Origin of the sequence: Phenylobacterium sp., assembly GCF_046463815.1 — a bacterium.
GTDB lineage: Bacteria > Pseudomonadota > Alphaproteobacteria > Caulobacterales > Caulobacteraceae > Phenylobacterium.
In genome coordinates this window covers 1-52333 of the sequence record NZ_JBKBRO010000018.1, presented here as the reverse complement: position 1 = coordinate 52333, position 52333 = coordinate 1, and the positions used below count along the sequence as shown (strand labels likewise).

Sequence of the window (52333 nt, the reverse complement as noted above, 5' to 3'; positions counted from 1 at the left end):
CGATCACTTCAAGGCCCACGGGATCAAGGTGATCCATAAGTGCACGGCCGTCCGCCACGCGCTTTCGGCCGAGCGGATGGGCGTGGACGCCATCTCCATCGACGGCTTCGAATGCGCCGGCCACCCGGGCGAGGACGACGTGCCCGGCCTGATCCTGATCCCGGCCGCGGCCGACAAGGTGAAGATCCCGATGATCGCCTCGGGCGGCTTCGGCGACGCGCGCGGCCTGGTGGCGGCGCTGGCCCTGGGCGCCGAGGGCGTCAACATGGGCACCCGCTTCATGTGCACGGTCGAGAGCCCGATCCACCAGAAGGTGAAGGAGCAGATCGTCGCCAACGACGAGCGCCAGACCAACCTCATCTTCCGCACGATGCACAACACCGCCCGGGTGGCGAAGAACGCGGTCAGCGACGAGGTGGTGGCCATCGAGCGCCGCGGCGGCGCCAAGTTCGAGGACGTGAAGGACTTGGTGGCCGGCGCCCGCGGGCGGGTGGTCTACGAGACCGGCGATCCCGACTACGGCATCTGGTCGGCGGGCATGGTCCAGGGCCTGATCCACGACATCCCGACCTGCGCCGAGCTCATCTCCCGCATGGTCCGCGAGGCCGAGGAGATCATCCAGGGCCGGCTCGCCGGCATGGTCGGCCACAAGAGCCTGCAGCCGGCGTAAGACTGCGGCGTCAGGCGAGGCCCTTCAGGGTCTCGCCGAGCTGCTCGACGGCCTCTTCGGTGGTGGCCCACGAGCACATGAAGCGCACCGAGCCGTCCAGGAAGCGGTAGGCGAACCAGCCGCTCTTATGCAGGGCGCGCAGGCGGTCCTCGTCCATCTCGACGAACACCCCGTTGGCCTCAACGGGATGGACGACGGGGAAGGGCATGAGGGCGGCCAGCTTCCGGGCCATGGCGTTGGCGTGGGCCGCGTGGCGTAGGAAGGCGCCGGACTCCAGCATGCCGATGAACGGCGCGGCGTAGAACCGGCCCTTGGACGGAAGCTGTCCGGCCTGCTTCAGCCGCGCGTCGAACCGGCGGGCCGCGGCCCTGTCGAAGATCGCCACCGCCTCGGTGGGAGTCATGCCGGCCTTGGTGCCGCCGACCACCAGGATGTCGACGCCCAGGTCCTTGATCGCCTTCAGGTCGAAGCCGGCCGCCGCGGCGTTGGCCAGCCGCGCCCCGTCGAGGTGGACGCCGTAGCCCCGGGCCTTCACCGGCCCGGTCAGCGCCTTCAGCTCGGCGGCCGTGTAGACGGTGCCGTACTCGGTGGCGTTGGTCAGCGAGAGCGCCGCCGGGGACTGGCGGTAGGAGACGTCCGGGGCCGCAAGCGGTCCGGCCAGGGCGGCGGGGTCGATCCTGCCCGAGGCGCCCTTCAGCCCGACCAGGCCGAGGCCGTGGCCGAAGAAGCCGGGAGCTCCCGTCTCGTCGGTGCAGATGTGGGCGTGCTCGTGGGCCAGCACCGCCTCGAACGGCCGGCAGAGCGCCGCCAGGGCCACCGCGTTGGCCGCCGTGCCCGAGGCCACGAAGCGCACCTCGGCGTCGGCGTCCAGCAGCTCGCGCACCAGGTCGGCGGCGCGCGCGCTGACGGGGTCGGTCCCGTAGCCCGAGGTGAATCCGGTGTTGGCGGCGATGAGCGCTTCCAGCGCTTCCGGCGCGGCGGGGGCGGTGTTGTCCGAGGCGAAGTCGTAGCGGGCGGTCATCCCGCCTGTTTAGCCCAGGCGCGGACCTCGTCCACGAACAGATCGGGCTCCTCCATCGCCGCGAAGTGGCCGCCCCTCGGCATCTCGCTCCAGCGCACGATGTTGTAGGCCCGCTCGGCCCAGCTCCGGGGCGGGGCGGTGTAGAGCGGCTCGCCGGGGAAGTTGGCGAAGGCGGTCGGCGTCTCGCAGCGCTCGCCGTCCTTCAGCGGCGCGACGCCGCCTTCCTCCAGCAGGCCGCGGTAGTACCAGGCGCCGGTCGTGAACCCGCCGGTCATGACGTAGAGCATGATGTTGGTCAGCAGCCGGTCCTTCGGGAAGGCCTCGTCCATGGACTTGGCGCGCAGGTCGCCCCAGTCGTGGAAGCGTTCGGCGATCCAGGCCGCCTGACCCACCGGATTGCCCGCCCCCAGCCAGGCCAGGGACTGGGGCTTGGACGCCTGCAGGCGGAAGTAGGCGCCCATCACCTCCATCATCGCCTGCTGGCGCTGGATCCAGCCCGTCTCGGCCTCGGAGGTCGGCCCGCCCGCCGGGCGGAAGCCGATCATGTTGAGGTGGATGGCCTTGACGTGTTCGCCGTGCTCGTGGCCGAGCCACGAGGTCACCAGCGCTCCCCAGTCGCCGCCCTGGGCGAGATAGCGGTCGTAGTCCAGCACCTGCGTCATCAGGGTGTTGAACAGCCGCGCCGTCGCCCGCTGGCCAATCGGCCGCGCAGGCTTGGACGAGAAGCCGAAGCCCGGCAGCGAGGGGATCACCAGGTCGAAGGCGTCGGCGGGGTCGCCCCCGAAGCGGCTGGGGAAGGCCAGCGTCTCGATCGCCTGCCAGAACTCGTAGTGCGAGCCCGGCCAGCCGTGGGTCAGCAGCAGGGGCCGCTTGCCGCCCGCCTCGCCGACCACGTGGACGAAGTGGATGTCGAAGTCCCCGACCTCATCCGAGACGCGGGCCGTGAACTGCGGGAAGCGGTTGAGCTCGGCCAGCGCCGCGCGCCAGTCGTAGGCGCCGGTCCAGTGGTCGCAGAGCCCCTTCAGATAGGCGCTGTCGCAGCCGTAGGCCCAGCCGTCGGGCGCCTGCGGCGCCGGCGGCCAGGGATAGGCCCGCACCTGGGCCAGCAGGGCCTCGACCTGGGCCTCGCTCCAGTTGGCCTCGAACGGCTGGGGTTTCGACATGGGGCGTCCTCCTGAGGCCTGGGAGCCTCGGCGGGTGACGCGGCGGCGGTCAAGCCGGGTGGCGTTGGGTCAGGCGGCGCCGGGACGCAGGCCCCGGCTCATGGCTTGGGCCATGGCGTGGTGCAGGCCCCGGGCCGAGCCCTTCGGCAGCTTGCCGGAAAGCTCCAGCACGACCGCGCCGTGGGCGGCGGCCCAGAACATGGTGCCGATCTGCTCGGGATCGCCGGCCAGCACGCCCGCCGCCACCAGGTCCCGCACATAGCCGCTCATGGTCGCCTGGGCCCGGGCGGCGGCCGCGGCCAGCTCGGGATAGCGGCCCTCGTAGGGCTGGTTGAGGTCGAACATCAGCTTGTAGGTCTGCGGATGCTCCAGGGCGAAGGTGACATAGGCCTCGCCCACCGCCGCCCCCTTGGCCCGCGCGCTGCCCGCCGTCTCGCGGGCCGTCTCCAGCGCTTCGGCGAAGCGGTTGAAGCCATTGGCGCGCACGGCGGCCAGGATGTCGTCCTTGTCCTTGAAGTAGCGGTAGGGGGTCATGGGCGAGACCCCCAGGGCGGCGGCGAGCTGGCGCATGGTCACCGCGTCCGGACCCTTCTCGGCGAACAGCCGCTCGGCCGCGCCGCAGAGGCGCTCGCGGAACTCCGCGACGTCGGTTTCGGTCAGCACGCGGGGCATCGAGACTCACCCGGAAAACAAGCGCTTGCCTTGGCCTAGCCCTTACCTCATAAATTTACAACGTAAGACGTATGAGCCGGGAGGAACGGCCATGGACGGCGACGCGCGCATCAATCCCTATCTGGCGGACAACTTCGGTCCGGTCCGGTCGGAGGACGACTTCGAGCTGAAGGTGAAGGGCGAGATCCCGGCGGGCCTGAGGGGCGCCCTGTTCCGCATCGGCCCCAATCCCCAGTTCGAGCCCCGCGACCCGAACCACCACTGGTTCTCGGGCGACGGCATGGTCCACGGCTTCTATCTCGAAGGCGGCAAGGCGACCTACCGCAACCGCTGGGTCCGCACGCCCAAGTGGAAGCTGGAGCACGAAGCCGGCCGCTCGCTGTTCGGCAGCTTCGGCAACCCCATGACCACCGACCCCTCGGTCCTCGGCCAGGATTCGGGCGTGGCCAACACCAACATCGTCTGGCACGCGGGCAAGCTGCTGGCGCTGGAGGAGGGCCACCTGCCGACCCGCATGGACCCGCGCACGCTGGAGACCGTGGGCTACGCCGAGGCCTACCGGGGCCGCACCACGGCGCATCCCAAGCTCGACCCGGTGTCGGGCGAGATGGTCTGGTTCGCCTATGGCGTCGGCGACATGCCGCTCTCGGCCGGCATGAGCTACGGCGTCACCGACGCCAACGGAAACGTGGTCCGCCGCGACGACTTCCAGGCGCCCTACGCCGCGATGGTCCACGACTTCATGGTCACCGAGAACCACGTGCTGTTCCCCATCCTGCCGCTGACCGCGAGCCTGGAGCGGGCGATGAGCGGCAGGCCCGCCTTCGCCTGGGAGCCGGAGAAGGGCAGCTTCGTCGGCGTCATGCGCCGCGACGGAGACGTCGGCTCGATCCGCTGGTTCAACACCGAGGCCTGCTACGTCTTCCATCCCCTGAACGCCTGGGAGGAGGGGGATCGGATCGTGGCCGACGTCATGCGCTACGACGCCGCCCCGCTGTTCCCCAACGCCGACGGCTCGCCGGGCCGTAAGACGGCCGCGCGCATGGTCCGCTGGACCTTCGACCTCGCGGGGAACAGCGACACCATCAGGGAGGAGCCGCTGGACGACCTCGACGGCGAATTCCCCAGGGTCGATCCGCGCGTCGAAACCCGGAAGCACCGCCACGGCTGGTACGCGGCCGATCCGACGAACGGCAAGACCATCAGGCAGACCGCCATCGCCCACCTCGACGTCACGACCGGCGCGCGGCAGGTGTACGCCCTGCCGGACGGCGACATCACATCCGAGCCCGTCTTCACGCCCCGCTCGGCCGACGCGCCCGAGGGCGACGGCTGGTTGACGGCGGTGGTCTGGCGGGCCGCCGAGAACCGCTCGGACCTGCTGATCTTCGAGGCCCAGGACATCGCCAAGGGGCCGATCGGCGTGGCCGAGGTCCCCCGCCGCGTGCCCTTCGGCTTCCACGGCAACTGGGTGGGTTTCTAGACTTAACCCCGATAACGTGGTCTTGCGGACGCCAACGAACATGAGGGAGGCGTCCGCATGCGGACCTGGCTGGGCGGCCTGGCGGCCGCGATCCTGTGCATGGCGGGGCCGGCGGCGGCCGGGCCCGACTTCGCCGATCGGCAGGACTTCGACTTCGCCGAGCGCGGCTTCGTGGCCACCCGGGCCGATCCGAAGATCACCGCCGCGGACGGCCGGGTGGTCTGGGACCTTTCGGCCGACGCCTACCTCAAGGGCGAGGCCCCGGCCACGGTGAACCCCAGCCTGTGGCGCCAGGCCCAGCTTCTGTCCAAGCACGGCCTCTTCAAGGTCACCGAGGGGGTCTGGCAGGTGCGCGGCTTCGACCTCGCCAACGCCACCTTCATCGCCGGCAAGACCGGCTGGATCGTCATCGACCCGCTGACCTCGGCCGAGACGGCGCGCGCGGCCCTGGACCTCGCGAACCAGAAGCTCGGCGCCCGGCCCGTCGTGGCGCTCATCTACACCCACAGCCACATCGACCACTTCGGCGGCGCACGCGGCATGGTCGACCCCGCCGACGTGGAGGTCGGCCGCGTCCAGGTGATCGCGCCCCAGGGCTTCCTGGAGCATGCGGTCAGCGAGAACATCATCGCCGGCCCCGCCATGGCGCGCCGGGCCGTCTACCAGTTCGGAACCTTGCTGCCGCGCGGGCCCGAGGGTCCCGTCAGTTCGGGCATCGGCCAGGGGGTCAGCGCGGGGACCCAGACGCTCGTCGCGCCCAACGTCGAGATCGTGCGCACCGGCCAGGAGCTGGTCGTCGACGGCGTCCGGCTCCAGTTCCAGCTCACGCCCGGGACCGAGGCTCCGGCCGAGATGAACATCTACCTGCCGGACCTGAAGGCCCTCAGCCTGGCCGAGAACGCCAACGCCACGATGCACAACCTGCTCACGCCCCGGGGCGCGCTGGTGCGCGACGCCAAGGTGTGGGCGGACTACCTGACGGAGTCGCTCAGGCTCTACGGCGACCGGACGGACGTGCTGTTCACCAGCCACGCCTGGCCGCGCTTCGGACGCGAGGCGATCGCGGACTACGTCGGCAAGCACCGCGACGCCTACAAGTACCTGCACGACCAGTCGGTGCGGCTGATGAACGATGGCCTTACCGGCCCAGAGATCGCCAACCGGATCAGGCTGCCCGAGGCCCTGGACCGTGAGTGGTACAACCGCGGCTACTACGGCACGCTCAGCTTCAACAGCCGCGCCGTCTACCAGCGCTACATGGGCTGGTACGACGCCAACCCGGCCAACCTCGCCCCCCTCGATCCCGCCGACGAGAGCGCGCGCTACGTGGCCGCCATGGGCGGGGCCGATCGGGTGCTGGCCCGCGCCCGCGAGGCCCTGGCCGCCGGCGACGACCGCTGGGCCGTCGCGCTCGCCAATCGTCTCGTCCTGGCCGACGCGGCGAACACGGCGGCGCGCGAGTTCCTGGCCGGGGTCTACGACAAGCTGGGCGCGGAGGCCGAGAGCGCCATCTGGCGGAACATGTACCTGACCGGCGCCCAGGAGCTGCGGGCCGGCGTCCGGCCGGGACGCCCGCCCACGGCCTCGGCCGACATGCTGCGCGCCACGCCCACGCCCATGCTGCTCGACCTCATGGCCGTGCGCCTGGACCCGGAGAAGTCCAAGGGCCAGTCGGCCAGCGTCGACCTCGTCTTCCCCGACCGCAAGGAGCACTTCCGCGTGGCCGTCCGGAACGACGTGCTGACCTGGGAGGCCGACCCGAAGGGGCCTGCCGAGGCTGTCGTCACCGCGCCCCGGGCCCAGTTCCTGGCCGTCGCCTTCGCCGGCGCGCGCCTCCAGCTTCCGGGCGACGCGGCCGCGCTTCAGCGGCTGCTGGGCTTCCTCACGCCGCCGCGGCCGGACTTCCCGATCGTGACGCGCTGACCGCGCGGGCCGGAACGGGCAGGGCGTTCCCCGCCGCCTTCGCCCGCTTGGCGCCCCGCTCGATCTCCTTCAGCAGGTCGCGGACATAGACGCCGAAGTCCACCTGGATCGTGTGCCGGGCGGACTTGTAGTAGGGGCCGAGGTGCAGCGCCTCGTCCTTCGCCGTGATCTCGGCCATCTCGGCGGGCGAGGGCGGCCGGTAGCGGCCCGTGAGGTAGGCGCCGGCCAGCTTGGCCTGCTGCTCGGCGAAGTTCACCAGGGTCGGCAGGGGCTGGGCCAGGCCCATGAAGAACAGGTTGGGAATCCCCGGCTTCATCATCCGCTTGAACAGCGGGAAGCGGTGCTCGGCGTCGGGCAGCAGCTCGGGGTCGGTGAAGAACGGGAAGCTGATCCGGTAGCCGGTGGCGTAGACGATGGCGTCCACGTCCTCGACGCTGCCGTCCTCGAAGCGGACCTTCTTCCCCATCAGTTCGGCGATGTTGGGCTTGAACTTCACGTCGCCGCAGCCGGCCCGCGTCAGGAATTCGCCCGAGACCGAGGGGTGGGCCTCCAGCGGCTCGTGGTCGGGCCTGGGCAGGCCGTAGTCCTCCATCCGGCCGATGGACTGTTTGATCTTCCTGCGCGCCAGGGCCAGCCCCAGCTTGCGCGGGAACCACGGCGGCAGCGCCGCCTTGTCGGCCGGCTTGCCGTCCATGTACTTCGGCAGCACCCAGACGCCCCGGCGGGCGGCGACCCACAGGTTTTTCGCGATCGGCCGCTGGGAAAGCTCCGAGGCGATGTCCATCGCCGAATTGCCCATCCCCACCACGACGATGTTCTTGCCCCGCATGTCCACCGGGTCGAACGGGTCGCGGTAGTGGTGGGAGTGGATGGCCGGGCCGTCGAACCTGCCGGGATACTCCGGGACGCGGGGGTCCCAGTGGTGGCCGTTGCAGACGAACAGCACGTCGTAGAGCCGCGTTTCGCCGCTCGACAGCGTGACCGACCACAGGCCGTCCGCCCTGCGTTCGGCGTGGGTCACGGCGGTGTTGAAGGTGATCAGCGGCCGAAGCCCGAAGTGGTCCACGTAGTCGTGGAAGTATCTCAGGAGCTGGCGGTGGTGGGGGAAGTCCGGCCAGTCCGCCGGCACGGGATAGTCCTCGAAGGCCAGGCGCCACTTCGAGGTGTCGATGTGCAGGCTCTCATAGCAGGCCGACTGGCCGTTGGGGTTCCTGAAGTACCAGGTGCCGCCGATGTCGTCCGACATCTCGAAGCAGTCGAACGGGACGCCCAGGTCCTTCAGCCGCTTGGCCGTGGTGAAGCCGGACGGGCCGGCGCCGATGATGCAGGCCTTCGGCAGCACTTGGGGCAGCACTTCGCCCATGGTCGTCCCTCCCAACGCTTTCGCGGGAGTTTCAGGACCTTCCGTGGGGGCGGGCAAGCCCCTCCGCCCCCATGAAGGGGAGGGAAGCGATCAGACCAGCGCGCCGTGGCAGTGCTTGAACTTCTTGCCCGAGCCGCAGGGGCAGGGCTGGTTGCGGCCGGTGTCCTCCCAGCCGTCCGGCAGGGACGTGACCGGCAGGGCCTCGCGCTGCTCGGGCGAGATGTTGTCGGGCAGGAAGCCGCCCGCCTCGTTCTCGCCGGTCAGCGGGTCGAGATGCACCTCGAACATCTGGCCGGGCGGCGGGGCCGGGGGCTCCTCGAACTGGAACTCCACCGTCATCAGCCAGCGGGTCACGTTCTGGCGCAGGTCCACCAGCAGCTTCTCGAACAGCGAGAAGGCCTCGGTCTTGAACTCGTTCAGAGGGTCGCGCTGGCCGTAGCCGCGCAGGCCGATCACGTTGCGCAGGTGGTCGAGGTGCATCAGGTGCTCGCGCCACTGCAGGTCGATGGTCTGCAGCAGGAAGCTCTTCTCGACGTTGCGCATGTGGTCGCCGACCATGGCGTTGCGCTGCTCGGCGCGGGCGTCGGCGGCCTTGACGATGCGCTCCTCGATCTCCTCGTTGGCGATGCCGTCCTCGGCGGCCCACTCGGCGATCGGCAGGTCGAGGCCCAGGAGGTGCTGCGTCTGGGCGGCCAGGCCCGCCACGTCCCACTGCTCGGCGTAGGCCTTGGGCGGCAGGTGGCGCTGGACGAGGTCGCTGATGGTGTCGCGGCGGAACTCGGCGATCACCTCCGAGAGGTCGGAGGCTTCCATGAACTCCTGGCGCTGCTCGAACACGGCCTTGCGCTGGTCGTTCACGACGTCGTCGTACTTCAGCAGGTTCTTGCGGATCTCGTAGTTCCGCTGCTCGACGCGCTTCTGGGCGGTGGCGATGGCGCTGTTCAGCCACTTGTGGGTGATAGCCTCGCCTTCCTGCACGCCGAAGGTCCGCATGATCGCGTCCAGCCGGTCGCCGGCGAAGATGCGCAAGAGGTCGTCCTCGCAGGACAGGAAGAACTTCGAGCGGCCGGGGTCCCCCTGGCGGCCCGTCCGGCCGCGCAGCTGGTTGTCGATCCGGCGGCTCTCGTGGCGCTCGGTGCCCAGGACGTAGAGGCCGCCGGCGGCCAGCGCCTTCTCCTTCAGGTCCTTGATCTCGGCCTCGATCACCGCGCGCTGGGCGAAGGCCTGCTCGGGCGTGACCTCGACACCCGCCGCGCGCTGCTCCTCGCGCCACTTGGCCAGCTTCATGTCGACGTTGCCGCCGAGCTGGATGTCGGTGCCGCGGCCGGCCATGTTGGTGGCGATGGTGACGGCGCCCGGCACGCCGGCGTCGGCCACGATCAGGGCTTCCTGCTCGTGGTAGCGGGCGTTCAGCACGTTGTGCGGGATGCCGGTCTTGGTCTTGCCGTCGATCTCGAACTTGTGGGCCTTGAGCAGCTCGGAGAGCTGTTCGGACTTCTCGATCGACACCGTGCCCACCAGGATCGGCTGGCCGCGGCGATGGCAGTCCTCGATCTGCTTGATGATCGCCTGGTTCTTCTCGGCGGCGGTGCGATAGACCTCGTCGTCGTCGTCGATCCGCTGGATGGGCCGGTTGGTCGGGATCTCGGCCACGTCCATCTTGTAGATGTCGAGGAATTCCTGGGCCTCGGTGGCCGCCGTGCCGGTCATGCCGGACAGCTTGGAATAGAGGCGGAAGTAGTTCTGGATGGTGACCGAGGCGAGCGTCTGGTTCTCGGGCTGGATGACCGCGCCTTCCTTGGCCTCGATGGCCTGGTGCAGGCCCTCCGAGAGGCGGCGGCCGTGCATCATGCGGCCGGTGAACTCGTCGATCAGGATCACCTCGCCGGCGCGGACGATGTAGTCCTTGTCGCGCACATAGAGGACGTTGGCGCGCAGCGCCTGGTTCACGTGGTGGACGACCGAGACGTTGGCCGGGTCGTAGAGGCCGGCGGAATCCTCGGCCAGGTGGCCGCCTTCCTCCAGGATCTGCTCGATCCGCTCCGAGCCTTCCTCGGTCAGGATGACCTGGCGCTGCTTCTCGTCGTGGTCGAAGGTCGCGGGGTCCTTGATCAGCTCTTTGATGAGCAGGTCGATGGTCTTGTAGAACTCGGACCGGTCCTCGGTCGGGCCCGAGATGATCAGCGGGGTGCGGGCCTCGTCGATCAGGATCGAGTCCACCTCGTCGACGATCGCGAAGTTGTGGCCCCGCTGGACCATCTCCCCCGCTTCATAGACCAGGTTGTCGCGCAGGTAGTCGAAGCCGAACTCGTTGTTCGTGCCGTAGGTGATGTCGCTGCGGTAGGCGGCCTGGCGCTGGCCCTGGCTGAGGCCGTGGACGATCACCCCGGTGGTCAGGCCCAGGAAGCCGTAGACCTGGCTCATCCACTCAGAGTCGCGCTGGGCCAGGTAGTCGTTGACGGTGATGACGTGCACGCCCTTTCCGGCGAGGGCGTTCAGATAGACCGGCGCGGTGGCCACCAGCGTCTTGCCTTCGCCGGTCCGCATCTCGGCGATGCCGCCCTGGTGCAGGACCATGCCGCCCACGAGCTGCACGTCGTAGTGCCGCTGGCCCAGCGTCCGGCGCGCGGCCTCGCGCACCACGGCGAAGGCCTCCTCCAGGATCTGGTCCAGGGTCTCGCCCTTGGCGAGCCGGGCCTTGAACTCGTCGGTCTTGCCCCGCAGCTCGGCGTCGGACAGCGCCTGGATCTTGGGCTCCAGCGCGTTGATCTTGAGGACCCGCGCCTGCATGGCCTTGACCTTGCGGTCGTTGGAAGAACCGAAGAACCGTTGGAAGATGCTCAAGGGAAGGTATCCGATCGACGGCGACTGGGGCCCTTCGCGCGCCGGAAAAGCCGCTCTTTTGGGGCGTGGGTGACTTAAGGACTACCCCCGCCCAAGTCAACGCGGAGCCCCCAGCGGGTGACGAGGGTTCACACCTTCGGCAGGGCGTAGATGTTCCGGCTGATCCCGTCGGGGAAGGCCTGGCGATCGATCACCACGCCGCCCAGCTTCTCGACGAGGGTGCGGGCCGGCGCGTTCTCATCGTCCATATGCGTCTCGACCCGTTCGAAGCCTAAGGCGTCATAGCCCCAGCGGACGGCCGCGCGGGAGGCCTCGAATGCGTACCCATGGCGCCGGGCCGCCGGAACGATCCACCACGTGAGCTCGTGCCGCGGCCACCCCTCCGGCCACACGAGACCGCAGCCGCCGACGACAGAGCCGTCCGCCCTGAGCGTGACGGTCCACATGCCAAATCCGCGCAGCGACCAGTGCCCGATGTCGTAGGCGAGCTTGCGCCACGCCAGCGCAGGGGTCAGGGGTCCGCCGTAGAAGGCCGAGGCCTCCGCGTCGCCATAGAAGTCGCGGTAGACTGGAAAATCGCAGGCTGCAGGCGCCCGCAGGACAAGCCGTTCGGTGTTCAGGCTGGGGATGGACATACAGCCACATTAACGGGGCGAACGAAGCCCAGTGAAGCTTGCGGGCGCGTCCGTCGCCTCGGCGCCTACACGCCGGCCTAAGAAAAAGGGCGGCGCCGAGACGCCGCCCTCATCTCAATCCCATGGGGTGGAGATCAGAAGACCTCGAACAGGCCCGCCCCGCCCATGCCGCCGCCGATGCACATGGAGACGACCACGTGCTTGGCGCCGCGGCGCTTGCCTTCCTGCAGGACGTGGCCCGCCAGGCGCGCGCCGGTCATGCCGAAGGGGTGGCCGATGGCGATGGAGCCGCCGTTGACGTTGTACTTGGCCGGGTCGATGCCCAGCTTGTCGCGGCAGTAGAGGCACTGGCTGGCGAAGGCCTCGTTCAGCTCCCAAAGGTCGATGTCGTCGATCTTCAGGCCGTGGCGCTCCAGGAGGCGCGGGATGGCGAAGACCGGGCCGATGCCCATTTCGTCGGGCTCGCAGCCGGCCACGGCCCAGCCCTTGAAGACGCCCATGGGCTCCAGGCCGCGGCGCTCGGCCTCCTTGCCTTCCATCACGACCACGGCGGCAGCGCCATCCGAGAGCTGCGAAGCGTTGCCGGCGGTGATGAACTTGCCCGGGCCGCGCACCGGCTGAAGGCCGGCGAGACCTTCAAGCGTGGTGTCGGGGCGGTTGCACTCGTCCTTGGCGACCACGTAGTCGACCACGGACTCTTCCTTCGTCTCCTTGTTGACCACCTTCATCTTGGTCTTCATCGGGACGATCTCGTCCTTGAACTTGTCGGCCTGCTGGGCCGCGGCCATGCGCCGCTGGCTTTCCAGCGAGTACTCGTCCTGGGCCTCGCGGCTGACGTTGTAGCGCTCGGCCACGATGTCGGCCGTGTCGATCATCGGCATGAAGATCGCCGGATACATCTCGGTCAGCTTCGGATCGAAGTTCTCGGCGCTGCCGATCCCGGGGTTCGGCATCGAGATGGATTCCACGCCGCCGGCCACCGCCACCGTCGCGCCGTCGTTGCGCACATAGCCCGCCGCCATGGCGATGGTCTGGAGGCCCGAGGAGCAGAAGCGGTTGACGGTCACGCCCGAGGTGGTGATCGGCAGGCCGGCCAGCAGGCCCGCCTGGCGGCCCAGGTTGCCGCCGCCGTGGGCCACGTTGCCCATGAACACGTCCTCGACCTCGGCCGGGGCCAGGCCCGAGCGCTCGACCGCGTGCTTCACCGCGTGCGCGGCCATCGAGACGGTGGGCGTCATGTTGAACCCGCCGCGCATGGACTTGGCGAGGCCCGTTCGGGCGTAGGAGACGATGACCGCTTCGCGCATTTTAAATGATCCTCCGGAACAATGATCGGGCGCTTTTAAACAAGCGTTGGAACCGGGGCGCAACCTTTGCATCCCGTGACGGAAATGGCTAGGGACGGGCCGCGCCTTCCAGCGCGCCTTCGCTCCTAAGAAAACCCGGGGGTGACACCGCATGGCGGCCGCAACACCGTTCCGCAACGCCTGTCTCGTGCTGGCGCTGGTCGCCGGGCTTTCCGCCTGCGGGCGCGGCGGCGACGGCGACCGCCCGCCCGAGCGCGGCGACGTGGCCGTGGCCCGGGTGAACGGCGGGACCGTCTGGGTCTCGGACGTCAAGCGCGAGGCGGTGGCCCAGGGGCTGATCGGCGAGGGCGAGCCGCTGGACCCGTCCTCGGACCTGTTCCGCCGGGTGCTGGACGAGGTGGTCGACCAGAAGCTGCTGGCGGCCGAGGCCCTGAAGCGCAAGCTCGACCAGGACCCGGTGGCCCAGCGCCGGCTGGCGGCCGCGCGCGACCGCATCCTGGGCGACATGCTGGTGGAGAAGGTGGTCGCCGACGCGGTGACCGAGGACAACATCCGCGGCCTCTACGAGGAGCAGCGCAAGCTCGCCAAGCGCTCGGAGGAGATCCGCGCCCGTCAGATCGTGGTCGCCACCGAGCCCGACGCCGAGGCGGTGAAGAAGCTGCTGGCCGCCGGCGCCTCGTTCGAGGCCCTGGCCATGGAGCGCTCCCGCGACGCGGCCACCCGCTTCAACGGCGGCGACCTGGGCTATTTCACCACCGACGTCATGCCGGACGTCTACGACACGGCGCTCAAGGCCGCGAAGCCCGGCCAGATCGTGGGCCCGTTCCCGGTCGAGGGCGGCTTCGCCCTGGTCAAGGTCGAGGACCGCCGCCTGGAGCAGCCGATCACCTTGGAGGCCGCCCGGCCCCAGATCGTGCGCTTCCTGACCTACGACCGCATCCGCGACCTGCTGGAGAAGCTGCGCGGCAAGGCCAGGATCGAAACTCTCGTCAAGCCGCAGGAGGGCGCGCCCCGCGCCGCTCCGCCGGCCGACGCGCCCAAGGCGCGCGGCGGGGCTCCCAAGCCACCGGTCCCGGACAAGACCGCCTCCAGCCCGACCCAGGGAAACCGCACATGACCCGCAAGCCCTCCAAGACCAAGGCGGCGCCCAAGCCGGTGGAGGTGGTCGGCCAGACCCTGGAACGGGCGCTCGACCCCCTGGCCAGCGCGCTCAAGCGCGCGGCGCTGAAACGCGCCGAGAAGCAGGCCCACGCCTTCGAGGCGCCGGTCGCGACGGCCGCCGCCAAGGCGGACAAGTCGGCCATGCCGGTCTCGCCGCTCGCCGTGCCGTTCCCCCGGATGCGGCCCATCGCCGGGGTCCAGATGGCGACCGGCCGCGCCGGCTTCTACAAGCACGAGCGCGACGACCTGCTGGTCATGGTGTTCCCCGAAGGCGCCAGCGCCGCGGGCGTCTTCACCCGGCACGGCGTGGGCTCCGCGCCGGTCGACTGGTGCAAGCGCCACCTGGAGGCCACCAAGGGCGAGGGCGCGCGGGCGCTGGTGGTCAACGCCGGCTGCGCCAACGCCTTCACCGGCAAGCCAGGCGCCGACGCCGTGCGCCGGGTGGCCGCGGGCGTGGCCAAGCGCTTCGACTGCCGCCAGCGCGACGTCATGGTGGCCTCGACGGGCGTCATCGGCGTCCTGCTGGACGACGCCAGGATCACCAACCGCCTGGCCGACATCGAGGGCCGGCTCACCGACGACGGCTGGGCGGCCGCGGCCCGGGCCATCATGACCACCGACACCTTCCCGAAGGGCGCCTACGCCGAGGCCACGATCGACGGGACGACGGTGCGGATCGGCGGCATCTGCAAGGGCTCGGGCATGATCGCGCCCGACATGGCCACCATGCTGGCCTTCGTGGTCACCGACGCGGCCATCTCGCCCGGCGCGCTCCAGGCGCTCGTCAGCCTCTACACGCGCAACACCTTCAACGCCGTGACGGTGGACGGCGACCGCTCGACCAACGACACCCTGCTGCTGTTCGCCACCGGCCAGTCCGGCGCGCCCCGGATCAGTCGCGCCGGCGACAAGCGCCTGGCCGACTTCCGCGACAAGCTGGAAGGGGTGCTGATGGACCTGGCCCACCAGCTCGTCCGGGACGGGGAAGGGGCCACCAAGTTCATCAAGATCACCGTCACCGGCGCCGAGACGGCCGCCTCGGCCCGCAGGATCGCCAAGTCGATCGCCGACAGCCCCCTGGTGAAGACCGCCTTCGCCGGCGAGGACGCCAACTGGGGCCGCATCGTCATGGCCGTGGGCAAGGCCGACGAGCCCATCGACCGCGACAGCCTGAGCGTGAAGTTCGGAGACCTGTGGGCGGCCCAGGACGGCCTGATCGCGCCGTCCTACGACGAGGCGAAGATGAGCGCCTACATGAAGAGGAAGGAGCTGGAGGTCACCGTCGACGTGGGCGTGGGCCGCGCCAGCTCCACCGTCTGGACCTGCGACCTCACCAAGCGCTACGTCGAGATCAACGGCGACTACCGGAGCTGACGCCGATGACCCACGCCATCGTGATCCAGACCGCCACGGCGCTGTTCGAGGAGGCCGAGCGGATCGCCGACGCGCTCCTGGAGGAAGGGCTGGCCGCCTGCGTCCAGATCCTGCCGGTCCACAGCCGCTACCGCTGGAAGGGGAAGATCGAGCGCCAGGACGAGCACCTGCTGCTCATCAAGACCCGCCGCGAGCTGTTCGAGAACGTCCACGGCCGCATCCTGGCCCTGCACGGCTACGAACAGCCCGAGGTCATCGCCATGCCGGTGGCCGAGGGCGATCCGGGTTATCTCGCCTGGATCGCGGAGGCGACGCCCCATCAGGCTTGAGGCGAGGCGCCGCACGCGGCGGCGCCTCGGCTCGTCAGTGGTTCGACCAGACGCCCGAACGGCCGCCGCCGCCGCGACGCGGGCCCTTGAAGGTCGGGCGCGCCGGCTTGTCGCCGGCCGCGCGCGCCGCGCCGCCTTCATGGCGGTGGCCGGGCCTGGCCTCGCCGTGGTTGCGGTTCGGCTTGGCCTTGTGCTGGCCGCGATGGGGCTGGGCCGAGCGTTCCGACCGCTCGGGCTTGCCGCCGGTCTCGGGCATGGCGGCGGTGGCCGCGCCGAGCTGGCGGTCGTTGCGGCGGTCGAACGAGGGGATGCGCTGACGCGTCACCTTCTCGATGTCCTTCAGCAGGTTGCGCTCGTCGTCGGCGCAGAACGCCACGGCCGAGCCGTCGGCGCCGGCCCGGGCCGTCCGGCCGATCCGGTGGACGTAGGCTTCCGGCACGTTGGGCAGTTCGAACTGGACGACGTGGCTGACCGCGTCGATGTCGATGCCGCGCGCGGCGATGTCGGTGGCCACCAGCGCGCGCACGTCGCCCGCCTTGAAGGCCGCCAGCGCCCGCTCGCGCTGGCCCTGGCTCTTGTCGCCGTGGATCGAGGCGGCCTCGACGCCCACCTGCTCCAGGGAGCGGGCCACGCGGTCGGCGCCGCGCTTGGTGCGGGTGAAGACGATCACGCGCTTGAAGCTCGCGTCGTCGAACAGCTCGGCCAAGAGGGCGCGCTTGCGCTGCTGCTCGACGAACAGGACGCGCTGGTTGATGCGCTCCACGGTCGTGGCCTGCGGCGTCACCGAGACCTTCAGCGGGTTGGGGTTGAGGATCTCGCCCGTCAACTTCTCGATCTCGCCCGGCATGGTGGCCGAGAAGAACAGGTTCTGCCGCTGGCGGGGCAGGAACTTCACGATGCGCCGGATCGGCACGATGAAGCCCATGTCCAGCATCTGGTCGGCTTCATCCAGGACGAAGGTCTCGACGCCTTCCAGGGTGATCGACTTCTCCTGAAGGTGGTCGATCAGGCGGCCGGGGGTGGCCACCAGCACGTCGACGCCGCCGGCCATGGCGCGCATCTGCGGGCCGTACTTCACGCCGCCGAAGATGATGGCGACCGAGAGGCCCAGGTGCCGGCCGTAGGCCTTGAAGCTCTCGGCGATCTGGGTGGCGAGCTCGCGGGTGGGCGAGAGCACCAGCACGCGGGCCGAGCGCCGCGGCGCGGGCCGGCGGTCCTCGGAGAGGCGGTGCAGGATGGGAAGGGCGAAGGCGGCGGTCTTGCCGGTGCCCGTCTGGGCGATGCCCAGCAGGTCGCGGCCGGCCATCACGCCGGGGATCGCCTGCGCCTGGATCGGCGTGGGCGAGGTGTAGCCTTCGTCGGCCAGCGCCTTGAGCAGCGGCTTGGCGAGGCCGAGGTCGGTGAATTGGGTCAAACTGTAGTCTTTCACGTATGCGCCGAACGCGGCCGCTCGGGCTTTCCGAGGGCCGCGGAAGTCGCGGGTCTTTGGGGAAGCGCCCCGCGTGACGGGCGGATCTATGAGAAATCGGTGGGCTCGACAGGCTGAGCCTCGTTTGAGGCCCCACGCGGCTGGAGCGCCGATCGCGCCGACTTGGGCGCAGGCCCGTACATCGGGGCCCGCCACGGTGAAGTCAACCCGCGCCGGCCATTCGGTGGCGGCCTGTGGCGGATATGGCGCGGTCGGGCTATTGGCCGGACATGACCAAGCCCATGGTGCTCGTGGCCGCCGCGGCCCTGATCGACAGCGATGGCCGGGTGCTGATCTGCCAGCGGCCCGAGGGCAAGCAGCTCGCCGGCCTGTGGGAGTTCCCGGGCGGCAAGGTCGAGCCCGGCGAGACGCCCGAGGCGGCCCTGATCCGCGAGCTGGAGGAGGAGCTGGGGATCAAGGTGGCCCGCGCCTGCCTCGCCCCCTTCGTCTTCGCCAGCCACGAGTACGAGAGCTTCCACCTCCTGATGCCGCTCTACCTGATCCGCCGCTGGGAGGGGCGCATCACGGCCCACGAGCACCAGGCCACCGCCTGGGTGAAGCCCGCCCGGCTGGACGACTATCCCATGCCCCCCGCCGACGGCCCGCTCGTCGCCTGGCTCCGGGACGTCATCTGATGAGGCAGGCGGCCGGCACGCTGGAGGTCCGTACGCCCGGCCAGGGCCTGCACGCGATCACCCGCGAGGTCGTCGCCTGGGTCGCGGACCAGGGCGTGACGACGGGCCTGCTCACCGTCTTCTGCCGCCACACCTCGGCCAGCCTGCTGATCCAGGAGAACGCCGACCCCGACGTCCGCCGCGACATCGAGGACTGGGTCGCGAAGGTGGCGCCCGAGAGCCCCGCCTACCGCCACCAGGACGAAGGCTCATCCCCTACGCATCCTTACTTCGCGGTCGCCTGACGCGGCGAGGAGGATCGACGTCAGGTCGCCCTGCAGTTCGGCCCGCCATTGGCCCCGGCCTTCGAGCGGGTGGATCACGACGGCGCGGATGACCTTGCGCAGCGCCTCGCGGGCCTGCGCCAGCTCCGCCGTGCCCTGGTCGGCGTTCTCGATGGCCTGTTGCAGCGCCTCGATCCGGCGGCGGTAGTTGGCGGCGGCCGAGGGGATCATCGGCACGATCTCGGCGCCGCGTGACAGCTCGTCGAGGCGGGCCTGCAGCTCGGCGGCGCGAGCCTCCAGCTCGGCGAGCTTGGCCTGCACGGTCGGGCCGGTGAGGATGCCTTCGGCCACCTGATCGACAAGCCGCGCGGCCCGGCGCCTGGCCTCGGCAAGGTCGCGCTCGACCTGGCCCTTCTCGACCGCCGCGCCCGCGCCCGCCTTGCGCCTGGCGGCGTGGTACTCGCGCACGGCCGCCTCGATGACGTCGGGATGCAGGAAGTCGCGGCGGACCTCGTCAAGGACCTGCCGCTCCAGCACGTCGGCCGGCGGGCTCCTGACGTTCGTGCAGCCGGCCAGCCCCTTGTTCATCCGGGTAAGGCAACGGTAGCCCCGGTTTGTCCCCGACGTGTGCATGCCGCCGCCGCAGACGCCGCAGCGTATCAGGCCCGAAAACAGGCGCTTGGGGGCATTGCCGGCCTGGGCGTTGCCGCTGGCGGCCACGCGCTCGGCGATGGCCGTAAGGCGGGCCTGGGCCTTGGCCCAGGTGGGCTCGTCGATGATCCGCAGCTCTGGCGCGGGCTGGCGGATCCATTCGGACGGCGGGTTGGCGCGCGTGGTCTGCCGTCCGGTCCGCCGGTCCTTGACCTTGTGTGTCCGGTTGAACACCCGCTCGCCGGCATAGAGATGATTGCGCAGGATCCCGTCGAGGTAGGCGGCCCGGCCGTTGACGTGGGTATAGGCCCACAGCCGCCCGCCCGGCCCCGGCACGCCCTCGTCGTTCAGCTTGGCGACGATCTGATACACGGTCAGGCCGGCGCAAAAGTCGGCGTAGATCCGGCGCACGACGGCGGCCTGCACCTCGTCGATCTCAAGAACGCCCCGGATCGGCTCGCCGGCTGCGTCATAGGCCAGCTTGCGGCGATAGCCGTAAGGCGGCTTCGAGGTGTGGCGGCCTGACATGACGACGCCGGTCAGGCCCCGGCGAACCTTCTTCCCCAACTCGTCGAGGAAGATGGCGTTCATCGTCCCCATGACGCCGACGTGAAGCATGCTCACGTCGCCCTCGGAGACCGTCGAAATCTTCACGCCCTGGGCCTTGAGGTCGTCGAAGATATCCCAGGCGTCGCCCCCCGACCGCGTCAGGCGGTCGAGGGCTTCGCAGATGACGACGTCGAACGGGCGCGGCCGGCGACGGGCGGCGGCCAGGAGATCGTTCAGGCCGGGGCGGTTCGCCATGCTCGCGCCCGAGATCGCCGCGTCGGAGAACTCGGCGACGACGGTCGCCCCGATCCGCTCGGCGTGCCGGCGGGCGGCGGCGAGCTGATCGGCAATCGAGGCCGCGTTCTGCAGCTCCGACGAAAAGCGGGCGTAGAGGGCGGCGCGCATCTAGTCGTGCGAACCCGGTTCGTCGTCACCCCATCCCCTGACCCTGATTGGTCCTGGGGTCTCTACGATGCGCAACAGAAGTCCACGATAGCGGGGCTCGCTGCCAAGCGTTATTCCCCCGCCATCGGGTTTGAACGTGCGATCACGGGCCGGCGCGCTGGCTTCGGCCTCGTGCTTGAGCATCTGCAGCTCATCAAGGGTTACGTCGATAAAGGCGGGCGGCTCCCAGATCTCGTCACGGGGGAGCGAGAGGCGACGCGCGATCTCGGCGTCTAGCTGATCGAAGGTCACGCTCACGAACGCTGTTCCTGGGCTTGCTGTGCGGCGCGAGCATCCTCCGCCGCCATCCAACGGGCAATAGCCTTCGCCGCCTCGAACACGGCTTCGCTCGGCCGGGGGCCGGGCGTCGTCTCGCGGTCCTGGGCGGGCGGCGGGCTCATGTCAGGCGGTTTGCCCGCGTCGTGGGGCGCGCGCCTGGCGCTGGCGGGCGATGGCCTCGATCAGGTCTTGCATCGCGGCGTCCGCCTCGAAGCCGGCGGCCGTCGAGTTGGGGGCGATCTCCTCGATCAGCGCCACGCGCCGGCAGAGCTTCGGCCAGACCTCGGCGGCCGTGGTCAGGGCGGCCATCCGGTCGGCGGGCTCGATGTGCTTGGACGCCCGCAGGACGCTCGTCGCGAATTGGAGGGCCCAGGGCCACAGCTCGGCGCAGGCGATCCCGACCGCGTCCTCGGCGGTTCCGCGCTGGCGGCGGACACTGGCGGCAAGCGCGTGATCGGCGCTCATGACGCGATCCGCTCGGGAAGGGGAAAGCCGAGGCTGTCGGCGCCCGTCCGCGCCACGACGCGGGACCGCTCGGCGACCGCGACGCGGAAGCCTCGGTAGTAGAGGCGGCCCTCGTGGGCGAACACCTTCATGCGGTCGCCGTGGTCGGCGATGGCCTGGGCGTCGGCGGGGGTCAGCTCGACCCGCTCGACCGGCCGGCTCGCTTCGAGCAGCAGGTCGATCAGCCGGTCTAGGCCCGTGTGGGGGGCGAGGCTCACGCGCGGCCCCCGATCCTGGCGGCCCCGGCCTGGGCGGCGAGGCCGGGGTTCAGCGCGACGCCTTCGGCTGCGGCTCTACCCCTCGCGTACTCTTCGCCGCCGCGCTGGCCGTTCCGCAGCGTCGTGGGTTGGAACTCAAGGCCCGCCGCCGCCAGGGCCTCGGCTTCCGTGCAGCCGTTCTCGACCGTCTTGGCCCGCAGGGCGCGGATCTTCGCCGCGATCTTCTCGCGCTCGGTCATGCCCGGACCTCGGGCATGGCGTCGTGGGTGCGGCCGTCGAGGAGGCGGCCGGCGGCGCTCTTGCCGACTTCGGCCATGATGCACCAACGCGGCCGGGGGGCGGTGGCGGGCAGGGTTTCGAGGGGGAAGGGGCCGCGTGTCACCGTGCCGTCGACGGCGAGGGCCAGGGCCGGCGGAAAGTCTGGCGTTTGGCCGTCCTCAGACCAGCGCACCGGGCGGTGCGAACCCCATTGCTTGAAGAAGAACGCGGTCGAAGTGATGGTGCAGTCGTCGCGGATCTTCCGAACCCATTCGGGGTGCATCGGCCGGGGTCCGTTCTCGCCGCCGACGATGACAAGGTCGATGCGGCGCATCGGCGTCGAGGGGGCGCCGATCTTCGGATCCGTGCTGACCGCCGGCAGAATTCCGCGGCCGTTGCACTGGTGGCAGCGCCCGCGCGGCCATCTGGCGAGGATCCCGGTTCCGCCGCAGAGATCGCAATGAAAGTCGACGCGCGGCAGGAGGAGCGGGCCGATAAGCGGCTCGGCGCTGATGAACCGGACCTGAGACGGCGTCTCGATCAGGTCCCGGATCCGGAAGTCTCGGTCTTGATCTTCGACCGACACGCCATGCCACACGTTCGTGAGGGGTAGGCGGCGCAGCCGGCCTCCATGCTCGCGCAGCTCGGCGGCGTAGTGCGGGCCGTAGCCGGCAGCGTGGAAGCGCCCGGTCTTGAGGTATTCGAGAGCGTGGCCTTGGATCCGCATGGCGGCGGTCGCGGCCTCGCCGCCGAACTCGCCCGAGTTCGTCCAATAGTCGCGCATCCGGCGGCTACGCTTCGTCAGGACTTGGAACGTGTGCTGCGGCGCGAGCATCATCGCCGCGTAGACCCGGTCAATCCAGCTCGTCGGCACGCCCTCGGCGAAGAGGTCGCCGTGGGCGCAGACGAAGATCTTCCGCGGCCGTTTCCAGCGGATCGGCTGATCTAGCCAATCCCAATTCAGGCGCACCTGACCGTTCCACACGGGCCCGGCCTTGGACGGCGTCGTGAGGCCGGCGCGCGAGGGGTGGTGTTGCAGCCGCCCGCCCGCGAGGCGCATGGCGTAGCAGTTGGCGCAGCCCGGCGAGACGACGGCGCAGCCCGTCACCGGGTTCCACGTCGCGTCGGTCCATTCGATCAGGGAGTTATCGGCCATCGGTCATGGCCTCCGCTCGGCCATCGACGATCCGCCGCGCGATGGCGTGCAGGATCGCGGCCGGGCCCGACCGCCGGGCGAGCCCAAGGATCCGGTAGGCGCGGCAGACCGCCTCGGCCTGGTTCTCGGCGTCGGTTAGGGCGTTGTGGTGAACCCCCTTGGCCCGGTCCGGCTTGACGCCGGCCGCCGCGTACAGGGTCCGCGTGCAGCGGACGTTCCAGAAATCCCACAGGACCGGGACGTGCACGGCCCTGTGAGCCGCCGACAGCAGGACCTCGTCGAAGTTCGCGCCGTGGGCCCACAGCTCGACCCCGCCGACATCGCGCCACCATGAGGCAAACTCGATCAGGACATTGAAGAGCGGGCGGGGATCGCGGGCCAGGGCTTCACGGGCCTCCTCGCTTTGGCGGGACCACCATTCGACCGTCGCAGGATCCTTCGTCAGGCCGGCGGCCTCGCACGACGCTTGGTCGATGACGCGATAGAAGCGGGAGCCCATGACCCCATTGACCGGGTCGAAGGCGACGGCGCCGATTGAGCAGATGACCGAGCCGGGGCGCGTGCCCATCGTCTCAAGGTCGACCATGACGTGATGGCAGGTTTTCAAGACTGGATCCTTTCGAGGAAGGTCAGGACGGCCGCGACGGCGGCGAGGTCGAGGAGGAAGGCGAGGAGCACGATCACGGCGACGCGGACTGGGAGCGGGAGCCGCTTGTGGGTGGCGGCCGGTTCCTGCGAACCGGGTTCGCGGTCGGCGGCGCGCGTGTCGGAACGGGTCCCCATCACGCCCTCCCGACCTGGGCTTGAACGTAGAGGCGCGGGCCCTCGTCGGTGCGCGCGAACCGGAGCTGAACTGAGCCTTCCCAGGTCAGGCCGGCCACCCAGGCGCGGTCGCCTTCGTCGGGGCCATGAAGCGGGCCGGCGTGCTCCAAGGCTTCGGCGGCGGTGTCGCCGCTGTTGTCCGGCCACCAGCCTTGACCCTCGCCGTGGCGCAGGAAGAACGTGGCCTTGCGGTTGCGGAGCGCCTGTTCGGCGGCCTGATCGAACCGCCACGCTCCGTCCCGCCAGACGCATTCGAGATCGGCGACGGCGGCGAGCGAGGCCGCGAAGATCTCGCCATCCTTCGCCGCCTCGGGCCGGTTCCAATCCGGATCGGGCTCGGCGAGCCATGCGGCCCAGGCGTCAAGCTCCGGGTCGCACGGCATGACCTCATCGGTGTAGTCGTCGAGGTAGTAGAGGAGGTCGCTCACGGCTGCGCCTCCGCACCTTCGCCCGCGCCGGCAAGGCGGCGCAGGAAGCCGGGGATCTCGGCGTCTTCGGCCTGGGCTTCCTCGCCGGCCGGCTCGTCGGCGGCGGGGGGTTTGCTGTCCTGGCCCAGGCCTTCCACCCGCACGAGCTCGGCGAGCTGCATCGCGCCGTCTTCGGCCCAATCGTAGCCGTCCGCGCCGTAGTCGATCCCCTCCTGCGCGAGGAAGGCGTCGAGGCCCCGGCCGGCGCGCTCGGTCGCCTCGAAGAGGGCTTCGCTCGGGTCTTCGGGAAGGTCTTCGCAGTCCTCGCCGAGGCAGTCGGCGACGATGGCGACGAAGCGGTCGCGGGGCAGGATTTCAGGCGGGGCCTTGGCGGCCGGGGCGTCGGGGTTCCAAGGCGTCCGGAAGAGGGGGCCCGAAGACAGCGCCCATCCGCCCGCGAAGTTGAGAGCGAGCGCCATCAAACGGCGGCGACCTTCCAGGCCGGCGCCCCGGTCCATGTTCGGCCGCCCCTCGCCGTCGACGAGCTGCGTGGCGTCATCGCGCGGGTTCTCTCCCGGCTGGATGGTGAAGGGCCCCTTCACGCCGCGCCCCGTCCAGAGTTCTCGGAAGCGCCGCCGGAACTCGTCCTCGGTGAGCGATTGATCGGCCTCGGGATCGCGGACTTGAGTTGCGATCTCGGCGACGATGTCCGCCTCAAGCTGCATGACCGCGTCGAGGAACGCCTTCTCGGCGTCCTTCTCCGCCTCTGCCGCCGCTTGCCGGGCGGCGGCCTCACGCTCGCGGGCCGCGTCCTGCTCGACGCGCTCGGCCCGTTCCTGGGCGCGCTTGTTCCGGGCGGCCTTGATCTCGTCCTTGATGCTGTCGGGGACCTCGAAGGGCCCGTTGAGCCAAGGCGTCGAATAGCCGGGATCGAGCCGGCGAAGCCCGAGTTCCTGGCGCAGCCCGTCCATGGCGTGAAGGCGCTGCGAGGCGGTCTTGAGGTCGCCGAACTTGAGTTCTAGATGCCGCTCGGCTTCCCAACTGACGCCGATCTGAAAGCGGCCCGTCTCGCCGCCGTCGTCGAGAACGTGACTGACCGTGGTCAGCAGTTGGTTGGGGTACTCGGTCAGCCGCTTGATCCGGCCGTCCTCGTCGAAGCGGGCGTCGGCGTGACACTCGGTCAGGCGGTCCCGCATGTAGTCGGTTCGCGGGATCGGGTCAGCCTTGACCTTGTCGAAGACCTCCAGCGCGAGGAGCCATTCGGCGGCCGGCAGGGTGAGGGGCTTCGGCTGCTTGCGGATCCACTCGGTCGCTTCCTTGGCCGAGATCTTGCCCCGCTCCAGTTCCGTGACCTTGATCGGCGGCAGCTTCTCCAGAAATTCAAGCCGCAGTTCGATGATGCGGACCGACTTGCCGACGACGAGGCTGACCGCTTCCTTGGCCGCCTTGAGCGTCAGGTTCGGGTCGGCCTGCATCCGCTTGTCGATCATCCGGCGGTAGGCGCGGGCGTCGTCCATCGCGGACATGTTGTTGCGGGCGACGTTCTCGATGGTCGCCAGCTCGAAGGCCTGATCATCGTCGAGGCCTTCGCGGATCACGGCCGGAATGGTCAGCTTGCCGGCGGCGAGGCTGCAGGCGCGGCGGCGCGCGCCCATGACGACGAGATAGCGGCCCGGCTCGGCGGGGTTCGGCCGGACCATGATCGGCTGCAGCACGCCGCGCGCGCCGATGGAGGCGGTCAGCTCGGCGTCGGCTTCCTCGTCGACGGCGCCGCGCGGGTTGTCGGGGTTGTCGTCGATCAGGTGCAGGGGAAGCTCGACCGCGGCGGTGTCGGGGGCGACGTCCGGCGCGCTCGGGGCCTGGGCGGTGGGTTCCGCGGCCGTGGGGGTCTTGGCCGTCTTCGGGGTCTTGGCGGCCTTGGCGGCGGCCTTCGGGGCGGGGGTCTTGGCCATAGGGTCAGGCTCCGGTGAGAGCGCGGGTCAGGCCCGCGAGCAGGGTCAGGGCGGCGAGCGCCAGGGCGACGAAGGCGAGGGGGGACCGGCGGCGGGGCGGAAACCACGCGACGGGCGCCGGGGCCTGGGGCCGGGTCACGACGCGGCCTCGAAGAGCTGCAGCAGCTCGTCGGCGAGATCGTGGGCGCCGTCGCGATCCCAGGACCAGCCGGGCGCGCCGTAGGCGATGCCGTTGTCGGCCAGGGTTTCGCTGACGTAGGCCTGGGCGAGCTGCAGGGCGTGGTCGCGGCGGCACGTCGAGCGCTCGACGAGGCGGTCGGCGAGCGCCGCCTCGAAGGCTTCGCGATCGAGCGCGCCGGGGGGCGGGGATGCGGTCAAAGGGCGGCCTCCAGGGTGCGGAGGGCGGCGCGGATCTCGCCCTCTCCGTTCCAGCGGTCGCCGAGGAAGGCCACGACGAAGCCGTCGACCTTGACCGCGATCCCCGCGAAGGGGTCGACGTCCGGGTGATGGGCGGTCTGAACCGCCAGGGCGAAGGGGCGGCCGGCGATCAGCTCGCGAAGGCGGGCGATCATGGCGCGGGTGTCCGCCAGGGCGACGGGGCGCCCCAGGGGCTCGATGATCGTCGGGCCCCGGATCTGGCGGGCCACGTCGAGGAGGTTGCGGGCGGCGCTCATGCGGCGGCCCCGATCCACGGCCAGCGGCGGGCCGCGTCGATCAGCTCGTCGATGCTGCAGGCCGCCGGGTCGGCGAAGCACCGCAGGCAGACGCGCTCGGCGTTGACGAAGGTCGGGCGGTCGCAGCGGGCGCACTCGGCGTGCTCGACCGGCGCCCCGGCGGGGCGGGCGACCGCGCCCATCACAGCGCCCCCACGATGGCGACGAAGAGCAGCGCGCCCAGGACGATCCCGGCCATGAGGTCGGGGAGGGCGACCAGCGGCCGGACGGGCGGGGGAACGGGCGCGGGGGCCGCCGCGCGGATCGCCTCGGCGAGGGCGGCCGGGCTGTCATAGACCGTGTTCTCGCCCCGGTAGACGACGAGAACGCGCTCGTCGGGGCCGGCGGCCTGGCCCTCGTGAGGGCGGCCGGCGATGGCTTGAAGCGGGAAGCGGCGGACCTGGCCCGTGGCCGGTTCCGGCGGGATGGCGGCGAACCCGGTTCGCGGCGGGTTGGACATGGAAGCGCCCCGAGCCCCCGCCGGTCCACGGCTAGAGGGGGGCCTAGCCTTTCCGGTCGCCCATCGACAGAACGGCCGGCGGGGGTCGACGCAGAGAAAGCAAGCGTTCGCTTGTTTCTGTCAAGTTTTAGATCAAGGAAAACCTTAAGTCGGCTTGTAGCCCCGCCGTGGCGGCGGGCTTGAGCGGTCTAGTTCTCGCGGTTGTTCGCCTTGAGGAAGATGGCGAAATAGGCCTCCAGCTCCTTGAAGCCCTCGGGCGTCATGTGGGCCGGGAACGAGATGACGACGTCGCCGTCGCTGACCGGGAACACCGCCTGCCGCAGCTCGGGATCCGGCGCCGTGGTCAGCTCGCGGGCGATCCGGGCGAGGCGGGCGCGAGGCGTGTCGCCGACGCCGGCCAATTCGGCGTCGAGATCGGAGATCGTGACGGGCGGGTTCGGCGCACGGCCGTCGCGGGCTTCGAGCGCGGCGTTCAGGGCCTCGATGATCTTGCGCTGCGTGGCCGGCTTCACGAGGCCGGGGACCTTCCCCGTCTCGATCATGCTGACGTACTGCGCCGTCAGGCCGGCGGCCTCGGCGACGTGCGGCTGTCGGAGCCCCAGGCGCTCTCGGATGGCTTTCAGGGCCTGGCCGATGGCCTGGGCGTCGGGGTCGATGCGGGCTTCCTTGGGCATGTAAGGAACATGCCGGTGCGCAAAGGCTTGAGCGAGCGAGGGAGCCATCGCATTTAGCCAATCAAGGGAAGACTTGCGGCTGTCAAGTTTTCACTTGAGCCCACGGGGCAAATCAGCAGAGGTTCCCCGGCCAAGACCTCCCGAGACGGACCCTTGGCCTACGACCTCGCCACCGCCGCCCCGCCGCCCGCGCCGCAACAGCGGCCGGCCCTGGCGCTTTGGCTGTTCGAGCGGGGGATCGACTACCGGGAGGCCGGCCGCGCCCTGGGCGTCAGTCACGAGATCGTCCGCCTCTGGTGCCTGCCCTTCGGCGACCCTGACCGGGTCGAGCCGCGCAAGGCCAACCGCGAGAAGGTCTTCGCCTACACGCGCGGCGCCGTGCCGCCCGACAGCTTCACGCCGCCGACCACGGGGGCTCGTGCATGAGCGGCGGCGCTTCCCCGGTCCGGCCCCGCTCGCACGCCCGGCACGCGGCGCAGAGCGAGTTCAGCAGGCGCGAGGCCCCAAACCGGGCGGCCGTAGCGCGGCGGGGTTCGTCCAGGCCGAGGAGGTCGACGGCGGTCGCGACTGCGGTTGTCGCCGCGCCGTCGAGAAGTCTACCGCAGGTTTCATGCGACAATGTGGGCGCTGTCCAAATCAGTGCAAGCATTGCAACTCTCAGTTCATCGTACAGTGCTACAGACGCCACGTACTCTATCCCCCCAAACGCTACCGATGCGGGTGTGTCCATTTGCGGTACACCAAAAGGGGAAATAACGGGGCGGGGAACGCGGCCAAGGGCCGCAGTTGAGCCTAACGAAATCTTAGCGGCGCCGAGGTCACGCGCGCGCGAACCCGGCGGGGTGCGGCATGGCTGATCCGCGAACCCGGTTCGTGAGCCGCAGCGCCGTCACCGGCGCTTACCACGCCGACGCGCGGCGGGCGTGGCTGCTGCTGATCGAGAAGGCGCGGACGGTCGCGCGCCCCGTGGTCGAGGGTCGCCGGCCCGACCGCATGGAGGCGGCGGCGCTGGCCGGCCTCGTGACCCGGCACAAGGCGGGGTTCCCGCCCGCGTGGCCCGCCGCCCAGGCCGCCGCGACGGCGTTCGCGGCGCTGCTGAAAGCCTTCGTCCTGAACGATTGGTCGCCGTGGTTGGCGGGGTTCGTCCTGGCCGGCGCGGACGCGCTCGACGCGATGCTCGTCGCCGACGCCCACGCCCACGCCGAGGCGGACCGCCGCCGGATCGGGGAGGTCGACTAGATGGAACCGACGAAGCTTCCAGCCTCGACGACAGGCGCGCTCGACGAGCTGTCGCCCGACGACGTCCCGGTGTGCCCGTGGTGTCGCCGCGATCCCGGCGAAGCGACGGTGACGCTCAACCAGATCTGCGAGGCGCAGGAGGCCGGGAACGTCCTGGGCTTCGTCGAGCGCGCGCCGGACGGGACCGCCCCGCGCGGGTCGCTCGAAGTCGACTGCCCCTGGTGCGTGCGGCCGTTCGTCATCGTCCTGCAGAGCCGGGCCGGATGGCGCTACGTGCGCTTGCTTCCCGTGCGGACGCCGACCGACGCGAAGATGCTGCGGGAGGGCGGGCGATGAGCGACGAAAAGATCGTTCCGCTGCCGACCATAGCCGCGTCCGACGCCATGATCGAACGGGAGGTCCGTCGCCAGGGCCGAAAGGCGAGGCCGGCCCAGGCGGGCGATCTGGTGGCGTACTGCGTCGACCCCGAGGCGGATACGTGGACCCTCGCGCCCGTCGCCTGCGTCGATGACGACGGGGTTGTCATGCGGGTCACGCGCCGCGACGGCAGGATCCGTTCGCTCTGGCGCGAGGCGGCGCTCGATGCGTTCTTCGTCATCCCCGCCGCCGACCACGATCTCGAACGCCTTCGGCTCGACCGCTGGCGCAAGTTTCGGGGGCTGGTGGCGTTGCGCGAGGCCGTCCGCCCATCGTTCCGGAGGCCGCCCTCATGATCTGTCAGCGGACCGGCTGCGGCCGGACGGCCACCCACGCGCCCCGCATATGCGTTCCGGCCTTCCCCGGCCGGCGGGGCGGGCGGATCGCCTGCGAGGCGGTGCTGACGCTCGTGTGCTGCGACGACTGCATCCTCGAAGTCGGGGCGGCGGATTTCGTCGCCTCGGGCGACCGGGGCCGGGACGCGCTGCGCCAGGCGCTCGCGCTGCAGGCCGGCGGGCGGTTCCTGCCCGACTTCGACGAGGCGTGGGTCGAGCCGGTGGCGCTGACGTCGCCCGATTGGGCGGCCGTCGAGCGGGCGCGGGAGCGCGCCGGGCGATGAGGGTCGAGCGCATCGGCGACGCGACGCTGTACCTGGGCGACTGTCGCGCGGTCTTGCCGACCCTGGGGGGGGGCTTCGGCGCCGTGGTCACTGACCCGCCCTACGGGATCGGCGAGGCGGCGGGGAAGAGCCGGTCGCGCAGCAATGCGGTTCGCGCGCGCGACTACGGCGACGACCCCTGGGATGACGCCCCCATTTCTGCGGAGCTGATGGCGACGGTCCGTGCGGCGGGGCGTTGGGCGGTCATCTTCGGGGGCAACTACTACGCCTTGCCCGCAAGCTCATGTTGGTTGGTCTGGGACAAGATGACGACGGGCGACTTCGCGGACTGCGAACTCGCATGGACGAACCTGCCGAAGGCCGTTCGCCGCATCCGCTACCTGTGGAACGGCATGGCTCGGGCCAAAAGGGAACCGCGCGGCGACCATCCAACCCAGAAGCCGCTCGGCGTCATGCGGTGGGCGCTCGACCACCTTCCCGGTGATGTGACGTCCGTCATCGACCCGTTCATGGGCTCGGGCACGACGGGCGTCGCCTGCATTGAGCGGAAGCTCCGGTTCGTCGGGATCGAGCGCGAGGAGCGCTATTTCGACGCCGCCTGCCGGCGCATCGCGGCGGCGGTCGAGGAGGCCATGCGCTCGCCTGGCCTGGGCCTCTCCGTCGAGCGCCCGCCGGCCGCCGTGCAGCCGTCGATCTTCGGGGGCGACGAATGAAGCGCCGCCCGCCGCCAAGCCCGCAGCGGGACCTCTTCGGCCGGCCGCCGGACGCGCCGCCGGACCGGACGCCCGTCACCGTGCCGCTTCGCGAGGTCGCCGGATCGTCGACCGACAAGGCCCTGTTCCTCGCCCCCATGCCCGGCGGGAAGGGCCGCGCGGGCTTCGCGCCACGATCCGAGGTCCGGCGCGGCGAGGGCGATCAGGCGCAGTTCTTCACCATGCCGCGGTGGCTCGCGGTCGAGCGGGGTTGGGTATGAGTAACCGGGCGCTGAACTGGGCGTTCGACAGCGGCCTTCCGAGCGGCCCGCGCTTCGTGCTGGTGGTCCTGGGCGACGCCGGCACGGATCATTCCGGCGAGGATTGGACGTGCTTTCCGTCCGTCTCGCGGATCATGGAAATGACCGGCATGGGGCGCTCGACCGTCGAGCGTCATCTGTCGTGGTTGTGGTCCGAGGGCTGGATCTCGCGCGAGCCGCGCAAGCGGAAGGACGGGACGCTCGGCATCAACGATTACGTGCTGCACCGCAGGCCCGAAACGCGGGCCGCGCTGAAGGCTGAACGGGCCTCGATCCCGGCCCGGCCGGGCCGCCGTCCAACCCTCAATATGAGGGATGGGGAAACCCTCAAATCGGCGGTTTCCAACCCTCAAATCGGCGATCAGCAAACCCTCAATTTGAGGGGGCAAGAACCCTCAGATGATCCCTCAGATGAACCCACATCGAGCGCGCGCGAGCCGGGCGACGATGGGTTCGACGAGGTCTGCAGGCTGTGGCCCTACAAGGGCCGGAAGTTCACCCGTTGGCCGGCGGCGCGCGCGGCCTGGGCGCGAGCCTGTCAGGTCGAGACGCCCGAACGGCTGCGCCATGCGGTCGAGGTCTGCGCCCGCGATCCCGACCGCATCAAGGGCGATCACGGCTGGCCGGGGCTCGACGTGTTCCTGCGGGACGAGATCTGGCGGTCGTACCTGCCGGGCGCGGCAGAAGGGCTTTCCGAGGGCGCGGCGGCGAAGCCGGTTCGCCGATTTGAGGGGCCGGGCGAGCTGCGGGCGGAAATCGTCGCTCTGACCGACGAGGGCTTCGCGGCGAGCTACCTCGACCGGGCCGCCTGGGATCCCGAGACGCGCACGATCCGGCCGCACGGCCGGACCGCCCACGCCAACCTGACCGCCCGAGCCGGGCGCATCATCCGCAAGCACGGGGCGCAGCTCGCGCCCATCGGGGAGACCGCATGACCGAACACGTCGACCTTGCGAGCCTGAACGCCGTGGCGGCCGTCGAGCACGCCGCCCAGGCCGCCCCGAAGCGGGTCCGCGAGGAGGGGCGCATCGACGAACGCCGGGCGGACGGGCCTTGGCTGGTGGTCATCACGAAGCCCAATCAGGAGAAGACCGCCAGGGCGAACCTGATCAAGCAGGGCTTCGAGGTCTACCTGCCGTTGCGCCTGCTCGACGAGGCCTCGGCCAAGCGGCGCGGGGTCGAGGCCGTGCCGCTGTTCCCCCGGATCATCTTCGCGCGGGCCACGCTGGACGCGGACCGGTGGCAATCCATCTTCTCGACCATCGGCGTCGCCCGCGTGATGTGCGATCCGTGGAAGCCGCGCGGCGTGACGCAGGCCTTTATCGACCGCATCAGGCGCGAGGAGGTCGACGGCTTCGTGAAGCTCGGGCTGCGGGACGCCTCGAAGCCCAGGCACGACCCCAAGCCGGCCGTCCGCGATCACCGCCAATGGCGCAAGCTCGGCGACGTGGTCGATGGGCTGTTGAGCGTCGGTGTTGACGAGGCCCGCAAATCAGTTCTCGTCTCGCTCCTCAACGAGGGCCGGGCGGCGCTGACCGCCGACCTTCGGAAGATCTAGGTTTCAACAGGCCGCAGGAGACGGTCGCGAACACGGATCAAGCACTCGGCTCGCGAAGCCGAGTGCGGTAGCCATGTGAGGCCCGCCCGGCAGACGCCCGGCGGGCCTCTTGCGTTCTGGCCTATGGGGCAGAGGCCGGGCTGCGGCCCAACGGCTCCCCGCCCCGACACGCGGCGCCCTGACGCCAAGGCCCCGGCCTCAACCCGCCCCTAGTGGGCGTTTCCTCCCAACTGGCGGCGCGTGGTGGCCCATCCGCCCGCGCCGCCGTTCTTGGGGAGCGCCCATGTCGACACGCCCCAAGGTGTTCCGCGCCCGACCCGCCAGGACGAAGGCGGACCGCGACCGCGAAGCCGACGCCCGGCGCGGCTCCTCGCACGCTCGCGGCTACGGGCCCCGGTGGCGCAGGGCCAGCGCCCGCCGCCTGCGGGACCATCCGCTCTGCGAGTATTGCGCCGCCGGGGCCTGGGGCGACCCGCCCCGCGTGCGCGGCGCGAGCCTGACTGACCACCTGTACCCGCACGGCGGCGATCAGGTGTTGTTCTGGATCGAGGCGCTGTGGGTGTCCTGCTGCGCCGACTGCCACAACGGGCCGAAGCAAGCCGCCGAACGGCGCGGACGCTCGACCCTCGACGCCCTGGCCCGCCACCTGCGCCGGCCGCTTCTCTGTGAGGTCATGCCATGAGCCAAGCCGCTGTCACCACGAGCGCGCCGATCTACCCGGCCTTCGTCAACTTCACCCGCAACCCGGACGGCACGGTGACTGTCACCGCGCGCGGCGAGCCCAAGTCGCACGAAGGCGTTCACGTCTGCGGCTTCGACGAGGACAAGGGCAAGCCCGGCCGATGCACGCCGGGCGACGACGCCTGCAACAACTACTGCAACATGGCCCCGGCCAAGGGGCCTATGGCCGACGCGCCCAAGCCGGCCACGGTTCACCGCGAGGGCCCGAGGTCGACCCTGACCCTGACCGCCGCCGAGTTCGACGCCCTCCGGGCGGCCGCCGCCGCCATCTGACCCCGCCCGGGGAGGGGGGGGCGAAAGTCTGGGGCCCCTCGCTCCGCGACCGGCGGGTTAACTCAAAAACTGCCGGCGCGATATTTGGCCCAGGTTTTTTTTAGGGAGGCTCGCAATGGGACGTCGCAAGCTTCCCGAGGAGCAACGTGCGCTGCACGGGTCGGTCAAGACCCGGAAGTCGCGGATCCAGCGGCAGGCGGAAGAGCGGGCGGCCGTGGCCGCCGCCATCGCCGAGCTGCCGGTCGGGACCGCGCTTCGGCCGCCGGGCGTGCTGCACGAGCCGCACCACGCCAAGGCGCTCGAAATCTGGAACGAACTCGGTCCCGAGCTGGAGCGCACGAACCGCCTGCAGCCGATCCACCGTCAGGCCTTCGCGATGTTCTGCATCTACATGGGCGAGTGGTGGGCGGCCTGCGAAGACCTCGCCACGGGCGGCCGGTCGCAGTCGGTCCCGACCGTCTCGGGCGGGGTCATGGAGCGGGACCGCCCGGCGGTCCGCTGGCGGGCCGAAGCCTTCGCGAACGCGCTGGAGGCGGCCAAGCAGTTCGGCCTGACGCCGCGCGAGGAGTACGCGCTGTTCAAGGATCAAACCGTAGTGGCGCGCGAGAACCCGTCGCTCTTCGGCAACCCGTCCGCGCCGGCCCCGGCCAACGACGAGCGGGACGCGCCCGCGACCTCCATCGGCGGCATGTCGCGGCTTAAGTCGGCGGGCCCGACGCAGACGCACTAGCCGCCCGATGGCTGCGAAAACGCCGAAGGCGGCCCGGCGGCCGGACCTGCCGGCATGGCTGGCGGCGGTCGCCGACGACCCGTCCTATGCCTGGGCGCTCAAGGCCTGGGATAAGGCCGCCAAGATCTCCGGCGCGTGGTTCGACCACGCCCTCGCCGACGAGATCGTCGAGGCCTGGCCGACGTGGTTCAAGCTGACGCAGGACCGGTTCGCCGGCCTGCCGTTCAAGCTGGCGACCTGGCAGGAGATCGTCGTCCGCCTCATGGTCGGATGGCGGCGGCCGGACGAACAACTCGACCCGCGCACGCACGAGCCCGTCGTCTATCACGTCCGGATCTTCCGCCGGCTCTATCTGTGGATCCCGCGCAAGAACGGGAAGAGCGAATTCCTGGCCGCCCTGGGGCTGCTGTTCTTCATCGTCGACGGCGTCACGGATGGGGAGGGCTATTGCTTCGCCCGCGACGAGAAGCAGGCCGCCATCGTCCTGCGCAAGATGAAGGCGATGATCGCGCTCAACGACGAGTGGGCGAACGCGGTCATCACCCACAAGCGGTCGTTCTACGTCAAGCAGTTCCGCGCCGAGTTCGGCATGCTGACCGGGGCGGAAGACGGCAAGCACGGCGCCTCGCCGACCGTCGTCGTCGGCGACGAGATGCACGAATGGCGGTCGCGCGTGATCGCCGACACGCTGGAGGAAGGGACCGGCGCCCGGCTTGAGCCGGTGTTCCTGTACGGCTCGACCGCAGGGCCCAAGGGCAACAAGGCTGGCGACGAGCTGTGGGACGAAACCCTCGCCATCCTCGAAGGCCGGGTCGACGACGCCGAGACCCTGGCCGTCGTCTTCGCCGCCGCTGAGGGCGACGATCCCTTCGACGAGGCGGTGTGGCGCAAGGTGAACCCGTCGCTCGGGCTCTCGCCGACGCTGTCGTACCTGCGGAGCCGCGCGGCCAAGGCCAGGCAGAGCGCCACGGCCCTCGCGCGGTTCTGCTGTTACCACCTGAACATCTGGGTGGACGCGGCGGTCAGGTGGTTCGACGTCAAGAAGTGGGACGCCTGCGCGAGCGCGAAAAGCGCCTGGCGGACGTTCCCCGACGAGATGGACGGGCGGCGCTGTTGGGGCGGCCTCGACATATCGTCGACCACGGACATAACCGCGCTGGTCTGGTTGTTCGAGCCGACCGACGAAGATCCGCGGTGGCGGGTCATCTGCCGGTTCTGGGTGCCTGCCGACACCCTCGCGAACCGGGTTCGCGAACAACGGGTGCCTTATGACCGGTTCAAAGAGGCCGGCGCGCTGGAGACCACGCCGGGCGACTACGTCGATCAGGACGTCGTCAAGAAGGCGCTGATCGAAGGCTTCGAGCGGTACGACGTGCAGGGGGTCGGCTTCGACCCCTGGAACGCCCGGAAGCTGTTCACGGACATTCAGAAGGAACGGTCCGAACTCGCCGACGTGATGCACGAGCTGCGGCAGGGGATCCCGACCCTGGGCGAGCCGTCCAAGCACTTCGAGCGCCTGGTCTTGTCGGGCCAGCTCGACCACGGCGGAAACCCAGTCCTGCGCTGGATGGCGCAGAACGTCGTGGTCCGCTTCGACGAGAACATGAACTTCGCCCCGGCGAAGAAGCGCAGCCGCGAGAAGATCGACGGGATCTCCGCCGCCGTGAACGCCTGCGCCCTGGCCTTCCGGGGGCAGGAGGAAGAGGGGCCTGACTTGGACGACTTCCTAGAGAGCGGGGCGATGTACGCATGAGCTTCCTCGACGGTCTTTTCGGCCGGCGCTCGGTCAAGTTGACGGACGCCGCCGGTTGGTTTCGCGACACGAGCAGCAGCGCCGGCAAGCTCGTCACCCAAGAGACTGCGCTGCAGCTCTCGACGGCCTGGCGCTGTGTCCGCCTCCGGTCGCGCGTGATGGGCGCCATGCCGATCATGGCGCATGAGCGCCTGCCGGACGGAAGCTCGCGCCGGGCGAAAGGCTTCTGGCTCGACGACCTCATCCATGAGAGCCCGAACGTCGATCAGACGCCGGCCGAGTTCTGGGGTGGGATGGTCGCTTCGGTCGACCTCTGGGGAAACGCTTACGCCAAGATCGAGCGGATCGGCGAGCGGATCGTGGCCCTCAACCCGATGCGGCCGGACCTCGTCACCGTCTACCGCAAGGACGGCCAGCGCCGCTATCGCTACAGCGCACCGACGGGCATGCAGGACCTCGCCAGCCGCGACGTGTTCCACCTTCGCGGCTTCAACATCGGCGGCGACGTCGGCCTGTCGGCGATCTCTTACGGGCGTCAGACGCTCGGCCTTGGCCTCGCCTCCGAAGAGACGGCCGGGAACATGGTCGCCAACGGCCTGCAGATCTCGGGCTTTGTCGAGCTGGCGGACGGCACGAAGATGACGCCCGATCAGTCGAACATGCTGATCGACCTGTTCGCCAAGTTCATGGGCTCAAAGAAGGCGGGCAAGGTCATGCCGCTTCCGCCGGGCGCGAAGTTCCAGGGCTTGAGCATGAGCCCGGTCGACGTCGAACTTCTCAGCTCCCGGCGCTTCACCGTCGAGGAAATCTGCCGCTGGTTCGATACGCCGCCGATCCTGGCGGGGCATGCCGGCGATGGTCAGACGATGTGGGGGTCGGGCGTCGAGCAGATCCTTCTCGGATGGGTGACGTTGGACCTGGACCCGTTCCTGACCAACATTCAGCAAGCCGTCAGAAAGCAACTGCTCTCGCCGGTCGAGCGGCTGAAATACTTCGCGGAATACAATCGCGAGGCCCTGCTGCAGGCCGACAGCACGGCGAAGGCCGCCTTCCTGTCGCAGATGGCGCAGAACGGCTTCATCACCCGGAATGAGGGGCGGGCGAAGCTCAATCAGCCCCGCATGGAGGGCGGGGACGTCCTGACCGTGCAGTCGAACCTGATCCCGCTCGATCAGCTCGGGAAGACCCCGCCGCGCGCCGTGCAGCCCGCGCCTGGCGATCCCGTCAACTAGGCCGCTTCGCGAACCCGGTTCGCGAGCTTTCCCACAACTCAGAGCCGGCCGCCAAGCGGCCGAACGGAGGCGCATATGCTCATGCTCATCCACGCCGATCCGCGCGCCTATGGGCGCAAGTCCGAAGCGCCGAGCGATCTGCTTGTGAAGGCTTCCCACTTCGAGCTGTCGATCAAGGAAGACGGGCCCGAGGGCGCGATCAGCGGCTACGGCTCGATCTGGGACAAGGTCGACAGTTATGGCGAGGTCGTGATCGAGGGCGCGTTCAAGCGCAGCCTCGCGGCCTGGCGCAAGGCGAAGCGGCCGATCCCGATGCTTTGGCAACACCGCGCCGACAGTCCGGTCGGCGTGTGGGACGAGTTCGAGGAGGACGCGAAGGGCCTCAAGCTCGCGGGCCGCCTCAACCTCGAAACGCAGCGCGGGCGCGAAGCCTGGGCGGACGTCAAGATGCGGGCGGTCGGCGGCCTCTCCATCGGCTACTACGAGATCAAGGCCGACCCCTGGGATATCAACGCCCAACCCCGCAAGCTGGTCGAGCTGGACCTGCGGGAGACTTCGATCGTCACGTTCCCCGCGCTCAAGGAAGCGCAGATCGACGCGGTGAAGGCGCGTCTCGCCCGTGGGGAAAAGCTCACTCTTCGCGAGTTCGAGGCCGCCCTTCGGGAGAAGTTCCGGCTCTCGCGCTCCGACGCCGAGGAGATCGCCGCCCTCGGTTACAAGGCCTGGATCCAGCGGGACGCTGGTCAGGCGGCGGACGAAGTCGAGGGGCTTAAGGGTCTCTCGGAACACCTGGCGGCCTTCGAGCTGCCGACCTTCTAGGCGTCCCCGCCGGGCCTGCCCGGCCGCGCCGCAAACCTCACAACCAAGGATCACCACCATGAAGATCGCCTATCTGGCGATGGCCTTCGTCGCTGTCGCCTCTGCCGTCCTGTTCGGTTCCGACGTCGCCCAGGCGGCGGTCATGCTCGCCGGCGCCTCGCCGCACCTTCCGCCGCTCGACGGCGATCACCTGACGATGGCGATGACCGCTGCGGCGGCCGTTTCGCCGAGCGGCTTCCGCCGCAAGGAAGAGGACCCCGACGTCAAGGGCCTGGCGGTGCAGCTCAAGGACGCGACCGACAAGGTCAAGGAGTTCGCCGAGAAGGCCCAGAAGGAGGTCAAGGAACTCGGCAAGCTGACCGAAGAAACCAAGCAGGCCGCCGACCTCGCCATGATCAAGCACAACGAGATCTCGGCGCGGCTGACCGAACTGGAGCAGAAGATGGCCGGCGGCGGCGACGACAAGCCGCAGCGCGAGAAGTCCTTCTCGGCCAAGCTCACCGAGAGCGATGAGTTCAAGTCCTGGGTCGGCTCGGGCGGCAAGGGCCGGTTCAGCATGGGCGTCAAGGCGATCATCTCGTCGCTGACCACTGACGCTGACGGCTCGGCCGGCGACCTGATCGTGCCGATGCGTGTTCCGGGGATCATCGCCCCGCCGCAGCGGCGCATGACGATCCGCGACCTGATGACCCCTGGCCGCACGAACTCGAACGCCATCGAGTTCGTGAAGGAAACCGGCTTCACCAACAACGCCGCGACCCACACGGAGACGGCGGGCACGACGAAGCCGCAGTCGGAGATCAAGTTCGACGTCGTCGTGCAGGCGGTCTCGACCATCGCTCACTTCGTCCTGGCGACGAGGCAGATCCTCTCGGACGTGCCGCAGCTCCAATCGTACCTGGAGGGCCGCCTGCGCTACGGCCTGATGTACGTCGAGGAGAACCAACTGCTGAACGGTGGCGGCACGGGCACGGACCTGAACGGGATCTACACCCAGGCCACGGCCTACACCCCGCCTATCGTGCCGAGCGCGGCGGGCAACATGACGAAGATCGACGTCATCCGTCTCGCCATGCTGCAGGCGTTCCTGGCCGAATACCCGGCCTCGGGGATCGCCCTGCATCCGTCCGACTGGGCGGACATCGAGCTGACCAAGACGGAAGAGGGCGCCTATTTGTTCGCCAACCCGCAGAATGGGACCGATCCCCGGCTGTGGCGTCTGCCGGTTGTCGAGACGCAGGCGATGACGGTCGACAAGTTCCTGGTCGGCGCCTTCCAGCTCGGGTCGCAGATCTTCGACCGCGAAGACGCCAACGTCGAGATTTCGACCGAGGACAGCGACAACTTCCGGAAGAACCTCGTCACCATCCGTGGCGAGGAGCGGATCGCCTCGGCGGTCTATCGGCCGGAAGCCTTCGTGAAGGGCGACTTCAGCGACGCCCTCGCCGCCTAACCGGGCCGCGACGCCGGCCGGCGCCTCCGGGCCGCCGGCCGGTGCAGCCACGCCCGGACAGGAGATCGCCCCATGAAGCTGATGGCTCTCGATCAGATCCACGTCAGCGCCGTGCAGTCGGACAGCCTGCGGCCCGGCAAACAATTCGAGGTCAGCGACGAACTCGGTTCGCAGCTCCTCACCAAGCATCCGCAGGTCTTCCAGCGCCTCGATAAGCCGAAGGCTGCGGCCAAGCCGCGTCCGATGGCGAAGGTCGCGCGGAAGCCGCGGAACAAGGCCAAGCCCGCCTCGGCCGAGAAGTAGGCGCCGGGCGGCCTCGGTCGCCTCCGCCGTCACCCGGCGCGTCCGCGCCTCACCCTTAAGAGAGGAGAACGACCGATGCGTCGTTACAAGCTCACGCTCACCACGGCGGCGGACGGATCCGTCACCGGCTACACGCCCCGCGTCTCGGGCAGGATCCATTCGATCCAGTATGTGAAGGACGGGTCGAACGGCTACGCGGCCGGCGTCGACTTCGCCGTCACCGCCGAAGCGACCGGCGAGAACATCTGGACCGAAGCGGACGTGAACGCTTCGGCGGTGCGGTATCCCCGCGCGCCGACGCATTCGCAGGCCGGCGTCGCCGCCCTCTATGCGGCCGGGGGCACGGCTGTTCTCGCCCCCATCGGCGTCGCCAACGACCGCGTCAAGATCGCCGTCACCGCTGGCGGCAACGCCAAGGTCGGCGTCTTCCACGTCCTCGTCGATTAAGGCGGGGTTCGCCGATGATCGTCTCCGTCGTCACCGCGCCGCAGCCCGTCGTCGAGTTGGTCGAGGCGAAGGATCACCTTCGCGTCGACCACGACGACAGCGACGACCTGATCGCCGCTTATGTGCAGGCGGCGACGGCGCACATCGACGGGCCTGACGGTTGGCTAGGCCGGGCCTTGGGCGTGCAGACGCTCGAAGCCCGGCTCGACGCCTTCCCGTGCGGCGAACTGATCGCCCTGCCGTATCGCCCGCTGACCGAGATCGTCTCGATCAAGTACGACGACGGCGACGGCGCCGAGCGGACGGTCGACGCGGACCTCTACACCCTCGACCCGGCCGGGGCGCTCCTCGCCTACGGCGCGGCCTGGCCCGTGGCGCGGACGCGACGCGGGGCGGTGCGGGTCCGCTACGTCGCCGGCTATGCGAACGGGATCCCCGCCCCGATCAAGGCGGCGATCCTGCTCATGGTCGGCGATCTGTTCGCCAATCGTGAGACGGTTGGAGCGGCGGCGGCCAGGATCCAAATGACGACGACGGTTGAGAGCCTGCTCGCGCCATTCCGCGTCTGGAGCCTCTGACATGCGCGGCGGTGAACTCGACCGGCGGGTGACGCTGCTTTACGCGACGACGGAACCGAACGGGCTCGGCGAGGAGGTCGAGACCTGGCGGACGCTGGCGACGGTGTGGGCGTCGTACTCGCCGACGAGCGACGGCGAGCGGGTGCGGGCCGCCGAGGTCGCGGCCGTAATCGAGGCGCGGTTCCGGATCCGCTGGTCTAGGTCGTTGACCGCGCTGACGCCCAAGAACCGCCTTCGCTTCGAGGGGCGCGAGTTCAACATCATCGGCGTGAAGGAGATCGGCCGGCGCGAAGGCCTGGAGATCTCGGCGGCGGCGCGGGCCGAATGAAGTGGTCCCTCGATCTGGAGGGCTTCGCCGAGGTCGACAACGCCTTGGGTGAACTCTCCAAGGCGACCGGCAAGAACGTCCTGCGGCGGGTCGGGCGGCAAGCCCTGACGCCCATGATGGAAGAGGCGATCAGCCTCGCGCCGGACGATCCGTCGACCCCGCCGCCCAACGACCTGAAGTCTTCGTTCGCGATCTCGGAGCGCCGCCGGGCGAGCCGCTGGAGCGGCTTCACCCTGCGCGAGAACTTCATCGAGCTGTTCATGGGCCCGACCCGCGCCGGCTACCCGCAGGCGATGGTTCAGGAGTTCGGCGCCGAGCCCCACTTCGTCTCGAAGAACGCCGGCCGCAAGAAGGTCCGCGCCACCCTCGTCGAGGCGGGCCGCAAGATGCATCCGGGCCATGCGCCCAGCCCCTACATGCGCCCGGCCTGGGACCGCCTTTGGCGGCCGATGCTCGACGCCCTCAAGGGTCTGCTCTGGGTGGAGATCGAGAGGGCCCGGCAACGGGCCGCCCGCAGGCAAGCCCGCCTGATCGCCAAGCTAGGAGCCCGGCCAGAATGAACGATCCCGACTTCGAGGGCATGGAGGGCGCGCTCGTCGCGCTGCTGCTCGCATCCGATCTCGTGCGCGGCAAGGTCGGAAAGCGGGTGCATTCACCCGCCCTGCCGCAGGGGGCGCAGCTCCCCGCTCTCGTGATCCGCGTGATCTCGGGTGACGACGATTACACCCACAAGGGCCCCGACGAGCTGGCCGAACGCCGCGTGCAGATCGACGCCTGGGCCAAGACGAAGGCCGAAGCCCGCAGCGCGGCGCGCGCCGTGCGGAAGCTGCTTTCCGGGTTTCGCGGCGCCGTCGACGTCGCCGGCCAGGTGGTCGACCTGGGGCCGATCTTCGCCGCCGGCGACAGGGATTTGTTCGAGGGCGAGGCGCCCGACCGGAGGATCGGTCGGTCGCAGGATTTCACCGTCTGGGCTCGCGAGCCCGACCCCACCTAACCGGAGCTGACCACCATGACTGACGCTGTCCACGGGTTCGGAACCGTCTTCCAACGGGAGACGACCGTGCCCGGAACCTACGCCGACCTCGGCACGCCGTTCGACGTCACCGTGCCGGAGCTGACGCGCGATACGGTCGACGCCACCTCGCACAAGTCCCCGAACCGGGTTCGCGAGTTCATCTCCGGCCTTCGCGATCAGGGCGAGGCGGGCCTCGGGATCAACTACGTCCCCGGCGGGACGGCGTTCACTGACCTGAAAGCCGACTGGCTCGACGACGATCCGGTGAACTACAAGATCCTCTTTCCGAACGGCGAGAGCGTTTCGTTCTCCGCCTTCGTGACGCGGGTCACGCCGACCGCACCGATGGAGGGCAAGAAGACCCTCGTCGCGCGGTTCAAGCTGGCGGGTGAGGCGACGTGGTCGTAACCGCCGTCACCCAGCCGGCGCGCGGCGAGGTGACGTTCGAGGCGGACGGCAGGACGTGGCGCCTGCTGTTCGCGACGAACGCGCTCTGCCGGCTCGAAGCCCAGGTCGACGACGCCGACGAGATCAAGCGTCTGGTCGGCGATCTCGACGAGACGCCGCAGTTCAACACCGTGCGGGCGGCGGTATGGGCTGCGCTTCAGGACAACCATCCGGGGCTCAGCTTCGACGACGCCGGCCGCCTCGTCGACCACGTCGGGCTGCGGGCGATGGGCTCGAAGATCGGCCAAGCTATCGCGCTCGCCTGGCCCGAGGCGAAGGTCGGTGCGCCGGACCCTCGGAAGGCGCGGCGTCCGAAGGGCGGCCGGGGCTAGGGTGGGATTGGGACGCCATGCTCGGCCGGTGGGTCGAGCTTGGCCTTCCGGCTTCCGAGTTCTGGGCGCAGACGCCGCGCCAAATCCTGCTGATCTTCGAGGCGCAGGTGCGCCGTCGCGTGCGAGAGCACGACGAGCGCATGCATCACGCCTGGCACGTCGCCGCCCTGGTGCGGCTCGGCGTGGCCAGCCTCCTCGACCCCAAGGGCCACGAGTTCCCGCCGCTCGACCGCCTGTTGTCGACCGCCCAGGAAGCCCGGCGGCCGAAGACCGACGACGAGCTGCGCGAGCTGTTCATCGAATGGCTTGGCCCCCCGCCCCCCAAACCGGAGAGCTAGATGGCTTCGTCGATCATCGGCGCCCTGGCCGTGAAGCTGGGGCTCGACACCGCCGCTTTCGAAGCCGGGGCGGAGAAGGCCAAGGCAGGCACCCGCGACCTCAAGACCTCGCTTGGCGGGCTCGCCACCGCCTTCAATCCCATCGCCCTCGGCGCCGGCACGGCGACGTCGGTTCTGGCGCTTTTCACCGCCGGCCTCAATCGGGCCGTCGAGGCGGCGCAGCATTCCGACGATCTGGCGACGGCGGCTTTCAATATCGGCACCACGGCCGAAAAGCTGCAGGAGCTTCGGCATGCGGGCGAGGCGGTCGACGTTCCGGTCGACAAGCTGGAGGGAAGCCTGCGCAGCCTGAACTCGACGCTCGGCGCGCTCCGTACTGGCATCGGCGACGGCAAGATCCGCAAGGCCTTCAACGAACTCGGTATTCCGCAGGCCGCGCTCGATGGCATGAACGACGCCCTCGACCTGCTGCCGGTGCTGTCGGATCGGATCGTCGCCCTCGGCAACTACGCCGATCAGGTCCAGATCGCCAAGAAGCTCGGCGTCGAGGAGCTTCTGCCCCTGCTCTTGAAGGGGTCGCAAGGGATCGATGAACTGCGCCAGGCGGCGCGCGATCTGAACCTCGTGCTCGACGAAGAGACTGTTCAGAGCATGGCGGCGATGAACGAAGAGCTGCGGGTCGCCGACGAGCGCATCGCCGCCGCCAACCGGCGCCTGGGGGTCGAGTTCGCGCCTACCTTGGTTTGGATCAAGAACCTCGCGGCCGACGCGGCGGGCGCCCTGGCGAGCATGTTCGCGTGGTTGAACGCCTCGTCGACCGTTGATTTCCAGATCGAGGACAAGCTCAAGAAGGCGCAGGCGTACCGTGAGCGCGCCGACACGTACCGCAACGGCTCGTCCTGGGACGCCTATTGGGCGGGCGGGCTGTCGGTTCCGGAGGCCATGAGCGCGACGGCCCGTGAGCGCAGGGCCAGAGAGCAGGAGGCCGAGGCCGCGCGCCTTGACCGCGAGATCGAGCAGATGGTGCTTGACGCGGAGCGGAAGGCGAAAGAGGCGGCGGACCGCGCCGCCGCCGCTGCGGGCGGGGCGGCCTTCGACCGGAAGGGTGGTGGTGACGGCAAGGCCAAGAACCGTCTCTCGCCCGTCGATCTGCAGACCATAGACCGCAGCACCATCGTCGATCTCGGCACGGTCACGAAAGACGATCTGGTCGACCTGAGCGGCTTCACCGAGGGGCTTCGCGAGGCGTCCCGCAAGGGCGTTATGAGCGGGGTAAATCAGGCGCTCGAAGGGGAGCGCCAGCGGATCACCGATCTCTGGCGCTGGACGATCCAAGGCGGGGTCTCGGCCTTCGTCGAGGGGGGTGGCAAGGGCCTGATGAAGTACCTTGCGGACACTTTCCGACAACGCCTTGTCGAGCGCGTGACGGACGGGATCATGAACGTCATCGGCGATGCGCTTAAGTCGGGTGGCGGCGAAGGTGGCGGGGGCCTCATCCGCTCGGCGCTCGCCATCGGCTCGAAGATCTTCGGCTTCGCTTCGGGTGGCTCGGGGCGGGTTGCCGGGTCCGGCGGGCCCGACAGTCAGCTTGTATCCCTAGCCCTGACGCCGGGCGAACTGGTCAACGTCACGAAGGGCGATGCGCCGGTTCCGGGGCTGCAACAGACGTTCATCCTGCACGCCGAGGGCGCGGTGCTGGCCGGTGAGCTGATGGACGAAATGCGCCAGATCGGGGCGGCCGCGGCCGTTCACGGCGAGCTGCGTGGGGCCGCCCGCGCCGAGGCCAAGATGATGCGGCGCAGCCGCCAGCGGTTGAGGTAGGTCATGGCTATCGTGCTTCCGGCCAGCCCTGCGCCTGCCAGGGCCAAACCACGTCTCGTGCAGTTCGGGCTCGACCTGAAGCCGCCGACCGGGGCGGAGGCCCAGCGGGCTCTGCGTCTCGGCACCCGGTACGCGGTCGAGCTGGCCTATCCGCCGATGACGAAGGCGCAGTTCGACGATCTCTTCGGCGCCCTGCTGGACGCGGCCACCCAGGAGACGACCGTGGTCGCCGAGTATCCGCAGGGCGCAGGCGGCGGCGTCGGCGCTCCGCTGGTGAACGGCGGCGGGCAAACCGGCTCGACGCTCAACGCGGACGGGCTGACGGCCGGCGTCGCGATCCCGCGCGGCAGGTTCTTCAGCTTCCAGGCGGGCGGCCGTCACTACCTGCACGCCACGCGCCAGGCCGTCACGGCCAGCGGCGGCGGCGCTGCGGCCCTCCCCATCGGGCCCATGCTCCGGGCTTCGCCCGCCGATAACGCCGCGCTCGAATTCGTGGCCCCCAAGATCGAGGGTTTCGTGGGGATCGACGAGATCGCCTGGGACCACGACGAGGCGGGGATCTACCGCATCGCCTTCACCATCACCGAGAACGCCTGATGACGAGCCTTTCGCCCGCCCTCGACGCGCATCTCGCGCGGGCGCAGGTCACGCTCTTCGTCGCTGTCGAGATCGTCCTGCCGAGCGCCACGATCCGCCTTCTCGACGGCGCCGGCGTGCTGACCTTCGACAGCAGGACTTTCACCGGCCGCGACCCTGTTTATGGGGTGTTGGGCCCCATCGAGCCGCTGACGGACGGGCTCGACGCCGAGGCGCCCCGCGTAACGATCAGCCTTCTTCCCCCGACCAACACGGCGGCGGCCACGCTGGCGGCCCCGGCCGCCCAAGGCTCGGCGGTCTCGTTGTGGTTCGGCGCGGTCGATACCGCGACCGGCCTCGTGGTCGACGCCCCCGATCTCTTCTTCGTCGGCGAGGTTGACGTCCCGACGCTTCGCGTGGGGAAGGGCTCTCGGGTCCTGGAGTACGAAGTGGCCTCGGTCTGGGAACGGTTCTTCCGCAACGACGAGGGCGCGCGCCTGACGGACGCGTTCCATCAATCCGTGTACCCCGGCGAGAAGGGCCTTGAGTTCGTGACCGACGTGCAGCGCCAGCTGCCGTGGGGTGCGGACCTGCCGCGCCCCGGCGCGATCACCGACACGCGGACCGGCCCTCTCGACTACGCGCGGCGCTTCGGCGGCGCCGACCTCGTCTGACGGATCTACGCTCATGCATGAGACTATCCGACGCCGCGATGCGGCGCAGGCGGCGTTCGACCGCTTCAACGGCCGCGCCCTGGCGTGGGGCCGTGACGACTGCCTGCGGCTGGCCGCGTTCGACCTGCGCAAGATGGGGCGGGCGGTCAGCCTCGCGAAGGCCGGGTCCTATTCCAGCCTTGCCGGCGCGCTGCGGGCGTTGCGGCGAACCGGGTTCGCGACGCTCGCCGAGGCGGTCGACGCCGAGGGGCTGGTCCGCATCCCGCCGGCCGCCGCGCTGCCGGCGGACCTCCTCGGCGGCACGCCGCACGAGGGCGGCCCCTGGGTGGCCCTGGGCGTGGTGCTCGGCAACGGCCGGGTGCTCGGCTTTCAGAACGGGTTCTGCGGCGTCCTGCAGCCGACGCCGGAAGACCTCGCGACCGCGATCGCCTGGCGGGTGTAGCCATGCCTCAATTCGCTATCGCCGCCGCTGCCTGGATCGGGACAGCGGTCACGACCGTGACGACGTCCGCGACCCTCGGCGCGATGGCGGCGAACGCCGTCGCCGCCCTGGGCTTCGCGCAAGGGATCTCGGCGGGCCTGTCGGCGTGGTCGACCGTGGCCGCCATCGGCGCCGTGGCGCGCGGACGGCCGAAGATCGGCGGCTCCGGCGGCTCGCCGGCCGATTGGCGGGCGGACACGCGGGCCGGCATCCCGTATCCCATCGGGGAGACCGGCCTCGGCGGAAACATCGTGTTCGCCACCACGGCCGAGGCGAAGAACGCCCATCTGCTCTATCTCACCGTCCTGTCGGGCTGCGGGCCCATCGAGGGGCTGACCGGCTTCCTCGTGGGCGACGAGACCGTGACGTTCACGGGCGATAACGCCGATCATGCTCGCTATCACAACAAGATGTGGCGGAGGTTGCAGACGGGGTCGAACGTCCCGGCCGCCTTCGATCCGCCCGCCACCACGGTCGGGGCCTTGGCCGAATGGACGTCGGCGCACAAGCTCACCGGCCTGACGGCCGAATGGCTCGTTCTGGAGTACGATCAGAAGGCCTATCCGACCGGCACGCCCAAGACCCTGCGGGTCGGCAAGTGGGCCAAGGTGTACGACCCGCGCCTCGACAGCACCTATCCGGGCGGGTCGGGGTCGCAGCGGTCGGGCGACCCTTCAACCTGGACGTGGTCGGAGAACCCGTTCCTGCACGCCCTGACGTACTGCCTGGGCCGCTACCAGAACGGCAAGAAGATCCTCGGCCTCGGCGCGATGATCGCGATGATCGACGTCGCCGCCTTCGTGGAGGGCGCGAACGTCTGCGACGCGAACGGCTGGAAGATCGGCGGCGTCGTCTATTCGACCGACGACAAGACGGAAGTGCTGGCCGCCATGCTGCAGGCCGGCGGCGGCTGGCAGACCCGCCTCGGCGCGAAGATCTCGTGCGGGGTCAACGCGCCCCGCGTCTCCATCGCCACCCTCACCGGCGCGGCCCAGGCGGACGGCGAAGTGACGATCCCGGCGGCGCGCGCCTGGCGCGACCGCTTCAACGGCGTCATTCCGTCCTACCGCTCGCCGGCGCACCGCTACGAGATCGTGCCGGCGTCGAAGATCAGCGTCGCGACCTACCTCGCCGAGGATGGCGAAGACCTGACGAGCGAGCCCGAGTTCCCGCTCGTGCAGAGCGTCGATCAGGCGGCGCAGCTCGGGTGCTACGCCGTGGCGAACTCGCGCGAGTTCGGGCCGATCACCGTTCCCTGCAAGCCGCGCTGGTGGGGCTACAAGCCCAACGACTGCATCACGGTCGACGAGCCCGAGTGGGGTCTCAACGGTCAGAAGTGCCTAATCATCGAGCGTCATCGCGATCCCATGACCGGGATCGTCACGCTCTCCCTGCTGACCGAGACCGACGCGAAGCATCCGTTCTGCCTCGGCAAGACCGGGACCGCCCCGCCGACGCCGGGCCTGACCGGCTTCGATCCGAGCCTCGTCGACGCGCCGGGCGCGGGGGCGTTCACGTTCAACGGGGCGACCTTCACCTCGCCGGACGGGGACATTCCGGCTCTGACCGTGACCGGGACTTGCGACAACCCGCACGCGGTCGAGCTGGTGGTCCGCTATCGGCCGGTCGGCGCGGGCGCGTGGGCGACGTGGGGCCCGGTCGCGCTGCCGGCGTTCGGCGAGGCCGTGCGCGTCGAGATCACGGGCGTCACGCCGGGCACCGATTACGAGGCGCAGACCGCCTATCGCTCGATCAAGGGCGTCGCATCGGCGTGGACCGCTGAGGGCACGGCGACGGCCGGCGTGTTCAATCTGCCGTCCGACAGTCCGCCGCCGTCGCCGAACCTCTGGCGGAAACAGGACTACGTCCCGGCCGGTGGCGCGAGTTCCATCGACCCGGCCTTCGGCGTCTCGAATTGGGGCTTCCGCTTCACCTCGACGGCCGGGACCGTGACGGTTTCCGGGAAGATCTTCGGCAACAAGCCGGCGGCCCGCTACTCGGTCGCGCTGATCTCGAAGCTCACGACGGGCACGGGCACGGCGCAAATCCGCGTGGGCTTCCGCGACGCGGCGAACAATCCCATCGCCGACCTCGCCGACCAGATCGTGACGGTCGGCACGACGGCGACGCGCTGGTCGTGGGACATGCTCGGGTCGGACGATCCGGACTTCGTCAACGCGAAGTTCGTGATCTTCACCGAGGCGGGCGACGTGGCGGCCGGGAAGGTGGTCGACGTCGCCGACGTGATCGTCGTCTTCGGGGGCAACGCGCCGCAGGGCTTCGCGCCGTCTCCCGACGATCCCGAGGGGCTGCGGATCTACGGCTATTCGGGCGCGCTCAACGCGACCGTCAACAAGGTCTATCGGCAACAGACCGCGCCCGTCGCGGTCAGCGACGGTGACTTCTGGGTTGTGCTGGACGGCGGCGGAAACGCCATCGCGCTACGTCAGTGGAACGGCTCGGCGTGGATCAACCCCGCCGACCTGACGGCCAGCAACACGGCCGCGGCCATCGCCGGCCAGGGCTCGCTCGCCACCCAGAACGCGGCCAACTGGGGGAGCCAAGTCACCGGCGCGGGCAAGCCCGCGAACAACGCCGACGTGACGAGCGCCAACACGGCGGCCGGGATCGCGGGGCAAAGCGCCTGGGCGACCTACACGGGCGAGACGCCGAGCGGGTATCAGAACCGCGTCCAGAACATCGACGCGGCGGGCAACCTCACGAAGTGGACGGCCCTTGCGGGGATCAATGACGCCGGGGGCAACGGGATCACGTTCTCAAGCTTCCCGCTCACCTCCGATCAGAACAATATCTACGTCGCCGCCACGACGGTGAAGGGCATCGGCTACAGCCGGAACCTTCCGGCGCAGACGATCAGCGGCCTCACGGCGGGCGAGACCTATGGCGTCGTGTATTCCTGGAACGGGAACTACTTCGGCGCGATCTTCCCGAACCTGATCGACCTGTTCGTCGCCTCGCCCGACAAGTGGCTTCTCGTCGGCGTGATGCAGACCAAGAACTCGGGCGGTCTCTACGACTACGACGCTCCCGGCCAGCGGCCCGGGTTCCTCGGCGGCGACGCCAAGTTCAACACGCAATACGTCTGAGGCGGGGACCGTCATGGACACGTCGAAGCTTTCGACCGCCGGCATCGTCGACATCACGGCGGACCTCGGCGAGGACAACGTCGAGAACCGGATCTACCGCACGGCCAGCGGCCGGACGGTCAAGGTCAAGGTCCGCGAGATCAGGCCCTCGCCGTTCGGCTGGCGGGTGTTCCACATCAGCGCGTCGGACTGCGGCCCGGACGGCAAGGCGCTTCCCGCCGACGCCGGCCTGCGGATCGCACCGCTGCGGGCGCTGACGCATCACGCGGGCCCGGACGCCCCGGCGCTGGCCGAATGGCTCGAAGAGCAATGCCTTCGCGAGGCGGCCTTCCTCGAACTCTGCGTCGCCAACGAATACGCCGACGCCGGCCGCACCGGCGTCATCACCCCCGACGAGGTCTCCAATGGAACTGCTTGACGACAACGTGGTCGCGGCGGTGGACGCCATGCAGTCGTTCCTTGACGGCTCGGCGGGCGACCCGACCGTGTCGGTCGGCCTGCGGTCGATCCTGGCGGCCCCGCACCCGTCGCCGGTCCGGCGCATCGTGACGGCCGCCGAAGCCCTGTACGCGGAAGCGCCGGCCCTCCCGCTCGCGGGCGTGCTGCTATGCGCGCAACTGGCGCACATGGCCCAGGCCCACGGCTGGCACGTCCTGGGCCAGACGGGCCGGGCGGCGGGGATCATCGCCGCGTGCCGCCGCCGCCTGGGCGAACTGACCGAAGCCGAGGCGCCGGCCGAAGCCGACCCCGCGCCCCTGGCCGATCCGGCGAACCCGGACTAGCGCCGGCCCGATCCGATCCCCCGCGAACCCGGTTCGCGACCCTCGCGGGCCCGCGCCCGCACGGCCGCGCGCGCCGTCCCGCGCGCCTCAAAGGACCCCCGCTCATGTCTAAGTCCAACGCCTTCGAGAACGCCCTCCTGAAGCTGATCTTCAACGCCTCGGCCGTGACCGGCCTGGCGGACAATCCGGCCGTGGGCGCGCTGACGAACCTCTATGTCTCGCTCCACTCCGCCGACCCCGGCGAGGCTGGCGATCAGACGACGAGCGAAGTCGCTTACACGGGTTACGCTCGCGTCGCCGTGGCGCGGACGTCGGGCGGCTGGACGGTGACGGGGGCCACCGTGTCGCCCGCCGCGAACATCGACTTCCCGGCCTGCGCCGCCGGCTCGGTCAGCGCGACGCACTTCGGCATCGGCACGGCTTCGTCCGGCGCGGGGGTGCTCCTCTACAGCGGCCAACTTGTCGACGACGTTGGGGACCCCGCACCCGTGGCGATCTCGGCCGGCGTGTCGCCCCGCCTTCTGACGACGACCACCATCACCGAAGACTGACCAAGTCGCGGCGGGAGGTTCACGCATGGCGCAGCGCAAGCACTGGTCGGCGGAGGCGCTGGGCCAGGTCAGCAACTCAACGACGACGTGGGCGAACGTCGTCACCCTGAACGTTCCGGCCGACGAGCAGACCGCCGGGGCGGCATACGTCCTGTTCTGGTCGGTCGAACTGCAGAGCCCGAGCCAAGTGCAGGACGTCATGGTCCGGGTCGTGGTCAATGGTGTGGCCGGCGCCGAGGGCCGCTTTGACTCTGCCGAGACGATGAGCCCCGTCGACTACAGCGCACCCGGCGGGTTCGTGATCTTCTCGGCGGGCGAGACGCCGGCGGCGGCTACCTTTCAGCTCCAGTATCGTTCGGAGGCTGCTGGGGTTGCCTGCCTCGCCAAGCGGGCGCGTCTGACGTTGCTCGCGCTGGCATCCCTCGATGCCCATGTCGAGAACCTAGGCCGCCAGACGACAAACGTCAGGTGGTCGACGGCGATGCAGACGGCGGCGACCCTGACGTTCACACCCTCTAGCGCGGGCGACTATCTCATACTCGCGTCGGCGCTCATCGACGTGGCGGGGTTCTCCGTCTGCGAAGGGTATTTCGATCTCTACGACGGCGCCGAAGCGTCGCCCCGGCAAGGGGTCTACAAGAGGGCTGACACCGATGTGGTCCCCGTCGTGGCCATGTGGCGGCGCGACGGTATTTCCGGGCTCCAACAGGTCCGGTTCCGCTGGGCCGCCGACAACCATTCGAGCACTGCCCCTACGGTGGGGATTTCCGAGGTGCGGATCGTGGCCCTGCACCTCGATAGGTTCGACTCCGCCCATAGTGCGCTTCTCTCCGTGTCGAGCGAAGGGGCCGACGCTGCCGACGTCGATGCGCTGACCTTGTCCGGCATGGTGAGCGCCTCGCCACATTTGGCGCTCGCCGCCTGGACGACGATTGGCTCTAACTCTCCGGAGGAAACCGCCTTCGCCTCCTTCGTCGACAACGGAACGCTTGTCGGCGAGGTCGTGCGAGAACCGACGTCGTCGATCCCCTACAACAACAACGGCGGGTGGCCCGCCTTCGTTCACCGCGCCGTCACCTACGAGGCGGGCGCTCGAACCTGGAAGCTGCGGCGGCGGTCGGAAGCGACCTCCATATCCCGCATGTACGCGGGCGCGATGATCGCCGTTCTCGACCTCGGGCTTCCGCGCGCCGAGGCGCGGGGCCTGGCGGCGGGGACCTCGACGGCGCAGGCCAGGGCCCGCGCCTTCCACGGCCGCGCCGGGCGGGCGGCGGGCGCGGCGACCGCGACGGGCCGGCGAGGGTGGTTC

66 protein-coding genes (1 of these 66 cut by a window edge) are annotated in these 52333 nt (G+C 70.0%); 42 read left to right on the top strand and 24 right to left on the bottom strand.

Annotation, left to right across the window (positions count from 1 at the left end; genetic code table 11):
• Positions 1–670 carry the 3' portion of an NAD(P)H-dependent flavin oxidoreductase gene (locus ACK4TT_RS13185; RefSeq protein ID WP_410213156.1) on the top strand. 329 nt of this gene lie to the left of the window's left edge, so only the last 670 of its 999 coding nucleotides appear in the window; its start codon lies beyond the left edge, outside the window; its stop codon occupies positions 668–670.
• A 10-nt stretch (positions 671–680) separates the two neighbouring features.
• Here the strand turns inward: ACK4TT_RS13185 and ACK4TT_RS13180 are convergent, their stop codons facing one another.
• The 3 genes from ACK4TT_RS13180 to ACK4TT_RS13170 form a co-directional block, all read right to left on the bottom strand.
• The gene (locus ACK4TT_RS13180; protein WP_410213155.1) at positions 681–1691 is read right to left on the bottom strand and encodes a beta-eliminating lyase-related protein; all 1011 of its coding nucleotides are present in this window, start codon (positions 1689–1691) and stop codon (positions 681–683) included.
• Entirely contained in the window at positions 1688–2854 is a 1167-nt protein-coding gene (locus ACK4TT_RS13175; protein ID WP_410213154.1) for an epoxide hydrolase family protein, read from the bottom strand. The genes ACK4TT_RS13180 and ACK4TT_RS13175 overlap by 4 nt, the downstream gene beginning before the upstream one ends.
• Before the next feature lie 69 nt (positions 2855–2923).
• A complete protein-coding gene (locus tag ACK4TT_RS13170; protein WP_410213153.1) occupies positions 2924–3526 on the bottom strand; it encodes a TetR/AcrR family transcriptional regulator in 603 nt (200 codons plus the stop codon).
• A 91-nt stretch (positions 3527–3617) separates the two neighbouring features.
• Here ACK4TT_RS13170 and ACK4TT_RS13165 point away from each other — a divergent pair, with 91 nt between their 5' ends.
• Both ACK4TT_RS13165 and ACK4TT_RS13160 read left to right on the top strand, forming a co-directional pair.
• On the top strand, positions 3618–5009 hold the full coding sequence (locus tag ACK4TT_RS13165) for a carotenoid oxygenase family protein (RefSeq protein ID WP_410213152.1): 1392 nt from the start codon (positions 3618–3620) through the stop codon (positions 5007–5009).
• A 57-nt stretch (positions 5010–5066) separates the two neighbouring features.
• A complete protein-coding gene (locus tag ACK4TT_RS13160; protein ID WP_410213151.1) occupies positions 5067–6932 on the top strand; it encodes an alkyl/aryl-sulfatase in 1866 nt (621 codons plus the stop codon).
• On the opposite strand, the gene ACK4TT_RS13155 is transcribed toward ACK4TT_RS13160, so the two are convergent.
• The 4 genes from ACK4TT_RS13155 to ACK4TT_RS13140 form a co-directional block, all read right to left on the bottom strand.
• The gene (locus ACK4TT_RS13155) at positions 6892–8295 is read right to left on the bottom strand and encodes a flavin-containing monooxygenase (RefSeq protein ID WP_410213150.1); all 1404 of its coding nucleotides are present in this window, start codon (positions 8293–8295) and stop codon (positions 6892–6894) included. The genes ACK4TT_RS13160 and ACK4TT_RS13155 overlap by 41 nt on opposite strands.
• Positions 8296–8385: 90 nt before the next feature.
• Positions 8386–11139: a preprotein translocase subunit SecA gene (secA, locus tag ACK4TT_RS13150; RefSeq protein ID WP_410213149.1), complete on the bottom strand. Its 2754-nt coding sequence runs from the start codon at positions 11137–11139 to the stop codon at positions 8386–8388.
• Positions 11140–11267: 128 nt separating this feature from the next.
• Entirely contained in the window at positions 11268–11774 is a 507-nt protein-coding gene (locus tag ACK4TT_RS13145) for a GNAT family N-acetyltransferase (protein WP_410213148.1), read from the bottom strand.
• Positions 11775–11908: 134 nt separating this feature from the next.
• The gene (locus tag ACK4TT_RS13140; protein WP_410213147.1) at positions 11909–13081 is read right to left on the bottom strand and encodes an acetyl-CoA C-acyltransferase; all 1173 of its coding nucleotides are present in this window, start codon (positions 13079–13081) and stop codon (positions 11909–11911) included.
• Positions 13082–13232: 151 nt separating this feature from the next.
• On the opposite strand from ACK4TT_RS13140, the gene ACK4TT_RS13135 reads away from it, so the two are divergent.
• The 3 genes from ACK4TT_RS13135 to cutA are packed head-to-tail and all read left to right on the top strand — an operon-like array spanning position 13233 to position 15945.
• Entirely contained in the window at positions 13233–14198 is a 966-nt protein-coding gene (locus tag ACK4TT_RS13135; RefSeq protein ID WP_410213146.1) for a peptidyl-prolyl cis-trans isomerase, read from the top strand.
• Complete coding sequence (argJ, locus tag ACK4TT_RS13130; RefSeq protein ID WP_410213145.1) at positions 14195–15616, top strand: bifunctional glutamate N-acetyltransferase/amino-acid acetyltransferase ArgJ; 1422 nt, start codon at positions 14195–14197, stop codon at positions 15614–15616. The genes ACK4TT_RS13135 and argJ overlap by 4 nt, the downstream gene beginning before the upstream one ends.
• Before the next feature lie 5 nt (positions 15617–15621).
• Positions 15622–15945 (top strand): divalent-cation tolerance protein CutA, encoded by a 324-nt coding sequence (cutA, locus tag ACK4TT_RS13125; protein ID WP_410213144.1) that lies wholly within the window; start codon positions 15622–15624, stop codon positions 15943–15945.
• 34 nt (positions 15946–15979) lie between these two features.
• On the opposite strand, the gene ACK4TT_RS13120 is transcribed toward cutA, so the two are convergent.
• Positions 15980–17359 carry a DEAD/DEAH box helicase gene (locus ACK4TT_RS13120; protein WP_410213143.1) on the bottom strand — a complete coding sequence of 460 codons (1380 nt, stop codon included), beginning with the start codon at positions 17357–17359 and terminating at the stop codon, positions 15980–15982.
• A 284-nt stretch (positions 17360–17643) separates the two neighbouring features.
• Between ACK4TT_RS13120 and mutT the strand changes: the two genes are divergently transcribed.
• Together mutT and ACK4TT_RS13110 are read left to right on the top strand one after the other, a co-directional pair.
• A complete protein-coding gene (mutT, locus tag ACK4TT_RS13115) occupies positions 17644–18048 on the top strand; it encodes an 8-oxo-dGTP diphosphatase MutT (protein ID WP_410213142.1) in 405 nt (134 codons plus the stop codon).
• Positions 18048–18332 carry a secondary thiamine-phosphate synthase enzyme YjbQ gene (locus ACK4TT_RS13110; RefSeq protein ID WP_410213141.1) on the top strand — a complete coding sequence of 95 codons (285 nt, stop codon included), beginning with the start codon at positions 18048–18050 and terminating at the stop codon, positions 18330–18332. Before mutT ends, ACK4TT_RS13110 begins: the two co-directional genes overlap by 1 nt.
• Here the strand turns inward: ACK4TT_RS13110 and ACK4TT_RS13105 are convergent.
• The 16 genes from ACK4TT_RS13105 to ACK4TT_RS13030 all read right to left on the bottom strand — a co-directional run bounded on the left by ACK4TT_RS13105 (position 18297) and on the right by ACK4TT_RS13030 (position 27398).
• Positions 18297–19916, bottom strand: coding sequence for a recombinase family protein (locus tag ACK4TT_RS13105; RefSeq protein WP_410213140.1), 1620 nt, complete (start codon positions 19914–19916; stop codon positions 18297–18299). The two genes, ACK4TT_RS13110 and ACK4TT_RS13105, sit on opposite strands and share 36 nt — an antisense overlap.
• A complete protein-coding gene (locus ACK4TT_RS13100) occupies positions 19917–20213 on the bottom strand; it encodes a hypothetical protein (RefSeq protein WP_410213139.1) in 297 nt (98 codons plus the stop codon).
• A 144-nt stretch (positions 20214–20357) separates the two neighbouring features.
• Positions 20358–20699 carry a hypothetical protein gene (locus ACK4TT_RS13095; RefSeq protein ID WP_410213138.1) on the bottom strand — a complete coding sequence of 114 codons (342 nt, stop codon included), beginning with the start codon at positions 20697–20699 and terminating at the stop codon, positions 20358–20360.
• Positions 20696–20956: a hypothetical protein gene (locus ACK4TT_RS13090; RefSeq protein ID WP_410213137.1), complete on the bottom strand. Its 261-nt coding sequence runs from the start codon at positions 20954–20956 to the stop codon at positions 20696–20698. Before ACK4TT_RS13090 ends, ACK4TT_RS13095 begins: the two co-directional genes overlap by 4 nt.
• The gene (locus ACK4TT_RS13085) at positions 20953–21195 is read right to left on the bottom strand and encodes a hypothetical protein (RefSeq protein ID WP_410213136.1); all 243 of its coding nucleotides are present in this window, start codon (positions 21193–21195) and stop codon (positions 20953–20955) included. The genes ACK4TT_RS13090 and ACK4TT_RS13085 overlap by 4 nt, the downstream gene beginning before the upstream one ends.
• The gene (locus ACK4TT_RS13080) at positions 21192–22370 is read right to left on the bottom strand and encodes a DUF5131 family protein (protein ID WP_410213135.1); all 1179 of its coding nucleotides are present in this window, start codon (positions 22368–22370) and stop codon (positions 21192–21194) included. Before ACK4TT_RS13080 ends, ACK4TT_RS13085 begins: the two co-directional genes overlap by 4 nt.
• Positions 22360–22956 (bottom strand): 3'-5' exonuclease, encoded by a 597-nt coding sequence (locus ACK4TT_RS13075; RefSeq protein ID WP_410213134.1) that lies wholly within the window; start codon positions 22954–22956, stop codon positions 22360–22362. The genes ACK4TT_RS13080 and ACK4TT_RS13075 overlap by 11 nt, the downstream gene beginning before the upstream one ends.
• A gap of 17 nt (positions 22957–22973) precedes the next feature.
• Positions 22974–23153: a hypothetical protein gene (locus ACK4TT_RS13070; protein WP_410213133.1), complete on the bottom strand. Its 180-nt coding sequence runs from the start codon at positions 23151–23153 to the stop codon at positions 22974–22976.
• Positions 23153–23620, bottom strand: coding sequence for a hypothetical protein (locus ACK4TT_RS13065; protein ID WP_410213132.1), 468 nt, complete (start codon positions 23618–23620; stop codon positions 23153–23155). Before ACK4TT_RS13065 ends, ACK4TT_RS13070 begins: the two co-directional genes overlap by 1 nt.
• Positions 23617–25551: a ParB/RepB/Spo0J family partition protein gene (locus tag ACK4TT_RS13060; protein WP_410213131.1), complete on the bottom strand. Its 1935-nt coding sequence runs from the start codon at positions 25549–25551 to the stop codon at positions 23617–23619. Before ACK4TT_RS13060 ends, ACK4TT_RS13065 begins: the two co-directional genes overlap by 4 nt.
• Before the next feature lie 4 nt (positions 25552–25555).
• Positions 25556–25690, bottom strand: coding sequence for a hypothetical protein (locus tag ACK4TT_RS13055; protein WP_410213130.1), 135 nt, complete (start codon positions 25688–25690; stop codon positions 25556–25558).
• Positions 25687–25929 (bottom strand): hypothetical protein, encoded by a 243-nt coding sequence (locus ACK4TT_RS13050; RefSeq protein WP_410213129.1) that lies wholly within the window; start codon positions 25927–25929, stop codon positions 25687–25689. Before ACK4TT_RS13050 ends, ACK4TT_RS13055 begins: the two co-directional genes overlap by 4 nt.
• Entirely contained in the window at positions 25926–26225 is a 300-nt protein-coding gene (locus ACK4TT_RS13045; protein WP_410213128.1) for a hypothetical protein, read from the bottom strand. Before ACK4TT_RS13045 ends, ACK4TT_RS13050 begins: the two co-directional genes overlap by 4 nt.
• Positions 26222–26407, bottom strand: coding sequence for a hypothetical protein (locus tag ACK4TT_RS13040; protein WP_410213127.1), 186 nt, complete (start codon positions 26405–26407; stop codon positions 26222–26224). Before ACK4TT_RS13040 ends, ACK4TT_RS13045 begins: the two co-directional genes overlap by 4 nt.
• Positions 26407–26724, bottom strand: coding sequence for a hypothetical protein (locus ACK4TT_RS13035; protein WP_410213126.1), 318 nt, complete (start codon positions 26722–26724; stop codon positions 26407–26409). Before ACK4TT_RS13035 ends, ACK4TT_RS13040 begins: the two co-directional genes overlap by 1 nt.
• A gap of 188 nt (positions 26725–26912) precedes the next feature.
• Positions 26913–27398, bottom strand: coding sequence for a helix-turn-helix domain-containing protein (locus ACK4TT_RS13030; RefSeq protein ID WP_410213125.1), 486 nt, complete (start codon positions 27396–27398; stop codon positions 26913–26915).
• Positions 27399–27551: 153 nt separating this feature from the next.
• Here ACK4TT_RS13030 and ACK4TT_RS13025 point away from each other — a divergent pair, with 153 nt between their 5' ends.
• The 34 genes from ACK4TT_RS13025 to ACK4TT_RS12860 form a co-directional block, all read left to right on the top strand.
• Positions 27552–27824, top strand: coding sequence for a hypothetical protein (locus ACK4TT_RS13025; protein ID WP_410213124.1), 273 nt, complete (start codon positions 27552–27554; stop codon positions 27822–27824).
• Between the two features lie 423 nt (positions 27825–28247).
• Entirely contained in the window at positions 28248–28637 is a 390-nt protein-coding gene (locus tag ACK4TT_RS13020) for a hypothetical protein (protein ID WP_410213123.1), read from the top strand.
• The gene (locus tag ACK4TT_RS13015; protein WP_410213122.1) at positions 28638–28973 is read left to right on the top strand and encodes a hypothetical protein; all 336 of its coding nucleotides are present in this window, start codon (positions 28638–28640) and stop codon (positions 28971–28973) included. It begins immediately after the preceding gene.
• The gene (locus ACK4TT_RS13010; protein ID WP_410213121.1) at positions 28970–29350 is read left to right on the top strand and encodes a hypothetical protein; all 381 of its coding nucleotides are present in this window, start codon (positions 28970–28972) and stop codon (positions 29348–29350) included. The genes ACK4TT_RS13015 and ACK4TT_RS13010 overlap by 4 nt, the downstream gene beginning before the upstream one ends.
• Positions 29347–29673: a hypothetical protein gene (locus ACK4TT_RS13005; RefSeq protein WP_410213120.1), complete on the top strand. Its 327-nt coding sequence runs from the start codon at positions 29347–29349 to the stop codon at positions 29671–29673. Before ACK4TT_RS13010 ends, ACK4TT_RS13005 begins: the two co-directional genes overlap by 4 nt.
• On the top strand, positions 29670–30386 hold the full coding sequence (locus ACK4TT_RS13000) for a DNA methyltransferase (protein ID WP_410213119.1): 717 nt from the start codon (positions 29670–29672) through the stop codon (positions 30384–30386). Before ACK4TT_RS13005 ends, ACK4TT_RS13000 begins: the two co-directional genes overlap by 4 nt.
• Entirely contained in the window at positions 30383–30646 is a 264-nt protein-coding gene (locus tag ACK4TT_RS12995) for a hypothetical protein (protein WP_410213118.1), read from the top strand. Before ACK4TT_RS13000 ends, ACK4TT_RS12995 begins: the two co-directional genes overlap by 4 nt.
• Positions 30643–31620, top strand: coding sequence for a helix-turn-helix domain-containing protein (locus ACK4TT_RS12990; protein WP_410213117.1), 978 nt, complete (start codon positions 30643–30645; stop codon positions 31618–31620). The genes ACK4TT_RS12995 and ACK4TT_RS12990 overlap by 4 nt, the downstream gene beginning before the upstream one ends.
• Entirely contained in the window at positions 31617–32243 is a 627-nt protein-coding gene (locus tag ACK4TT_RS12985; protein ID WP_410213116.1) for a transcription termination/antitermination NusG family protein, read from the top strand. The genes ACK4TT_RS12990 and ACK4TT_RS12985 overlap by 4 nt, the downstream gene beginning before the upstream one ends.
• A gap of 283 nt (positions 32244–32526) precedes the next feature.
• On the top strand, positions 32527–32925 hold the full coding sequence (locus tag ACK4TT_RS12980; RefSeq protein WP_410213115.1) for a hypothetical protein: 399 nt from the start codon (positions 32527–32529) through the stop codon (positions 32923–32925).
• Positions 32922–33257, top strand: a complete 336-nt coding sequence (locus tag ACK4TT_RS12975) for a hypothetical protein (protein ID WP_410213114.1) — start codon at positions 32922–32924, stop codon at positions 33255–33257. Before ACK4TT_RS12980 ends, ACK4TT_RS12975 begins: the two co-directional genes overlap by 4 nt.
• A gap of 115 nt (positions 33258–33372) precedes the next feature.
• On the top strand, positions 33373–33987 hold the full coding sequence (locus ACK4TT_RS12970; protein ID WP_410213113.1) for a P27 family phage terminase small subunit: 615 nt from the start codon (positions 33373–33375) through the stop codon (positions 33985–33987).
• 7 nt (positions 33988–33994) lie between these two features.
• On the top strand, positions 33995–35740 hold the full coding sequence (locus tag ACK4TT_RS12965; RefSeq protein WP_410213112.1) for a terminase large subunit: 1746 nt from the start codon (positions 33995–33997) through the stop codon (positions 35738–35740).
• On the top strand, positions 35737–36972 hold the full coding sequence (locus tag ACK4TT_RS12960; protein WP_410213111.1) for a phage portal protein: 1236 nt from the start codon (positions 35737–35739) through the stop codon (positions 36970–36972). The genes ACK4TT_RS12965 and ACK4TT_RS12960 overlap by 4 nt, the downstream gene beginning before the upstream one ends.
• A gap of 75 nt (positions 36973–37047) precedes the next feature.
• Entirely contained in the window at positions 37048–37791 is a 744-nt protein-coding gene (locus tag ACK4TT_RS12955) for an HK97 family phage prohead protease (RefSeq protein ID WP_410213110.1), read from the top strand.
• 58 nt (positions 37792–37849) lie between these two features.
• A complete protein-coding gene (locus ACK4TT_RS12950) occupies positions 37850–39244 on the top strand; it encodes a phage major capsid protein (protein ID WP_410213109.1) in 1395 nt (464 codons plus the stop codon).
• A gap of 72 nt (positions 39245–39316) precedes the next feature.
• Positions 39317–39547 (top strand): hypothetical protein, encoded by a 231-nt coding sequence (locus ACK4TT_RS12945; protein WP_410213108.1) that lies wholly within the window; start codon positions 39317–39319, stop codon positions 39545–39547.
• A gap of 75 nt (positions 39548–39622) precedes the next feature.
• Complete coding sequence (locus ACK4TT_RS12940) at positions 39623–39994, top strand: hypothetical protein (RefSeq protein ID WP_410213107.1); 372 nt, start codon at positions 39623–39625, stop codon at positions 39992–39994.
• A 14-nt stretch (positions 39995–40008) separates the two neighbouring features.
• Positions 40009–40572 (top strand): head-tail connector protein, encoded by a 564-nt coding sequence (locus ACK4TT_RS12935; RefSeq protein WP_410213106.1) that lies wholly within the window; start codon positions 40009–40011, stop codon positions 40570–40572.
• Between the two features lies 1 nt (position 40573).
• Positions 40574–40900 carry a phage head closure protein gene (locus ACK4TT_RS12930; protein ID WP_410213105.1) on the top strand — a complete coding sequence of 109 codons (327 nt, stop codon included), beginning with the start codon at positions 40574–40576 and terminating at the stop codon, positions 40898–40900.
• Entirely contained in the window at positions 40897–41460 is a 564-nt protein-coding gene (locus tag ACK4TT_RS12925) for a hypothetical protein (protein ID WP_410213104.1), read from the top strand. Before ACK4TT_RS12930 ends, ACK4TT_RS12925 begins: the two co-directional genes overlap by 4 nt.
• A complete protein-coding gene (locus tag ACK4TT_RS12920; protein WP_410213103.1) occupies positions 41457–41894 on the top strand; it encodes a DUF3168 domain-containing protein in 438 nt (145 codons plus the stop codon). The genes ACK4TT_RS12925 and ACK4TT_RS12920 overlap by 4 nt, the downstream gene beginning before the upstream one ends.
• Positions 41895–41909: 15 nt before the next feature.
• Positions 41910–42323 (top strand): phage tail tube protein, encoded by a 414-nt coding sequence (locus ACK4TT_RS12915; RefSeq protein ID WP_410213102.1) that lies wholly within the window; start codon positions 41910–41912, stop codon positions 42321–42323.
• Positions 42314–42694 carry a hypothetical protein gene (locus ACK4TT_RS12910; RefSeq protein ID WP_410213101.1) on the top strand — a complete coding sequence of 127 codons (381 nt, stop codon included), beginning with the start codon at positions 42314–42316 and terminating at the stop codon, positions 42692–42694. The genes ACK4TT_RS12915 and ACK4TT_RS12910 overlap by 10 nt, the downstream gene beginning before the upstream one ends.
• A 17-nt stretch (positions 42695–42711) precedes the next feature.
• The gene (locus tag ACK4TT_RS12905) at positions 42712–43032 is read left to right on the top strand and encodes a hypothetical protein (RefSeq protein ID WP_410213100.1); all 321 of its coding nucleotides are present in this window, start codon (positions 42712–42714) and stop codon (positions 43030–43032) included.
• The gene (locus ACK4TT_RS12900; protein ID WP_410213099.1) at positions 43033–44853 is read left to right on the top strand and encodes a hypothetical protein; all 1821 of its coding nucleotides are present in this window, start codon (positions 43033–43035) and stop codon (positions 44851–44853) included.
• Between the two features lie 3 nt (positions 44854–44856).
• Positions 44857–45450 (top strand): hypothetical protein, encoded by a 594-nt coding sequence (locus ACK4TT_RS12895; protein ID WP_410213098.1) that lies wholly within the window; start codon positions 44857–44859, stop codon positions 45448–45450.
• On the top strand, positions 45450–46103 hold the full coding sequence (locus ACK4TT_RS12890; RefSeq protein ID WP_410213097.1) for a hypothetical protein: 654 nt from the start codon (positions 45450–45452) through the stop codon (positions 46101–46103). Before ACK4TT_RS12895 ends, ACK4TT_RS12890 begins: the two co-directional genes overlap by 1 nt.
• 13 nt (positions 46104–46116) lie before the next feature.
• Positions 46117–46545, top strand: a complete 429-nt coding sequence (locus ACK4TT_RS12885) for a DUF6950 family protein (protein WP_410213096.1) — start codon at positions 46117–46119, stop codon at positions 46543–46545.
• Positions 46546–46547: 2 nt separating this feature from the next.
• Positions 46548–49691 carry a hypothetical protein gene (locus ACK4TT_RS12880; protein WP_410213095.1) on the top strand — a complete coding sequence of 1048 codons (3144 nt, stop codon included), beginning with the start codon at positions 46548–46550 and terminating at the stop codon, positions 49689–49691.
• Positions 49692–49704: 13 nt separating this feature from the next.
• Positions 49705–50109: a hypothetical protein gene (locus ACK4TT_RS12875; RefSeq protein WP_410213094.1), complete on the top strand. Its 405-nt coding sequence runs from the start codon at positions 49705–49707 to the stop codon at positions 50107–50109.
• Complete coding sequence (locus ACK4TT_RS12870) at positions 50096–50473, top strand: hypothetical protein (protein ID WP_410213093.1); 378 nt, start codon at positions 50096–50098, stop codon at positions 50471–50473. Before ACK4TT_RS12875 ends, ACK4TT_RS12870 begins: the two co-directional genes overlap by 14 nt.
• Before the next feature lie 104 nt (positions 50474–50577).
• Positions 50578–51024 carry a hypothetical protein gene (locus ACK4TT_RS12865; RefSeq protein WP_410213092.1) on the top strand — a complete coding sequence of 149 codons (447 nt, stop codon included), beginning with the start codon at positions 50578–50580 and terminating at the stop codon, positions 51022–51024.
• A gap of 25 nt (positions 51025–51049) precedes the next feature.
• Positions 51050–52333, top strand: a 1284-nt coding sequence (locus tag ACK4TT_RS12860) for a hypothetical protein (protein ID WP_410213091.1), incomplete at its 3' end; no start/stop codon positions are given.

Bases quoted from the DNA above. Each gene is read 5' to 3' on its own strand.
- ACK4TT_RS13180 (WP_410213155.1), bottom strand. From the start codon at position 1,691: ATGACCGCCCGCTACGACTTCGCCTCGGACAACACCGCCCCCGCCGCG.
- ACK4TT_RS13175 (WP_410213154.1), bottom strand. From the start codon at position 2,854: ATGTCGAAACCCCAGCCGTTCGAGGCCAACTGGAGCGAGGCCCAGGTC.
- ACK4TT_RS13170 (WP_410213153.1), bottom strand. From the start codon at position 3,526: ATGCCCCGCGTGCTGACCGAAACCGACGTCGCGGAGTTCCGCGAGCGC.
- ACK4TT_RS13165 (WP_410213152.1), top strand. From the start codon at position 3,618: ATGGACGGCGACGCGCGCATCAATCCCTATCTGGCGGACAACTTCGGT.
- ACK4TT_RS13160 (WP_410213151.1), top strand. From the start codon at position 5,067: ATGCGGACCTGGCTGGGCGGCCTGGCGGCCGCGATCCTGTGCATGGCG.
- ACK4TT_RS13155 (WP_410213150.1), bottom strand. From the start codon at position 8,295: ATGGGCGAAGTGCTGCCCCAAGTGCTGCCGAAGGCCTGCATCATCGGC.
- ACK4TT_RS13145 (WP_410213148.1), bottom strand. From the start codon at position 11,774: ATGTCCATCCCCAGCCTGAACACCGAACGGCTTGTCCTGCGGGCGCCT.
- ACK4TT_RS13140 (WP_410213147.1), bottom strand. From the start codon at position 13,081: ATGCGCGAAGCGGTCATCGTCTCCTACGCCCGAACGGGCCTCGCCAAG.
- ACK4TT_RS13135 (WP_410213146.1), top strand. From the start codon at position 13,233: ATGGCGGCCGCAACACCGTTCCGCAACGCCTGTCTCGTGCTGGCGCTG.
- argJ (WP_410213145.1), top strand. From the start codon at position 14,195: ATGACCCGCAAGCCCTCCAAGACCAAGGCGGCGCCCAAGCCGGTGGAG.
- cutA (WP_410213144.1), top strand. From the start codon at position 15,622: ATGACCCACGCCATCGTGATCCAGACCGCCACGGCGCTGTTCGAGGAG.
- mutT (WP_410213142.1), top strand. From the start codon at position 17,644: ATGACCAAGCCCATGGTGCTCGTGGCCGCCGCGGCCCTGATCGACAGC.
- ACK4TT_RS13110 (WP_410213141.1), top strand. From the start codon at position 18,048: ATGAGGCAGGCGGCCGGCACGCTGGAGGTCCGTACGCCCGGCCAGGGC.
- ACK4TT_RS13105 (WP_410213140.1), bottom strand. From the start codon at position 19,916: ATGCGCGCCGCCCTCTACGCCCGCTTTTCGTCGGAGCTGCAGAACGCG.
- ACK4TT_RS13095 (WP_410213138.1), bottom strand. From the start codon at position 20,699: ATGAGCGCCGATCACGCGCTTGCCGCCAGTGTCCGCCGCCAGCGCGGA.
- ACK4TT_RS13085 (WP_410213136.1), bottom strand. From the start codon at position 21,195: ATGACCGAGCGCGAGAAGATCGCGGCGAAGATCCGCGCCCTGCGGGCC.
- ACK4TT_RS13080 (WP_410213135.1), bottom strand. From the start codon at position 22,370: ATGGCCGATAACTCCCTGATCGAATGGACCGACGCGACGTGGAACCCG.
- ACK4TT_RS13075 (WP_410213134.1), bottom strand. From the start codon at position 22,956: ATGGTCGACCTTGAGACGATGGGCACGCGCCCCGGCTCGGTCATCTGC.
- ACK4TT_RS13070 (WP_410213133.1), bottom strand. From the start codon at position 23,153: ATGGGGACCCGTTCCGACACGCGCGCCGCCGACCGCGAACCCGGTTCG.
- ACK4TT_RS13060 (WP_410213131.1), bottom strand. From the start codon at position 25,551: ATGGCCAAGACCCCCGCCCCGAAGGCCGCCGCCAAGGCCGCCAAGACC.
- ACK4TT_RS13045 (WP_410213128.1), bottom strand. From the start codon at position 26,225: ATGAGCGCCGCCCGCAACCTCCTCGACGTGGCCCGCCAGATCCGGGGC.
- ACK4TT_RS13040 (WP_410213127.1), bottom strand. From the start codon at position 26,407: ATGGGCGCGGTCGCCCGCCCCGCCGGGGCGCCGGTCGAGCACGCCGAG.
- ACK4TT_RS13035 (WP_410213126.1), bottom strand. From the start codon at position 26,724: ATGTCCAACCCGCCGCGAACCGGGTTCGCCGCCATCCCGCCGGAACCG.
- ACK4TT_RS13030 (WP_410213125.1), bottom strand. From the start codon at position 27,398: ATGCCCAAGGAAGCCCGCATCGACCCCGACGCCCAGGCCATCGGCCAG.
- ACK4TT_RS13020 (WP_410213123.1), top strand. From the start codon at position 28,248: ATGGCTGATCCGCGAACCCGGTTCGTGAGCCGCAGCGCCGTCACCGGC.
- ACK4TT_RS13015 (WP_410213122.1), top strand. From the start codon at position 28,638: ATGGAACCGACGAAGCTTCCAGCCTCGACGACAGGCGCGCTCGACGAG.
- ACK4TT_RS13010 (WP_410213121.1), top strand. From the start codon at position 28,970: ATGAGCGACGAAAAGATCGTTCCGCTGCCGACCATAGCCGCGTCCGAC.
- ACK4TT_RS13005 (WP_410213120.1), top strand. From the start codon at position 29,347: ATGATCTGTCAGCGGACCGGCTGCGGCCGGACGGCCACCCACGCGCCC.
- ACK4TT_RS13000 (WP_410213119.1), top strand. From the start codon at position 29,670: ATGAGGGTCGAGCGCATCGGCGACGCGACGCTGTACCTGGGCGACTGT.
- ACK4TT_RS12995 (WP_410213118.1), top strand. From the start codon at position 30,383: ATGAAGCGCCGCCCGCCGCCAAGCCCGCAGCGGGACCTCTTCGGCCGG.
- ACK4TT_RS12990 (WP_410213117.1), top strand. From the start codon at position 30,643: ATGAGTAACCGGGCGCTGAACTGGGCGTTCGACAGCGGCCTTCCGAGC.
- ACK4TT_RS12985 (WP_410213116.1), top strand. From the start codon at position 31,617: ATGACCGAACACGTCGACCTTGCGAGCCTGAACGCCGTGGCGGCCGTC.
- ACK4TT_RS12980 (WP_410213115.1), top strand. From the start codon at position 32,527: ATGTCGACACGCCCCAAGGTGTTCCGCGCCCGACCCGCCAGGACGAAG.
- ACK4TT_RS12975 (WP_410213114.1), top strand. From the start codon at position 32,922: ATGAGCCAAGCCGCTGTCACCACGAGCGCGCCGATCTACCCGGCCTTC.
- ACK4TT_RS12970 (WP_410213113.1), top strand. From the start codon at position 33,373: ATGGGACGTCGCAAGCTTCCCGAGGAGCAACGTGCGCTGCACGGGTCG.
- ACK4TT_RS12965 (WP_410213112.1), top strand. From the start codon at position 33,995: ATGGCTGCGAAAACGCCGAAGGCGGCCCGGCGGCCGGACCTGCCGGCA.
- ACK4TT_RS12960 (WP_410213111.1), top strand. From the start codon at position 35,737: ATGAGCTTCCTCGACGGTCTTTTCGGCCGGCGCTCGGTCAAGTTGACG.
- ACK4TT_RS12955 (WP_410213110.1), top strand. From the start codon at position 37,048: ATGCTCATGCTCATCCACGCCGATCCGCGCGCCTATGGGCGCAAGTCC.
- ACK4TT_RS12950 (WP_410213109.1), top strand. From the start codon at position 37,850: ATGAAGATCGCCTATCTGGCGATGGCCTTCGTCGCTGTCGCCTCTGCC.
- ACK4TT_RS12945 (WP_410213108.1), top strand. From the start codon at position 39,317: ATGAAGCTGATGGCTCTCGATCAGATCCACGTCAGCGCCGTGCAGTCG.
- ACK4TT_RS12940 (WP_410213107.1), top strand. From the start codon at position 39,623: ATGCGTCGTTACAAGCTCACGCTCACCACGGCGGCGGACGGATCCGTC.
- ACK4TT_RS12935 (WP_410213106.1), top strand. From the start codon at position 40,009: ATGATCGTCTCCGTCGTCACCGCGCCGCAGCCCGTCGTCGAGTTGGTC.
- ACK4TT_RS12930 (WP_410213105.1), top strand. From the start codon at position 40,574: ATGCGCGGCGGTGAACTCGACCGGCGGGTGACGCTGCTTTACGCGACG.
- ACK4TT_RS12925 (WP_410213104.1), top strand. From the start codon at position 40,897: ATGAAGTGGTCCCTCGATCTGGAGGGCTTCGCCGAGGTCGACAACGCC.
- ACK4TT_RS12920 (WP_410213103.1), top strand. From the start codon at position 41,457: ATGAACGATCCCGACTTCGAGGGCATGGAGGGCGCGCTCGTCGCGCTG.
- ACK4TT_RS12915 (WP_410213102.1), top strand. From the start codon at position 41,910: ATGACTGACGCTGTCCACGGGTTCGGAACCGTCTTCCAACGGGAGACG.
- ACK4TT_RS12905 (WP_410213100.1), top strand. From the start codon at position 42,712: ATGCTCGGCCGGTGGGTCGAGCTTGGCCTTCCGGCTTCCGAGTTCTGG.
- ACK4TT_RS12900 (WP_410213099.1), top strand. From the start codon at position 43,033: ATGGCTTCGTCGATCATCGGCGCCCTGGCCGTGAAGCTGGGGCTCGAC.
- ACK4TT_RS12895 (WP_410213098.1), top strand. From the start codon at position 44,857: ATGGCTATCGTGCTTCCGGCCAGCCCTGCGCCTGCCAGGGCCAAACCA.
- ACK4TT_RS12890 (WP_410213097.1), top strand. From the start codon at position 45,450: ATGACGAGCCTTTCGCCCGCCCTCGACGCGCATCTCGCGCGGGCGCAG.
- ACK4TT_RS12885 (WP_410213096.1), top strand. From the start codon at position 46,117: ATGCATGAGACTATCCGACGCCGCGATGCGGCGCAGGCGGCGTTCGAC.
- ACK4TT_RS12880 (WP_410213095.1), top strand. From the start codon at position 46,548: ATGCCTCAATTCGCTATCGCCGCCGCTGCCTGGATCGGGACAGCGGTC.
- ACK4TT_RS12875 (WP_410213094.1), top strand. From the start codon at position 49,705: ATGGACACGTCGAAGCTTTCGACCGCCGGCATCGTCGACATCACGGCG.
- ACK4TT_RS12870 (WP_410213093.1), top strand. From the start codon at position 50,096: ATGGAACTGCTTGACGACAACGTGGTCGCGGCGGTGGACGCCATGCAG.
- ACK4TT_RS12865 (WP_410213092.1), top strand. From the start codon at position 50,578: ATGTCTAAGTCCAACGCCTTCGAGAACGCCCTCCTGAAGCTGATCTTC.